The sequence below is a fragment of the Flavobacterium sp. genome (assembly GCF_025352425.1).
In the GTDB taxonomy this organism is placed as follows: Bacteria; Bacteroidota; Bacteroidia; order Flavobacteriales; family Flavobacteriaceae; genus Flavobacterium.
On record NZ_JANXTI010000026.1, the window covers coordinates 56359 to 114029 of the forward strand.

Consider the following 57671-nt stretch of genomic DNA (forward strand, 5'->3'; position numbering starts at 1 on the left):
GTCAAACGCAAACTTCCTTCAATTCCGGGGCGCGAACTTGAAAGCACAGAAAAGCCATTGGCATTGCCTTCAAAATCGATTAAATCCTGCCATTGTTTATCGGTCAGCCGGTCTTTATATTGTTGTCCTTTCCCGATGGAGAAATATTCGCCAATCGCTTTTTCACCCGAATGTCCGAAAGGTGGATTGCCAATATCGTGGGCTAAGGATGCCGCTGCGACTATGGCGCCAAAATCGTTCATATGATAACCATGAATTTCCTGTAGATGCGGGTATTTTTCAAGAATTTTTTTACCAACTAATCTTCCTATTGAACGCCCCACTACAGAAACTTCCAAACTGTGTGTCAAGCGAGTATGGACAAAATCAGTTTTCGAAAGCGGAATCACCTGGGTTTTATCTTGTAAGCTTCGAAACGCGGACGAGAAAATAATCCGGTCATAATCGACTTCAAAGCCCAAACGGGTATCGTCCTGTTCTGCGCGTAAACGTTTGCTGGTGTCGCCCTGACGTTTTAAAGATAAAAGTTGTTCCCAGTTCATTGAAATTTTAGATTTGAAATTTTAGATACACGAATATAGTGTTATTTTAAATTTTTCTTCATGCAGACACTGCTTTCCACACCAATATATTGTCCATAATTCGGGATGCGCTTATAGCCTGATTTTTTATACAAGGCAATCGCACTTTCAAGGCGGATGGAAGTTTCCAAGATACAGAAATCATAACTTTCGGCTTTCGCCCAATTTTCTAATTCATTTAAAATCGCTACCGCAATACCTTTTCCGCGTTGTTCGGTTAACACAAACATCCGTTTGATTTCGGCAACCTTAGGTTCATATTCTTTAAACGCACCACAACCGAGAGCCTTTTCGTTTTCATAATACACGATAACATGTTCTAGATAAATTTGGTTGTATTGTGCAAAAAAATCCTTTTCATCACCATCAATATCGACGAGATATTCATCAAAAAGCCGGGTAAGATTTTTAAAGTCCGGATTGTCTGAAGTGGTTTTTTGAATTGAAATCATGACTTAATTTTATAAGGAATAAAATTGTTTCTTTTTTTCCTCTAACAATATCTTATTAACCACATAGGTTTTTGAAATGCTATCGTGCCAACCACGACAAGGCATTCCCAAAAAAGAAAATATCTCAAACGGAATCAACCTGCATAATGTGCGCACCAAAATCTGTTCATGATTTGGCTTTTCTCCGTTCTCATCCACCACTATAGTTTGGGTTATAAATTTGCCGACTGTCCTGGCAAAGAAGATTTCAAAAACATTGTAATAAAACAAAGCTATGCAGGTAACAAAAGTGTATTGTGCAATATCGTTTTTTACAAAATTACCCATGAAATCCTTATTTCCATTAGACTCGGCTATCACGGCAGCAATGCTGAATGCGATAATAAATAGGAACAATTGCGCAATATAATCCATCAGTAAGTTAAGAAAACGCTGGCTATGCGATGCCAAGATTTCGGCTGTTACAATGAACTTTTTTTGGTTTTTTTCTTCCATAATGGCTATTCCTTTTGGTTTGCCAAAAAGAAATTTCGCGATTTTTTTGGGTATTGATTATAGCTTTTATCGCTCGGATTGGCAATCACGGTTTTGATATTGATTTCGTCTCCAAGTTTGAAACCAGCTTCGGTATATTTATAATCCAAAAGATATTCGCCGCAAAAATAATTGCCGTCGTTATCTTTTTCAATGATTCCTGTGTAGACTCCTTTTTTTTCTTTTGACATGGTATTTGTTTTTTTAGCCCCGATTACCTCACAAGGCTTATATTTTAAATTCGTGTTCGGTCAGTTCGCTTCGCTCGTGTGTAGTGGCATCCTTTAACCTCTCAGGTTTTTAAAACCTGAGAGGTTAAAGATATAGCTAAAAGCGGGATTAGCTTCTAAAAATCGAAACAGCCATCAATGACAGCTGTTTCTTTATTCTATTTTCTTTATTCTATTTTCTAATTACGACCCACACATTTCACAATCATCCGGACCGGCATTTCTCGCCTGCTCCACCATTGCTTTGAAATCTTCGGCAGTCATTTCGCCCGTTTCATTTGGCGCTACAACTTCTACTGCTACCGGTTCGGCAACTTGTGCTGTTGGTTCTGCTTTTTTGTCGTTGTTTAATGTGAACTTGATAGCGTCAACGGCTGACTTGGTTCTCAAATAGTACATCCCGGTTTTCAATCCACTTTGCCAGGCGTAGAAATGCATTGATGTTAATTTCGCGTAGTTGGCATCCTGCATAAACAAGTTCAGCGATTGGGACTGGTCAATGAAATATCCTCTGTGACGCGACATATCGATAATGTCTTTCATCGACATTTCCCAAACGGTTTTGTACAATTCTTTCAAGTCTTGTGGAATATCCAAATCCTGAACAGAACCATTGTTACGCATCAATTGTTGTTTCAATTCTTCAGTCCAAAGTCCTTGTTTTACTAAGTCTTCCAGCAAATGTTTGTTCACTACAATGAATTCTCCTGATAATACACGACGTGTGTAAATGTTAGAAGTATAGGGCTCAAATGCTTCGTTGTTACCCAAAATTTGCGAAGTTGAAGCGGTTGGCATTGGCGCAACCAACAAGGAGTTTCTCACACCGTGTTCCATCACTTCTTTTCTTAGCGCTACCCAATCCCAACGACCGGAAAGTTCTTCGTCTTTGATGTTCCAAAGATTGTGCTGGAATTCTCCGTTTGCAATTGGCGAACCTTTGAAGGTAGAATATGGTCCTTCCGTTTTTGCTTCTTCCATAGATGCTGTAACAGCAGCAAAATATAAGGTTTCAAAAATTTCCTGATTTAGCTTTTTAGCTTCATCACTGGTGAAAGGCATCCTCAACAAGATAAAAGCATCAGCTAAGCCTTGTACACCCAATCCAACCGGACGGTGACGCATGTTTGAGTTTTCCGCTTCCGGTACCGGATAGTAATTTCTGTCGATTACACGGTTTAGGTTTCGGGTTACACGTTTGGTAACGTTGTATAATAACTGGTGGTTGAATTCTCCGTTTTCCACAAACATTGGCAGCGAAATTGAGGCAAGGTTACATACAGCAACTTCGTCAGGAGCAGTATACTCCATGATTTCGGTACAAAGGTTTGACGAACGGATGGTTCCCAAATTCTTTTGGTTAGATTTTCTGTTTGCTGCATCCTTATACAACATGTATGGCGTTCCTGTTTCGATTTGAGATTCGAGGATTTTCTCCCAAAGCTCGCGCGCTTTTATTGTTTTTCTTCCTTTTCCTTTTTCTTCGTAGGAAGTATATAATGCTTCAAATTCTTCTCCGTAAACATCGCACAATCCCGGACATTCATTTGGACACATTAACGTCCAGGTTGTATCTTCCTGCACACGTTTCATGAATAAATCGGAGGTCCACATTGCGAAGAATAAATCCCTTGCGCGCATTTCCTCTTTTCCGGTATTCTTTTTCAAATCCAAAAATTCGAAAATATCAGCATGCCATGTTTCCAGATAAATAGCAAAACTTCCTTTACGTTTTCCGCCACCTTGGTCTACGTAACGTGCGGTGTCATTAAAAACTCGCAACATCGGAACGATTCCGTTTGAGGTTCCGTTGGTGCCTCGAATATAGGAACCTGTTGCACGAACGTTGTGGATTGACAATCCAATTCCACCAGCCGATTGCGAGATTTTAGCGGTTTGTTTTAGCGTATCGTAAATTCCGTCAATACTGTCGTCCTTCATTGTCAAAAGGAAACATGAAGACATTTGTGGTTTTGGTGTTCCGGCGTTAAACAAGGTTGGCGTGGCATGCGTAAAGAACTTTTTCGACATCAAATCGTAGGTTTCGATTACAGATTCCATATCGTTTAAGTGAATTCCAACAGCAACACGCATCAACATGTGTTGCGGACGCTCAACTATTTTACCGTTGATTTTTAACAAATACGAACGTTCTAAGGTTTTGAAACCAAAGTAATCGTAGTTGAAATCACGGTTGTAAATGATATGTGAATTTAAATATTCGGCGTTTGTCTGAATAGCGTCATGCACTTCTTCAGACAATAATGGTGCTTTTTGATTGGTTCTCGGATTTACATAAAAGTACATTTCCTTCATGGTTTCCGAGAAGGATTTATTGGTGTTTTTATGCAAGTTTGAAATCGCAATACGCGCTGCTAATTGTGCATAATCCGGATGTGCAATTGTCATTGAAGCGGCAGTTTCTGCTGCTAAATTGTCAAGTTCTGAAGTAGTTACGCCATCATATAATCCTTCTATTACACGCATGGTTACTTTTACAGCGTCGACCAAATCGTTCAATCCGTAACATAATTTTTTAATTCTGTCCGTGATTTTGTCGAACATTACCGGCTCTTTGTGTCCGTCTCTTTTAACTACATACATAAGCTTGTTGGTTTTTTAAAAACAGAAAATCCCTTCGCTGTTTTTGGTTATTTGTAATTGGTTTTGTTTTGTACTAATTTCAAGTTCAGTTTCTTTTTTAGGAGCATATTCCCGCTTTTCATTACAATCTTTTACTTCGCTACGCTTCGCAAAAGGATTTTCATTTCAATCGGGGCTAGGGTTTACCCGTCAAAGGCTATATGTTTTAGAAATCAGCGTCGAAACTGATTTTCCCTGATTCTGAATCGGTGTTCATTTCACCTGCTTTTTGGTATTCGGCTACACGTTTTTCGAAGAAATTGGTTTTTCCCTGAAGCGAAATCATGTCCATAAAATCAAAAGGATTCGTCGAGTTATACACTCTTTTGCATCCCAATTCAACCAGTAATCTATCCGCCACAAATTCTAAATATTGCGTCATTAGATTGGCGTTCATTCCTATTAAACTTGCCGGAAGTGATTCGGTAATAAACTCCCGTTCGATGTCTAAAGCATCAGTAATGATTTCTGTAATTCTGGTTTTTGAAACTTTATTAACCAAGTGATGGTTGTGCAAATGCACGGCAAAATCGCAGTGTACGCCTTCATCACGCGAAATCAATTCGTTTGAAAAAGTCAAGCCCGGCATTAAGCCACGTTTCTTTAACCAGTAAATGGAGCAAAATGCGCCTGAGAAAAAGATTCCTTCAACAGCTGCAAAAGCAATAAGCCTTTCGGCGAACGAGTCAGAACTGATCCATTTTAACGCCCAATCAGCTTTTTTCTTAATCGCCGGAAATACTTCCAATGCGTTGAAAAGCTGGGCTTTTTCGGCTTCGTCTTTTACATACGTATCAATCAAAAGCGAATAAGTTTCGCTGTGGATGTTTTCCATCATGATTTGAAAACCATAGAAAAACTTGGCTTCAGGATATTGTACTTCGTTTACAAAATTCTCAGCCAGATTTTCATTTACAATTCCGTCAGAAGCAGCAAAAAAAGCTAAAATATGCTTGATGAAATATTTCTCATCACTATTTAACTTGTTGTTCCAATCGGACAAATCCTGATGCAGGTCGATTTCCTCTGCCGTCCAAAAGCTTGCCTCCATTTTTTTGTACCAATCCCAGATATCGTGATGTTTTATCGGGAAAATCACGAAGCGGTTTTTGTTTTCTTGTAAGATTGGTTCGATGTTGGCCATTTTGAATTTATATTATGTGATTTTTTCTAATTGTGTATGTTACAAAGATTGACAAATGAAACGTAAAAAGAAAGTCAAACTTATTCACAATAGGCTTTAGTTTTTAACATTTAAACAAAATAATGTTAATAGTGCAGTTATTTTATTTAACTGATATACAGTAAATTAAAAAATCTAAAATCCTTAAAATGCCCACAGGCAAAGAGAATGGTGAATTTTCTTATAACTAAATTTTAACATTTCGTCGCCGCTGAAAAAAAGATTTATTGACGCAAAAAAAAGAGCGGTTTTCCAGTAGAAAACCGCTCTTAGAAAAGTGCTTACATTATTTCTTATTTATCATCCGAAATATAGGTTTTATTACCGTTAGAGTTGATATAATATCTTCCTCCTCTTGGCCCAGTGTACACTTTTTTTCCGTTATAGTTTCCGGTAACTTTATCCGGAGTTCTTGGTGCTTTCTCGGTAGAAACTCTTTCTCTTATTACTTTCTTTGTTTTTGCTTCTGCTTTATTTGCAGCAGCCTTTGCTTTCCCTTCAGCCGATTTTTTTTGACCCATTGCGGAAGCGTTATTTTCTTTCGCTTTGTAACGTTTGTCTACCGTTCCATCTTTCTTAAGCTTCACCGAACCCTTTGCCGGCTCTTTAAAACGTTTGTCAGGGGAACCGTCTTTTTTTGTTTTGGGTGCTTTTTCTTTAACTTCTTTCTTAGCTTTTACTTCTTCTTTTTTTGCTTTGGCTTTTGTTTCCTTAGCTTTCTTTTTTTTATCAGCTTTAGCTTTTTCGGTTTTAGCTTTAGCTTTTTTTTCTGTTGCTGTTTGAGCAAAAAATGTATTTGAGAAAACAAATACCATGCATAATAAAATTAGTTTCTTCATGACTTTCAAAATTTTTAAATGAAATTAAAATTAATAATTTTTTCAACACAAAAAAAAATTATGGTTAAAAATATGCCCTCAATTGTATATTTCCTGTGTGAATAGTTTGACTGGTTTCTGTTTTCCTGCCTTGATAGTTAATATTAATGTCTAAAAACTGTGTTAGGTTTTTTTGAACTAACAATCGCCAAGTCATGTTTTTCCCTGGCTGCAATCCTTCCAGCATTTGAAATGCCACAGCGGATTGCCCATCGCCTTCAAATTTATTTTGGTACAAAGAAAATTCTCCATTTATTGTAACCTTCTTTTCGCTGGCATAAGAGAACGAAGTTCCAAATCGGTTTTGCACTAATTTTTCGGAGTTTCCAATCTGATTCTCTTTTTTTTCAAATTCATAAAAAACATCCCAGCTTGCATTTTTATTGAACAAATAGGAGATTTTTGGATTAACTTTATAACTGTCAACTTCGTAATTCTTGCTGCTGTAATTTTGAGAAATCAAATCGGTTTGCGAAGTTTCAGTGCTTAAAGAAAAAAGCCATGTTTTTTTGAGCAGATGAATGTATTGCAACTGAAAAGTACTGTTTTTACTTTCCTGAGAACCTACAGAAAGTAACGTTTTAATCCGGTTTTGTATATAAGTCCCTGTAATTGAATGCTTCTGTTTTCCCCGATTGAAAAACAAACTATTCCTCAAACTTGTATTCAGTCCAAGCAGATTATTATCCGAAGTTGAAAATGGATTCAAATCGAAATTATTGCCGTTTCTTTTAATTTTTCTTTCAATTAAAAAGGAGGATTGGTTGTAGAAATGAGATAAGAACTTTCGGAATCCTGTCGAATTTTGCCATTGAATCCAATTTAAAGTCAGCGCTTGCGAGAATTTATTCTGATGCGTTTTTACAAAGATTTGATTGGGTAAAAACACCCTGACATATTTGGCCTGATCAGGAAAAGCGGCCACTTCAAATTCTTCTAATTCCTGAATTCCGTTATTATTGTAGTCAATCCAGGTATAAACGCCTTGTCCTGGCTCGACTTCAAGATACGTAAATTCCTGTTGCGCAATCGTCCCCGATGTAGTTTCATAAGCCGTCGTGACGAGCATCAACTGGTTAAAATATTTGTCGTTATACAACAATCTCGAATTCAAGGAAGGCTCATTTTTTCTTGCAGTATCAACATATTTCAGGTTTCTGTAATTGACAAACAAAGACAAATCACTTTTCTTGGTTTGCAATAATTTTGATTTCAAATAATACGATTGCGAAGTGTTAACCTTTTGCAGGAAGCCGTTTTGCAAACTGTCATTCCGGCGCTGAAAATAACCCAATTCTACAAAAACTTTAGTGCTGTCGCCGCGACCAACAAAAGCGCCATATTCAGTATACCGCTGACTTAAAGAAGACAATTGCTGTGTTGAAACGAGTCTTTCTTTGTTATTTTCCAATCGCAAACTACTTCCAATCCAATTCTTTTTAAAGTTATAACGAACTTGTGATTGGTTTCGGAAAAAGGTTGAATTGGAATAGGTCCCGTCACTTTTTAAATAGCTTGTATTCTGAAGAATGTCCCAATTTTTGAGTTTAAAAAATCCGTTGATGATATGGCGGTTTCCCGAAAAACTTTTGGAAAAATCCAACTTTTCAAACTGATAAGTTAACTTTCCTTTTTCGGGCAAAATGAAATCCAAACCGTTAATCAATAAACTCTGATTGCCTGCAAACGTAGTCAAGTTCCAATCTCGGTTGAACTCAATATTGAACAAACGCTCGATAGTTTTGAAATTTTCCTGCACATATTGGTAATTTCCAAAAGCATTAATTTGCCATTTTTTGGAAAATAATCGTTGCTTGAAATTCAGTTTTCCTGCAACTCCTTTATTATTATTGTCATCAATAGCAGAAAATAAATTCAAGTCTTTATTACTGACGCCAACTTCAAAATCAATCGAAGTTTTTTCACTTGGATTGTATTTCCCTAAAACGGTCGCAATCTGTATTTTTGTTGGTGCCACCAATCGGATTATTGGCTCATAATTTCCTTGCGGAATACCTGCAATTGGTTCAACATATTGGTAAATTTTGCCTATCGCTGATGAATTTGTTAAAATATAATTTCCAAGATTGTTGCCAACCAAAGTAAACTTTACATTATACAATACATCCGTAGAATTATTCGAATATTCAAAAGCTTGACCACCAATAACGGTAATTTTTTTATACAAAATTTTATTTTCCGAATACGAGTCTAAATACGCTGACGGCGCATTCATCAAATTAATATTATCTCCGGCATTACTCAAAATAGCAACTTGTTCGGCAGTTAAATTTTGCTGCAAAGGTTGGTTTTTTACATCACTTTCAGAATACAAATAACCACCCAAACTCCATATTTTTGCTTCGTGATTAACGCCTCCGTAAGTCACAAAACGAGTATAATTTCTATCCGAATATTGATATTCGATAACGATTCGCATTTCGGAAGTTATTGGAAACAGCGACGTAAACGTGATTTCTCCGGCATTATAATCGATAACATAATCGTTGTTTTCGCCTCGCTTACGCAAGATTCCATTAACATAAACCCGCTCCGAACCCGAAATTACCAGCACATATAATTCACCGTTGTTACCACGTAACTTGTATGGCCCTTGATTTCCTTCCTGACCGGTAAAAGAACTTTTGGCATATTGACCGCGAACTAAAGCTGCCGAAACGAAAACATCGGTTTTGTTTTCTTCGCTTCCAAAAGTGAAATGGGTAGAAAGTCCCTGCACTTTTTTGGTGAAATTCAGGAATCGCGATTGCCTGTTTTCAAGGAATAAATCTCCGGCGCGAACGTTCCATTTATCAGTGAATAATTCGATGAAAATTTGGTCAAATTCATCCAGTTTCTGGGAATATCCATTGTCCTGAAGCGGAATATTCGAATCCTGAATTGAAGCGCGAAGCGAGACTTTATCCGAAATTTTGCCCGTGATTTGTAAATCAAGATTGGAAGTTACAGATGCGTTTTGATTGTTCCCAATCGTGACGCCACGAGTAATACTTCCCGAAGTATTTAATCCGTCAAACGGCACAAACTTCTTGACAGAACGATTGACTTTGTACAAACCTCCATCATTGGCGACAACCCTGTCCTGATCATAAATGCTGTAGGTTTTAGTTAACTGCTCGGGATATTTGAAGTAACGAACCGTAAGGCTATCTTGTGAAGTGAAGTTGTTTTTAAAAACCAGCTTGCCTTTTTTGAAATCAATTTTGTAAAAACTGCTGTCAATTTCCTTTCCTTCTGAAGTTTGTAATTTGAAGAAACTTGGACTGATACTTACTTTTTCAATTTCAATAGTATCGTTTGAAACAGCAACTTTTTTACTGTTATATAAGGTCTTAATTTCCTGAGCCGAAAGCTTGGAAAAGCTAGTGAAGACCAACAATAAAAAAAGTTTTTTCAGCATTACCTATTATAAACGTAAAAAAGCTGTTTTGAGTATAAAATTTACTCTTTCGTCACAATCTGCATTGTTTCTCTTGAGATTTGTTTAACCAAAACAAATTTGTCTTTTTCCACTACTGTGGCGGCTTTTTCATCAAAGTGGCGAATAGTATAAAGCGAGACATTTTCGTTGTACGAGATTTTGAATTTTTTGGAAAGGAAATTCTTTACCTCTTCAAAATTTCCAAATTTATCTTCAAGGCATACCGAAAAACTAATAGCTGAATTCTGAATTAAGCTTGTTTTGATTTTGTATTGGTGCAGCAAAGCAAAGATTTCGCTAATATTTTCTTCCATGATAAAAGAGAAATCGATAGACGATAATGAAAGCAGTAATTGGTGTTTTTTCACTATAAAACAAGGTGTTTTTGGCTCTAAGTCCTGACCTTTAGAAACGCTTGTTCCCGGCAACAACGGATTAATAAATGACTTTACAAATAACGGAATTTCTTTTTTTTGTAATGGCTGCAAGGTTTTTGGATGAATTACCGAAGCCCCGTAAAAAGCCAACTCAATGGCTTCGCGATAGGATATCTGGTTTAGCAAAACGGCATTTTCAAAATAGCGGGGATCCGCATTCAAAACTCCCGGAACATCTTTCCAAATCGTCACGCTTTCGGCATTTAGGCAATACGCAAAAATTGCTGCGGTATAGTCAGAACCTTCTCGCCCAAGCGTTGTGGTAAAATTATTTTCATCCGAACCTAGAAATCCCTGCGTGATGTTGAGTGCTTTCTTTTTAATTCCTTTTGAAATGAATTGCTGTGTTTTTTCCCAGTTGACTTCGGCATCGCGGTAAGTAGCATCCGTCTTAATAAAATTCCTAACGTCAATCCAGTTGTTTTTCAAACCAGCATGATTAAAATAATGACTTACAATAGTCGTGGAAACAATTTCTCCATAACTTACAATCTGATCATAAACAAAATTATAATTCGGCGATTTATTGCTTCGTAAAAAATATTCCAAATCGGCAAAATGACTATTTACTGCATAAAAAACGTCGTGTGCTTCGTCATCAAATAAATCCAATAAAATTTGATTGTGGTATTTGCGGACATCCTGCAAAGACGAATGTAGTTCGTTTGATTTATCAAAATAATTCCTGATTACAATTTCCAATGCATTCGTGGTTTTTCCCATGGCGGAAATGACCAAAAGCGTGTCTTCATGACCCACCTTTTGCAATACACTAAACACATTTTTTATTCCATCGGCATCTTTTACAGAAGCGCCACCAAATTTGAATATTCTCATTTTACTAATTTTAGAAGAAAGAAGAAAGAGCCAAGAAGAAAGACGTTTGTTCTTGCAGCAAACCAGTCTTGTTTCTTGCTTCTTGTTTCTATTTTTTACTTAAAAATTCATTGATTCCGTTTTCGTCCATTTGTGCCACACGCCAATCCACCAAAATTCTTGCGCCTGATTTGATATAGAAATCTATGGCAGGCGTATTCCAATCCAAAACATTCCATTCAACGCGGCGTACTTTGTCCAATTGGCCTTGCTCAATAATTTTAGAATACAAGGCAAATCCCAAACCTGAACCGCGCATTTTTTCCTTGACAATTAAATCTTCCAAATGAATGGTTTTCCCTTTCCACGTTGAATAGCGATAATAATACAAAGCCATACCAACAATCTCTTCGTTCACCTCTGCGACAAAAGTATAAAACAAAGGATGATCACCAAATCCATCCCGCTCCAAATTGGAAACAGTTACCACAACAGCATCAGGTTCTTTTTCGAAAGTGGCCAATTCCTGAATCAAATCAAGAACTGATTTCATGTCTTTTTTTTCGCCTTTTCGGATGTTCATTTGGGTCAAATTTGAAACAAAAATACAATTATTAATTTCTTCCCGAAATAGATTTTTTCTCGACCAAATTTATCGATATTTGCACGAATAACTACAACGATTTCGTAATGGAAGAACGCAACAGCACCTTAGGTGAATTTATCATTGAAAACCAAAAGGCACATCAGTATTCATCGGGAGAATTATCTAAAATCATCAACTCGATTAGACTTGCGGCCAAAGTCGTTAACTACAAAGTAAACAAAGCGGGTTTGGTTGACATCGTTGGTGCTGCAGGAGAACAAAACATTCAAGGCGAAGACCAGCAAAAACTCGATGTTTATGCCAATGAGATTTTTATTCATACACTCATCAATCGTGAAATTGTATGTGGCATTGCATCAGAAGAAAACGATGATTTCATTACCGTAAAAGGATTAGATCACGGACATAATAACAAATATGTTGTATTGATGGATCCTTTGGATGGTTCCTCCAACATTGACGTAAATGTTTCTGTGGGATCTATTTTTTCGGTTTATAAAAGAATTACTCCCGTGGGAACTCCGGTTACCCTGGAAGATTTTTTACAACCGGGAACCGAACAAGTAGCGGCAGGTTATGTAATTTATGGCACCTCAACGATGCTTGTTTATACTACCGGTCATGGCGTGAATGGTTTTACTTTAAATCCTGCAATTGGAACTTTTTATTTATCACATCCAAATATGCAATTCTCGAAAGACGGAAACATTTATTCCATCAACGAAGGAAACTATGTGCACTTTCCCCAAGGCGTAAAAGATTATTTGAAATATTGCCAAACGGAAGAAGGCGACAGACCTTACACCTCGCGTTATATTGGGAGTTTGGTTTCAGATATTCACAGAAATATGATTAAAGGCGGAATTTATATTTATCCTACGAGCTCTAAAGCACCAAAAGGAAAATTGCGCTTATTATATGAATGTAATCCAATGGCGTTCATAGTGGAACAAGCCGGTGGAAAGGCTTCGGACGGTTTTGGACGAATTATGGAAATACAACCTACAGAATTACATCAACGAGTGCCATTCTTCTGCGGAAGTTTCAACATGGTTGAAAAGGCTGAATCCTTTATGGCAAAATACAGTTAAAAAATTCCGATTAAATCGGGACTTTTTTATTTATTCATGTGGGTCATTTCGTAAGTGAAAGTATCCAAATCTACGTGGAGAAGTAGTAATGACATTGCCTTATCAACAATGAAAGATACATTTCCTGGTGTAAATCCAAGTGCCAAAGCAAACTTGGTCAGAATTTCTTTTTGTTTTGGACCAAGAATGTGATCAACATAAACCATCCTTGACAAATCATACAAACGCTCCAAACGCTGTGTATGCAAATAAGGCGGATTGATTGGATATTTTGCAGGGTTTTCCAAAATTTCTTCATATTCGGCTGCCGATATTTCTAAACGGGCCGCGAGTTTGTCCAGGAATTCTTTTTCTTCTTTACTTAAATCGCCATCGGCAACCGCTACACGTACCATTGCTGAAAAATGGCTTTTATTTCTACTTTTAAATTCGCTATCAAATAAATCTGAAAATGACATATTGTTGGTTTTATTGCTGCAAATATAATTGAAATAAACCTTTTGTGAAAACGGAAATCAAAAATGTTTTTAGTTGATTTTCGTTTCAAAATAGTAATGTAAAACAAAATAAATTGTAAGTTTACGTTCCAAAACTAACTAATGCTATGTCAGATTTCTGGATTTACTTCACAATCGGATTAAAACATTTGTGGAATATTTATGCCTATATTGATATTCTTTTTCTTTTGGCATTGACTGTTCCTTATGAATTCAAATCATGGAAGAAAATCTTGATTCTTGTTTCATTATTTACTGTGGGACATACTTTGGCGCTAATCCTTTCTGTTTTTAATGTGATAACCATTAAAGCTAACATTGTTGCCTTTATCATTCCGATAGTAATTTTCATTATTGCCTTATACAATATCATTACTGCTGGAAAGTCAGGTAAAAAAGAGAGCATAACTTTTATTGCCATAGTCACTTCACTATTCGGAATCATTCACGGTTTAGGTTTCTCCAATTATTTCAGCAGTATACTTCCCGGCAAACCAACTGATAAATTACTTCCGCTTTTTGAATCGGCTCTTGGCTTAAGTATATCCCAAATTGCCGTGGTTATTTTAGCCTTGTTGCTCGCTTATATTGTTCAAACTTTACTAAAATTCTCTAAGCGTGACTGGATTCTAATTGTTTCTGCTTTAATTGTCGGTGTTGTATTACCGTTAATTATCCAAAGTGAAATTTGGGTTAAATAATTGTTTAGAAGCGACAGGTTTGGGTATATTTGCTTTCCATTTTCCTGCTGTTCGTCACGCACGGCGTTTCCTTCCATCAGGGCTAGATGAAAAACTTTTTGATTATCAGTAATGAAAGAAAAAAAACAACTTAAATACGATATTGCTTACTTAAGGATTGCTGCCGAATGGAGCAAACTTTCCTATTGCCAACGCAAACAGGTTGGTGCCATAATTGTCAGGGATAGAATGATTATTTCCGATGGTTACAACGGAACCCCATCAGGTTTTGAAAACAACTGCGAAGATGAAGAAGGACTAACAAAATGGTATGTGCTTCATGCCGAGGCTAATGCTATTTCAAAAGTCGCGCGATCAACACAAACTTGTGAAAATGCCACTTTATACATTACGCTTTCACCCTGTAAGGAATGCAGCAAGTTAATTCATCAATCAGGAATTACACGGGTCGTGTTTCAAAATGGATATCACGACAAAACAGGGTTGGAATTTTTAGAAAAAGCGGGCGTTATTGTCAATCAGATTCAAGATTTAGAGTAGAATGAAATCAAAGGGCAACTATTTACCAATGTTATTATTTGCATGCGTCGCCATGGGAATTATCATTGGTGGAATGATTAATTTTCCCAAGCGAACCCTATCTAAACAAAATGCCCGAAAAGTCAAAATTGAACGCCTGATTGATTTTATAAACGAAGAATATGTTGATGACGTCAATTCCGATTCCATTGTTGACATGACGGTAAACAGTATTCTGGCAAACCTCGATCCACATTCAGTTTATCTTCCACCAAACGAACAATCTTCGGAAGCCGAAATCATGAAAGGTGATTTCGTCGGTATTGGTGTTAATTTTTATATGTATAATGATACGGTTACTGTGGTAAAGCCATTGGAAAATGGTCCAGCTGCAAAGGCAGGGATTATTTCGGGAGACAGAATTTTATATGCCGGGAAAACCAAACTTTTTGGCCGAAAGTTACCTACGGACAGCTTATACAACAAACTAAAAGGCGAAGAAGGTTCAAAAGTCCTGCTGACTGTTTTCAGAAAAAGCACGAACAAAAAACTCAAAATTATTGTTGCACGCGAAGTCGTTCCGATAAAAAGCGTCGATGCCTGTGTGATGCTCAATAAAACTTCCGGGTATATCAAAATAAATCGTTTTGCAGAAAATACATATGACGAATTCAGAACCGGATTAGCCCAATTGAAAAATCATGGAATGACCACTTTAATAATTGATCTTCGCGACAATGGTGGTGGCTATCTTGAAAGAGCTGTCGCAATTGCCGATGAATTCCTGAAGGATAAAGAGCTTATTGTTTTTACCAAAAACCGAAAAGGAACCTTAGATAAAACGTACGCTACCAAAGAAGGCATTTTTGAAAACGGTAAAGTATTTGTTTTAATTGATGAAAATTCCGCTTCAGCAAGTGAAATTCTGGCTGGCGCGATTCAGGATAATGACAGAGGAACTATTGTCGGTCGGCGTTCTTTTGGTAAAGGATTGGTTCAACGCGAAATGGATTTTGATGACGGTTCGGCCGTTCGGTTAACTATTTCCAGATATTTCACACCAAGCGGACGCTCTATTCAAAAACCTTATACAAAAGGCGAAGGCGAAAAATACAGTCACGATGCTGAAACTCGTTTTGCAAGCGGTGAACTCTATGAAAAAGACAAAATGAAAATAGCCGATTCTCTGAAATTTAAAACCAAGAAAGGCCGAACTGTTTATGGCGGTGGCGGAATTGTTCCTGATATTTTTGTACCGCTTGAAGTAAAAAAAGGCGAAGAAAATTTGGCTTACATTCTAAATTCCGGAGTTGTGGGACATTTTGTTTTTGAGCAATTAGACAAAAATCGAAGCTCATTCAAAGGATTGAAATTTGAACAGTTTTTAACCAAAATGCAAAATGATGACCGCTATGTCCCAAAATTGCAAAGCTATCTGAAAGACATTGGGTTGGAAATGAAGTTGGAGGATAATAAAAAACTGGTAAAAAAAAATATCACGGCTGAATTTGCCCGACAATTATTTGGTGAAAAACAGTATTACAATATCATATTAAAGGACGATACAATGCTGAAAGCGATATTGAAATAAACTATTTTTTTATTGAATCATGGCTTTGTGAAGGAATTCCATTATTCCAAAAAGTCAGAATATCGGTAGCAACAGCTGCTCCACTTCCCGCCGCTATAGCTAATTGACTGCGCCAACCGGCAAGTGTTCCCACTACATAAATGCCATCGGCCACTTTGTGGTCTTCATTTTTCAGTTGAATGCGTTGTTTTTCGGCTATTGCTTTTTTGTGTGGTTCCACAAACTTCATTAAACCTTCGATGTCAAAGGTGTTAGAATAACCAATCGCAACGACAATGATTTTAGTTTGATACGAATTCTTATTGGTTGTAACCGTGAAATTCTGAAATTCGCCAGTAACTTTCAACACTTTTTCTCCTTCAATTTGAGTTACATGAGGATATAATTGTTTCAAATGCTCAGTACTTTCGGTCAATAATTCGGCACCCAATTTGCCGGAAGGAACTCCATAAGCATTGTAAAATATTGCTTCCTGAAGCGAAGATGTTTTTTGATGTGTGATAATTCCAATTTTTTTATCCTGTACAAAAGGTTTTTTATAAGCTGAACCCAAGACCAAAGCACATGACATGCCTGAAACGCCACCGCCAATTATCAAAACATCAAACATAAATTTAGTGTTTAAGTTTTTCTTCGATTCTTTTAGACATTCTAAAAATCACAAGGATAAAAACGGCACAAAAAGAGGCCACAATTCCAATCAAAGCAATCATGCTGTTACCTTCAAATGGTTTTTTAAAATCAAGAAGGAAAACATTTACTATTATCAACGCAATAGCAATAAAAAGGAGGATGCTGGTGAAAATTTTCATGAAGTACATTTAGAGAACAAAAATACTAAAATTTGATGTTATGCAAATAGCCCTTTAACATTAGCAGCAAATAATTTAACAGCTATTGCTAAAAGTACCACACCAAAAACTTTTCTGATGATGCTCAAACCATTTTCACCCAGTAGTTTTTCGATTTTGCCCGAGGATTTCAACACCAGATATACCAAAATAATATTCAAAAGTATGGCCACTATTATATTTATGGATTGAAATTCAGCGCGCAGCGAAAGTAAGGTAGTCATTGTTCCGGCACCAGCAACCAAAGGAAACGCAATAGGAACTATGGAAGCAGAAGTCGCTTTTTCATCTTTATACAAATGAATTCCAAGTATCATTTCTAAGGCCAGAAAAAACAACACAAATGATCCGGCAACGGCAAAGGAATTCGCGTCAATTCCGATCAACTTCAGGATTTCCTCCCCAACAAAAAGGAACGAAATCATAATTGCGGCCGATGCTAAAGATGCTTTTCCCGACTGGATTGGTCCAAATTTAGTTTTCAAACCAATAATTACAGGAATGCTGCCTACGATATCAATCACAGCAAAAAGCACCATTGTGGCTGTGGCTATTTCTCTAAAATCAATATTCATAAATTTCTTTTTTCAAAAGTACTAAATTCCAAAATGGAAATCCAAAATCCCAATATCAAAATGGTTACTTTTACAATCGAAATAGAATCCTAAAATTCATCCATGTTCCAATTAGGCAAAACCATCGTTTCTGAAGACATACTTGAAAAAGATTTTGTTTGTAATCTTGCTGCTTGTCATGGTGCTTGTTGTGTAGATGGTGATGCAGGCGCACCTTTGACTAAAGAAGAAACCCAAATTCTGGAACAAATATATCCGAAAGTAAAACCGTTCCTCCGTAAGGAAGGCATCGCAGTTATCGAAAGATTGGGAACTTGGGTTGTAGGAACCGATCAAGATTTGGAAACGCCACTTATTGACAATAAAGATTGCGCCTACGTAATTTTTGACGGTAAAACGGCACTTTGCGGTATTGAGCAAGCATACAATCAGGGAATTATTAATTGGAAAAAACCCGTTTCATGCCATTTGTATCCGATTCGCGTAAAGGATTTTACCGAATTCGCAGCCGTTAATTATGACCGTTGGGATATTTGCAATCCGGCGTGTTCATTAGGAAAAGAGCTGGAAGTTCCTGTATATAAATTTGTAAAAGAAGCTTTGATTAGACGATTTGGCGAAGATTGGTATGCCGAACTTGAAAAAGTAGCGGAAGATTTGAAAGGCGGTAAATAAAAAAAACCGAAGTAATAAAACTTCGGTCTTCTTGTGGAGAATATCGGATTCGAACCGACCACCTCTTGCCTGCCAGGCAAGCGCTCTAGCCAAATGAGCTAATCCCCCATAATGTTCGACAAATATATATTTTATAGAAACAAATAGCAATTCAAAACTTATCTTTTTAATAATTATTATAAATTTACTTCAACTAAAAAAGTAATTAACTTTGCATCAAATTCAAAAAGCATGAGTAACATAAGGATTACCAAACAATTTTCTTTCGAAACGGGGCATGCACTCTACGGCTATGATGGTAAATGCAAGAATGTGCACGGGCATAGTTATAAGTTGTCGGTTACAGTTATAGGACAGCCTATTTCGGATACTTCCAATGTGAAATTTGGGATGGTAATTGACTTTTCTGATTTGAAAAAAATTGTTAAGGAAGAAATCGTTGATGCTTTTGACCATGCTACGGTTTTCAATAAAAATACGCCACATGTTGAATTGGCAGCGGAATTAAAAAGTCGTGGGCATCATGTGATTTTGGTGAATTACCAACCTACGAGTGAAAACATGGTAACCGACTTTGCGCAAAAAATAAAAGATCGTTTGCCGACAGATATCAAATTACATTCGCTAAAATTGCAGGAAACCGAAACGTCTTTTGCCGAATGGTATTCCTCCGATAACGAATAACCTCAACTATTGATGACTATTTCTCCCAACAAAAAAATATATTTTGCATCCGACCAACACTTTGGCGCTCCCACTCCGGAAGCCAGTTTCCCGCGTGAGCAAAAGTTTGTCGCCTGGCTTGACGAAGTAAAAAAAGACGCTGAGTGCATTTTTCTTCTGGGTGATTTGTTTGATTTTTGGTTTGAATATAAAACCGTTGTACCTAAAGGGTTCGTAAGGGTTTTAGGGAAACTGGCTGAAATCCGCGACAATGGAATTCCAATCTATTTCTTTGTTGGCAACCACGATTTATGGATGGGCGATTATTTTCAAAAAGAGCTGAATATTCCGGTTTATCACGATAATCGGGAATATGAATTCAACGGAAAAACATTTTTGATTGGTCATGGTGATGGAAAAGGCCCGGGCGATAAAGGCTACAAACGAATGAAAAAAGTATTTACGAATCCGTTTTCAAAATGGTTATATCGCTGGCTGCATCCGGATTTAGGTGTCAAACTTGCGCAATATCTTTCGGTAAAAAACAAGTTGATTTCGGGCGATTCCGATGTAAAATTCCTTGGGGAAGAAAACGAATGGCTGGTGCAATATGCCAAACGCAAACTCGAAACAAAGCATTACAGCTACCTTATTTTTGGCCACCGACATTTACCAATGGTGCTAACAGTTGGTGAAAACTCACAATACATCAATCTCGGCGATTGGATTGGCTATTTTACCTATGGTGTTTTCGATGGAGAGAACTTTGAGTTGAAGGAGTATTAACTATCTCAAATCCTTCAACCTTAACTGTACCGTTACATTTCCGTTGAACTCGTTTTCATCGATACAATAAACTGCCTCAAACGGTTTTTGGTTTTTAACCAATTCTAATTTATTACCCAATCCAAACCCAATTGCGCCAAAACCTGCTGAGTTTTGTTGCTTGACAAATAGTTTCAAATGCTCTTCGTTTTGTCCTAGCAGTTTGGCATAACCAGTATCTTTTAGGTTTTTTGTTAAAAAAGTTGGCGTCATGTTTTCGGGGCCAAAAGGCTCAAACTGGTTTAGTAATCGCACCAATCTTTCATTGATATCTTCAAGATTGATTTCCGCATCAATGGATATTTCCGGAGTTAACAAATCGGGATGTATGCTATCGGAAACTACTTTTTCGAAGGCGTTTTTAAAGTTCAGATAATTTTCTTCTTTCATTGTCATTCCCGCTGCATACATATGTCCGCCAAATTGTTCAAGATGTTCCGCACTCGCTTCCAAAGCATTATAAATATCAAAATCCTTCACAGAACGCGCCGAAGCGGCTAGCTTGTCACCACTTTTAGTAAAGACAATGGTCGGGCGATAATAGGTTTCTATCAGGCGTGACGCAACAATTCCAATGACGCCTTTGTGCCAATTTTCGTGATAAACAACTGTTGTAAATTTATCCGCTTCCTGGTTAATTTCTATTTGGTCTAACGCTTCTATCGTAATCTGTTTGTCCAAATCCTTTCGGTCGGAGTTATGCTGTTCTATTTCGGACGCAAACTGTTCGGCTTGGTCCAAATCATATTCTGTCAATAAGGAAACAGCCGCGTTCCCATGTTTTATTCTTCCCGCAGCATTTATCCTGGGCGCGATAATGAAAACGACATCGGTAATCGTCAACGTTTTTTTCTTTACGTTTTGGATTAATGCTTTGATTCCCGGACGTGGATTCCTATTGATAACCTCCAATCCAAACTTGGCTAAGATTCGATTTTCTCCCGTCATCGGAACAATATCCGCTGCAATTGCTGTTGCTACCAAATCAAGATAAATCAGCAAAGCGTCAATAGTCTGATTTCTGTTTTCTGCTAAAGCCTGAATCAATTTGAATCCAATTCCGCAACCACACAATTCATCATAAGGATATGAACAATCTTCACGTTTTGGGTCGAGAACCGCCACCGCATTTGGTAATTCGTCACCTGGACGATGGTGGTCACAAATGATGAAATCAATATTCCTTTCATTCGCGTAAGCGATATGGTCAATGGATTTTATGCCACAATCCAATGCAATAATTAAAGAAATCCCGTTGTCATCGGCATAGTCAATTCCTTTATACGAAATTCCATAACCTTCGTCATAACGGTCGGGAATGTAGGTCGCAACATTTGGATAATAACTTTTCAGGTAAGATGAAACCAACGAAACTGCCGTTGTTCCATCAACATCATAATCGCCAAAAACCATAATGTTTTCACCATTTGCAATGGCTGTTTCAATCCGGGCAACCGCTTTATCCATATCTTTCATCAAATACGGATTGTGCAAATCGTCCAAACTCGGACGGAAAAACTGCCTCGCCTGCGCAAACGTTTCAATGCCACGCTGTACCAAAAGCGTCGCAATCAACTCATCCACTTTTAGTTGGTTTGCTAAGTCGGTTACTTTTTTGGAATCAGGTTTTGGTTTGAGTGTCCAGCGCATGATTTAATTACGAATGATTGTAAACAAAAATACGTGAAACACTTTAAAAAATAAGGTAGTTTTTGTGTACAATTTATAAATAAAAACCAAAATAATATTTGCTACTTTTGACGAGTAAAAGAAATTCGAAATGCAAATTCAAGGTCAGATTGTAGACATTCTCAACCGCAAGATATATTCGGGAGAAATTACTGTTGGAAATGGTAAAATCACATCAATAACGGAAGTAGCACACACCGTCAAAAACTATATTCTTCCCGGTTTTATTGATTCCCATATCCACATCGAAAGCTCGATGCTCGTGCCTTCAGAATTTGCTAAAATAGCAGTACTTCACGGAACAGTTGGCACCATTTCGGACCCGCATGAAATTGCGAATGTTCTCGGAAAAGACGGCGTTCATTATATGATCGAAAATGGTAAAAAAGTGCCCTTAAAGTTTCATTTTGGAGCGCCATCATGCGTTCCTGCAACTTTTTTTGAAACTGCAGGCGCTGTTATTGATTCGGAACAGATAAAAGAATTAATGGCATCACCAGATATTTATTATTTATCCGAAATGATGAATTATCCAGGTGTTTTGTTTGACGATGAAGAGGTTTTGAAAAAAATCGCCTGGGCAAAACATTATAACAAACCGATCGATGGCCATGCACCGGGATTGCGCGGAGCGCCTATCGAAAAATATATTGCTGCCGGAATTTCCACTGACCATGAATGCTTTACTTATGATGAAGCAGCTGAGAAATTATCTCTCGGTATGAAAGTGCTTATCCGCGAAGGAAGTGCTGCGAAAAACTTCGAAGCTTTGATTGATTTACTTCCCGAGAATTTTGAAAATATGATGTTTTGTTCCGATGATAAACATCCGGACGATTTGATTGTGGGGCACATAAATTTACTTTGTGCACGGGCGGTTGCCAAAGGTTTTGATTTGTTTAAAATACTTCAGATGGCGTGCATCAATCCGGTGAAACATTACAAAATGAACGTTGGTCTGTTGCAGGAAAATGATGCTGCCGATTTTATTGTTGTTGAAGATTTGACCAATTTCAAAGTTTTGAAAACGTACATTGATGGCGACCTCGTCGCCGAGAACGGACAATCACTTGTAAAATATGTCGACTTTGAAAAACCCAACAATTTCAATACGTCAAAAAAAGAAATAAAGGGTTTCGAAATCAGCAGTTCGACTTCAAAAATCAGGGTTATTGAAGCCTTGGAAGGACAATTAATCACCAATGAAATTCACCATAAACCAAGAATAATAAACGGAAAAATTGTTTCTGACACTGAAAACGACATTCTGAAAATGGCCGTTGTTAATCGCTACCAAAATGCGCCGCCAGCTATAGCATTTATCAAAAACTTTGGCTTGAAAAAAGGTGCCATTGCGAGTTCGGTAGCCCACGATTGCCACAATATTGTTGCTGTTGGAACTTCTGATGAAGAAATTTGCAAAGCAGTCAACATATTGATTGAAAATAATGGCGGTATTTGTGCGGTAAATGGAATCGAAATTAAATCCTTAGCGCTTCCTGTCGCTGGAATCATGAGCGACAAAGATGGTTGGGAAACCGGAAAATTATATCAGGAAATCGATGCCATGTCAAAAGAATTAGGCAGTAATCTAAAAGCTCCTTTTATGACACTTTCCTTTATGGCATTATTGGTAATCCCGGATTTGAAACTTTCAGACAAAGGCTTGTTTAGCGGGAATTCGTTCTCGTTTGTGGACTTAGAAGTTAAATAAAACCGTTTATAAATTAAAAATCTTTCTGTAATAGTCAATTTTAAAATCGTAAATAGGGCGCGGCGAATCCAGGTATTTATGTTTGTTTTCTAAGTAAATCTTACTTTTAGAAAGTCCAATATTAGAAGACCCGGATGGCGAAATCAAGACATTCAGTTTAATTGGTCTGCCAAAATCTTCAATTACCATTTGCTTTTCTTTTCGGAGTTGTTCCGGTATTTTTTTATATCCCAAAATATTAATTAGAAAAAGTTTACAGGCATTATTGGTTGAAAAACCGCTCGTGAAAAATATTTCTGTGACTTGGGAATTCTTTATTTGGGAGACAATTTCAGTGTTTAATTCCAATGGAATCAAATCTTTATCGAAGGCGGTATTATTTTTTCGCTTGCATTTTTTTATGGTATCACTAACGGAGATTTTGTGCCTATCTAAAAAAGTGGTGATGCTTTTTACATCCAGTGGTAAGGTAAATTCTTCAGGGAAAGCTAAGCTTAAAATTTTCCAGATACTGTTCCTGTTGCCATAGAAAAACGGCACTTCAAAAAGTTCGTGATTGTGCGGATGGATAGTTCCAACTATAAGTTTTTGACTGTCGGGTTTGATTGGGTAAAGCTCGAGATATTGATTAGTTGTTATCATCAAACTTGTCCTTACTTTTTGCTTCGGAAAGCTTCCCGCCAACTACAGCCACAATTTCACCTTTTGGAGGTTTTGCTTCAAAATGTTTCAGGACTTCTGCCGCTGTTCCGCGGATGGTTTCTTCGTGTAATTTTGATAATTCCCTTGAGACCGAAACCGCTCTTTCGGCACCAAAATACTGCACAAATTCCGCGAGGGTTTTTATCAGTTTATGTGGCGAAACATAGAAAATCATGGTTCTATTTTCTTCCGCTAAAGCCAAATATCGGGTTTGCCTTCCTTTCTTTTCGGGTAAAAATCCTTCGAAAACAAATCGGTCATTGGGCAAACCGCTATTCACCAAAGCGGGAACAAAGGCTGTTGCGCCCGGCAAACAATCTACTTCAATATTATTTTCTACACATGCTCGGGTCAACAAAAACCCCGGGTCAGAGATGGCCGGAGTTCCCGCATCAGAAATCAGCGCAATATTTTCTCCAGCCTGCAATCGCTTAATCAAATTCTCTACAGTTTTGTGCTCGTTGTGCATATGATGGCTGTGCATGTGCGTGGAAATCTCAAAATGTTTGAGGAGTTTGCCGCTGGTTCGGGTGTCTTCTGCCAAAATCAAATCGACTTCCTTCAAAATGCGAATTGCCCTGAAAGTCATGTCTTCCAGATTACCAATCGGCGTTGGAACGATGTAAAGTTTAGACATTACCGGAATTTTTTCTCAACGATTTCCATGAATCGCTCGATATAATCTTCTTCGCCAACCCAATAATTATAATCGGGAATCACCATTTCGTTTATGAAATTCTTGGCTTCCTCAAACGTATCAAAGGTATTCAATTGAGAAATCACTCGATTAAAGTCTTCGTTGCTGTCGTTAAAAAGATGCTGCACAAAACCAATTCGGTCATTTAATCCAATAGCAATTGATTTTGACATTCCATCATGTAAGGCTTCAGTTTTTGAAGTTTCTGCGATTGGTTCTTGTTTTGTTTCTTCTTTGGTATCCGAAGGAAATAACGACACTTCATTTGGTTTTACAAAGACAGGATCAGCATATTTGCCAATATGGTCTTCTAGTTTCTCTTCACGTTGTTCCATTTCAGTGGGAACTACATCCATTTCTAATTCAAAACTAGGCTCAAAAGAAGGTTTATCTTCGGAAACGATTTGCTCCGCCAGTTCGCTATCGCTCTGGTCTTCTTCCTCTTCTAGAGTTGGTTCTTCCTCCAATTCTTCTTCAACAGTATTTTCGTGTTCTTCGGAAACTATTGATTCTTCATCAACGGTTACCTCAACTTCTTCTTCAGATTGCACCTGTTCCGTCGACTCTGGTTGTGTTACTTCAGGCTCCGCTTCGGCAACCTCAAGAACGTCAGGTTTTACTGGTTCTGATACAGATTCTACTTGATTGGATTGCTCCAGTTTTTCTTCCAAAACAACGGACGACACTTCTGATTTTACCGATTCAAAATTATCCTGATAGAACTTTAAAACAGCCAAAGTTTCGTATAATTTTTGGGTTTCCTTATACAATTGATCAACTTCCGACTTGTTTTTAAGCTTTAAAATTCGGTGCGCAATGCTGATTAATTCGGATTCTAATCTTTTTTTCATACCTTTTGAAATATTATGGAATACGGTCGTCTTTTTTAATAAATGTCTTCCGGGCTGTTTATTTTGCCTATGGAAGAAGTAACCTTGGTTAAAATTTTTTACATTTGAGTCGACGTAAAACTAAGAAAAATTTTAGTCGGTTTGTTTGCGTTACAAAGTAACAAAAGAATTCAATTTTTAAAGGTAGAAAAATACAAAATGTTTCTCGAAAATACAGTAAATCATAAAGAACAATTTGGTTGGATTGAAGTCATCTGCGGTTCGATGTTTTCGGGTAAAACGGAAGAACTCATCCGACGATTGAAAAGAGCACAATTCGCCAAACAAAAAGTGGAAATTTTTAAACCTTCAATCGATACACGATATGATGAGGAAATGGTGGTTTCCCACAACAAAAACGAAATCCGCTCATCGCCTGTTCCTGCTGCCGCTAATATTCGAATTCTCGCTCAAGGCTGCGACGTAGTTGGTATTGACGAAGCCCAGTTTTTTGATGACGAAATTGTTGCTGTGTGTAACGACCTGGCGAACTCTGGGATTCGAGTTATCGTAGCGGGATTAGATATGGATTTTAAAGGAAATCCTTTTGGCCCCATGCCAGCGTTAATGGCAACAGCAGAATATGTAACCAAAGTTCACGCAGTTTGTACACGTACCGGAAATTTAGCCCATTACAGTTTTAGGAAAAATGACAATGACAAATTGGTTATGCTTGGCGAAACCGAAGAATACGAACCGTTAAGCCGGGCGGCATATTATAATGCGATGCGCCAGAACATGATTGTAAAAGACCCCGAACATCTATCAGAAGAAAAATAACTCCTACTCTTGATACTAACCATCCGAAATATTGTTCCAATCATCAAAGCCCATTGGGTTGGACAAAATGACACCTCCATTATTGACTATGTCTCTATTGATAGCCGTTCGTTGCAAAACGATAAAAACACCCTGTTTTTCGCTATTGCCGGACCAAATCATGATGGCCATTTATATATTGAAGAACTTATTCAGAAAGGCGTACAGCATTTTGTGGTAACCAAAATTCCCGAAAATGTCACAGGGAAAGCTGATTTTTTAGTTGTTGAAAACACACTTGATGCATTACAAAAATTTGCAGCCTTTTATCGCAGCCAATTTGATTTTCCTGTTATTGGAATAACCGGAAGTAATGGAAAAACCATCATCAAGGAATGGCTAAATTTTCTATTAAGCCCTGACTACAACATTATCCGAAGTCCAAAAAGTTATAACTCACAAGTTGGTGTGCCGCTTTCGATTTTAGGTATCAAAGAAAAACACAATTTAGGAATATTCGAAGCCGGAATTTCCATGAATAATGAAATGGAAAAGCTTCAAAAAATTATCCAGCCAACCATTGGAATCCTGTCTAATATTGGTTCGGCTCACGATGAAGGTTTTTCAAGCGTGGCGGAAAAGATGAAAGAAAAATTAAAACTTTTTATTTCGGTAAACGTTTTGATTTTAAACAAAAATAAAACCATTTGCGCTTTCGTTAATCCAAAAATAAAAATCTTTACCTGGTGCTCTGACGATAAAAGTGCCGATGTTTTTATTACGAAAAAAAATATTGCTGAACTAACCGAATTACAAGTCACGTACAGAGAAGACACATTCCCGATTACGATTCCGTTTCAGGATCAGGCTTCTGTAGAAAACGCGATTCATTGCATGATGGTGATGCTTTATTTTGGTTACAACCAAAAAGTAATTCAAACCAGAATGTCACATTTATATCCCGTGGAAATGCGGCTGAAAGTGAAAAACGGGATTTCCAACTGTACGCTTATTGATGATAGTTACAGTTCCGATTTTCAATCGCTGAAAATTGCTTTGGATTTTCTGGAAAACCAAAAACAACACAAGAAGAAAACGATTATTCTTTCGGATATTTTTCAGAGCGGCTTGAGTAACGAAGAATTATATTCGCAGGTTTCGCAGTTGATTATTTCGAATAAAATTACCCGGGTAATTGGCATTGGAGAAACCATTTCACAATTTAAAAATAAATTTATAAACTGTGTTACGTTTCAAAATGTATCCGAATTTACGAATGCTTTTGACAATCTGAATTTTGAAAATGAAACCATATTGATTAAAGGCGCGCGCGATTTTAATTTTGAGAAAATTGTGTCAATGCTTGAAGAAAAGACGCATGAAACTGTTTTGGAAATTAACCTTAACGCAATCGGTCATAACCTAAGTTTTTTTAAATCAAAATTAAAACCAAAAACCAAAATGATGGTGATGGTTAAAGCCTTTGGCTATGGAAATGGCGGTTTCGAAATTGCACAATTACTCGAACATCATAAGGTAGATTATCTTGGTGTGGCTTTCGCCGATGAAGGAATTTCGCTGAAGAATGCCGGAATTACTGTCCCAATTATGGTTCTAAATCCGGAAACCACGAGTTTTGCCGCCATTATTCAGCATCATTTAGAACCCGAAATTTATTCCGTCAAAGGATTAAAAGCCTTTTTGAAAATCGCCGAACAAAACAAATTAAAACACTTTCCAATTCATATAAAGATAGATACAGGAATGCATCGCTTAGGGTTTGAAGACGAAGATCTCGATGATTTAATTCTAATTCTTCGTGGCAACGAAACGGTGCAAATCAAAAGTGTCTTATCACATATGGCAACAAGCGATGATTTGAAACAGGACGCATTTTCGAAAGCCCAGATTGCACTATTTGAAAAATTGTCATCACAGTTACAAACCGAGTTAAATATAAAACCAATTCGTCATATTTTAAACACTTCCGGAATCACTAATTATCCAGAAGCACAATACGATATGGTCCGATTAGGCATTGGATTATATGGTATTTCCAACGATACCGAAGAACAAAAAGAACTGGAAAATGTAGGGACTTTAAAATCGGTGATTTCCCAAATCCGAACCATCGAAGAAGGTGAAAGTGTTGGTTATGGCCGCAGATTTATTGCAGCAAAACAAACCAAAATTGCTACGATTCCTATCGGCTACGCTGACGGCATTAGCAGAAGCTGGGGGAACGGCCTTGGTTATGTTGTGATTAATCATAAACCCGCCAAAATTGTTGGAAGTGTTTGCATGGACATGCTTATGGCTGATGTAACCGACATAGATTGCAAGGAGGGAAATACCGTAATTATTTTTGGTGATAATCCAACCGTTAATTTTATTGCTAAGCAGCTCAATACTATTCCGTATGAAATTTTAACCAGCATCTCCCAACGGGTTAAAAGAGTATTTTTTAGGGAATGATTTTTTTAAAATTTGTTAAAAATGTTAAAAATTTATTTAATTTAGTTTCACTAACCAATAAAATTTAAATATTATGGGATTTTTTAGCGATTTCAAAGCGTCATTAATGAAAGGCGACGTGCTAACTTTAGCAACAGCAGTAGTAATCGGTGGTGCTTTCGGAAAAATAGTAGGTTCTGCTGTGGATGACATCATCATGCCGATTGTAGGACTGATAACGGGCGGAATTGATTTTACCACAAAATTTATTGCATTAAACGGCGAACATTATGAAAACCTTGCAGCTGCAAAAACTGCCGGAGCTTCGGTTATGACCTATGGAAATTTTGTTCAGGCCATTATTAACTTTATAATCATTGCTTTGTTCATTTTTGTTGTTTTAAGAGCAGCCGAAAAAGCGAAGAAGAAAGAAGACGTTGTGGTTGTTGTGAGCGGCCCAACTCAGGAAGAATTGCTTACACAAATTAGGGATTTACTCAAAAAATAATACCGCTACATTATATATTCTAACTAAACCGCTTCTTAATTGAGGCGGTTTTTCTTTTTCAGGAGCACAGCATTTATTTTATTCAGGACGATTCCTCCCGCTATCCGCGCTACACGGTAGCTTGCTCCTATCGGGGCTGGCGAGAACGTTCTGCGGTTTTCCGTCTTTTTTCTTTCTTCTTTCTTCTTTCTTCAATTTTCTACATACTTTTGTACTTCAAAATTTATAATCAATAAAATATGAAAGTTGCTGTTGTTGGTGCAACCGGAATGGTTGGAGAAGTAATGCTCAAAGTTTTAGCCGAAAGAAATTTTCCAGTAACGGAATTAATTCCTGTTGCTTCAGAAAAATCTGTTGGAAAAGAAATTGAATTTAAAGGAAAGAAATATAAAGTGGTTGGTCTTCAAACCGCCGTTGATATGAAAGCGGATATCGCTTTGTTTTCGGCAGGTGGAGAAACCTCTTTAACCTGGGCACCAAAATTTGCCGAAGCGGGAACAACCGTTATCGATAACTCTTCAGCATGGAGAATGGATCCAACTAAAAAATTGGTAGTTCCTGAAATCAATGCCTCAGAATTAACAAAGGATGACAAAATCATCGCTAATCCAAACTGTTCCACCATTCAAATGGTTATGGTTTTGGCCCCGTTGCATAAAAAATACAACATCAAGCGTGTGATTGTTTCAACTTACCAATCAATAACAGGAACCGGAGTAAAGGCTGTAAAGCAATTGGAGAATGAATATGCCGGGGTTTCGGGTGATATGGCTTATAAATACCAAATTCACCGCAATGCTATTCCCCAATGTGACAGTTTTGAAGATAACGGATATACGAAAGAAGAGATGAAACTGGTGCGTGAAACCCAAAAAATTATTGGCGACAAATCAATTGCAGTTACAGCAACTGCGATTAGAATTCCTGTAGTTGGCGGTCATAGTGAAGCCGTGAATGTAGAATTTTCAAATGACTTTGATGTGAATGAAGTACGTAATATTTTGCATCATACAGATGGCGTTACCGTTCAGGACAATAATGATACTTACACTTATCCGATGCCATTGTATGCTCAGGGAAAAGATGATGTTTTCGTAGGTAGGATTCGCCGCGATGAAAGTCAGCCAAACTCTTTAAACATGTGGATTGTGTCGGACAATTTAAGAAAAGGTGCGGCTACCAACACAATTCAGATTGCAGAATATTTGGTTGCAAATAAACTAGTATAATCTATTCAAATCATAAGGCCGTTTAATTTTGCAAATCATAAAATTTGTTAAAATCAAATGATTTTTCTTTGGTCATCCCTTACATTTGCAGTCGATGAAAAAAAGGTTTCTCATAGTAAATTCTATCATGGGATTGGTTGTATTGCTTGCAATACTAATTCAATCTTTCGATGCTATCAGGCATTTGGAAAAACAATTTTCAGAAAAACACTGCTACCATAACTATCATCATCACAAAACTGAAATCAATCATTCACATGAAAATTCAGATCACTGTTTTCTTTGTGAATTTGGGTTCAGCAGTTTTATTTCGCCTTCCAAAATAATTTTTACTTCTAAAAAAAATGAAGTTACTACCAAATATTCTCCTTATTATTCCAAAGAAATAACTCATTTTTTCCGCGGAAGCCTCTTTGCACTGCGTGCGCCCCCGTGTTTTATTGTTTAAACCAGTTTTTCTGAACCGAAACAACTTCGGTCAATTATTCCTTTATCAATAAAACTATTTTATGAAATCAATATATATTACCCTGTTGATAGGGTTTTCATTAGTCGCAAATGCGCAAAACAAAATCGTTGGAACTGTTTCCGACAAAGACAATAAAGCATTACCCAATGTTATCGTTTCTATTCCCGAAATCCATAAGGAAACCATTTCTGATACTGACGGAAAGTATGTTTTAAACAATTTACCAAACGGCACTTATAAAATTATTTTTTCTTCTGTTGGGTATGGCACTCAAACGCTTTCTATCGCCATTGCCGGGAGTGAAATAACCCAAAATATAACTTTGGAAGACAATATCATTCACATGGATGAAGTGATTGTCTCTACTGCATTCAACAAATTACAATCGCAAAACGTAATGAAAGTGGAACATGAAAGTGTAAAATCGTTACAACAAAAAGGAACTGCAACACTAGTTGAAGGATTAGCAACAATTCCCGGAGTTTCACAAGTTTCAACCGGAACTTCAATCGGAAAGCCAGTTATTCGTGGCTTGAGTGGTAATCGGGTTTTGGTGTATTCGCAAGGTGTTCGGTTAGAAAATCAGCAATTTGGTGAAGAACATGGTTTGGGTTTAAACGATGCAGGTGTTGAAAGTGTGGAAGTTATCAAAGGTCCGGCATCATTGCTTTATGGGTCTGATGCGCTGGGTGGCGTTTTATATTTCAATCCTGAAAAATTTGCCAATCCAAAAGAATTTAAGGCCGATTTTAGTCAGCGTGTGTTTTCGAATACTTTAGGAAGCAATACTTCTTTAGGAGTAAAAACATCGACTGAAAACTGGAAATATTTAGCCCGCGGAAGTTTCAATACGCATGCCGATTATCAAATTGCTGATGGTGACAGAGTAACTAATACGCGCTACAACGAAGCCGATTTAAAAGCCGGAATTGGTTACAGCAATTCGAGCTTATCAAGTGTACTCCGATACAATTTTAATAAACTGGATTTGGGAATTCCTGAAAACGGAATAAGCGAACAATCTACCAGCCATTCCACTGTTTTTCCTAAACAAGCGGTTTACAATCATATCTTGAGTTTGCACAATAATTTCTATTTTAAGAACTCTAAACTCGATGCTGATTTGGGTTATATTTTCAATGACCGAAGTGAATTTGCAGACAGTAATGTAGCTTCTTTACATATGAAATTACGAACATTGAACTATGATTTGAAGTATTATCTGCCAAAGTTTGGCAAAGTGGAAACGATTATCGGAATTCAGGGCATGCATCAAACCAATAAAAATTCAGGACAAGAATTGTTGATTCCGGATGCGGCAACAACTGATTTTGGAGTTTTTGGTACGGCTAATTATGAATTCGGAAAGAATGTGTTGCAAGCCGGGCTTCGTTTTGACAACCGAAAAATAAATAGTGAAACCCACGGAATTATAGGGCAGGAAAGTTATTTTGCAGCCATTGACAAAAGTTTTGACAGCTTCAATGCGTCGTTGGGTTATAAAACAAATTTAGCTGATGATTTTACACTTCGTTTAAATATAGCCTCAGGTTTCCGTGCTCCGAATTTAGCCGAACTAACATCTAATGGCGTTCACGAGGGAAGCAATCGCTATGAAATTGGAAATGCCAATCTGAAAAATGAACAGAATCTGCAAACCGATTTGAATTTGGAATATAAAAGTTCACATTTTGAAATCTTTGCCAATGGTTTTTACAATCATATTAATAACTATATTTTTATTTCTCCGAATGGAAGTGTTATTAACGGTAATAATGTTTATGATTATGTTCAGGCAAATGCCAAATTATATGGTGGTGAAACAGGAATTCATTTTCATCCGCATCCGCTGGACTGGTTGCATTTTACGAGTAGTTATGAAATGGTTATTGGCAAAAAAGACAACGGAAGCAATTTACCTTTGATTCCTGCCAATAAATGGAATAACAATTTTAAAGGCGAATTTGAATTGAAAAATTGGTGGAAAGAGGGTTTTGCAACGCTTAACATTGAAAGCACTTTTGCACAAAACAACAACGGCGAATTTGAAACTAAAACTAGCGGGTATACTTTGATAAATTTAGGTTTAGGCGGTAAAATCAACATAAACAAAGCTACTTTTAACTTCAATTTAAATGTGAATAATGTGCTTGATAAAAGGTATGTTTCGCATTTATCAAGACTAAAGTCGGATGGAATTCCAAACATTGGACGGAATGTAATTTTGGGGATTAATTTCGCCATTTAGAATTAAGTATTTTATTGTTCATAAATATGTTAATTCTTAAGAAATAAGGCATCTGTTTCCATTAAAGTTTTGCGTTATTTTTACCTTACTAATTAAAAACCTCCTTTAGTATGAATTCACTTTTTACCAAAATCGTTAGAATAGCTCTTGGATTGGCACTTGTCATTTTTGGCGCGAATATGATATCCCATTTTATCCCGATGGATCAACCAGACACTAATACCGCAGCCGGACAATTTATGAATTCACTGGGCGCGACGGGTTATATCTTTCCTGTTGTAGGCTTTTTAGAAGTTATTATTGGCGCAATGCTTTTATTAAAAAAGTGGGTGGCATTTGCATTAATATTGTTAGCGCCAATATCGATTAACATTTTGTTATTTCATTTGTTTTTGGATATTCCGGGACTGTCAATCGCCCTTTTAATCGTGGTTTTCAATGCCGTTTTAATGTTCAAACATTGGCCACAATATAAACCTCTATTCTACTAAAACGTAGTTCAATATAAAATCGAAAACGCCGTCCAGAATTATCAGGCCGGCATTTTTTAATAGTTGATTTTTCCAATATAACGCATCACTCTCAAGATTTTTTCCTTACGTTTAGTAATATAGGAAGACGAATTCGACGCCTTAAATTTTCTGGGATTAGGTAAGATTGCCGCAATTCCGGCAGCTTCTTTAGGTGTTAGATTTATTGCTGTTTTGCTATACCAATGTCTTGCCGCTTCCTGTGCGCCATAAACACCGTTACCCATTTCGATACTATTAAGGTAAACTTCCATGATACGTTCTTTTCCCCAGATTAATTCAATTAGCATTGTAAAGTAAGCTTCCAATCCTTTTCGTAGATAACTTCTGCCCTGCCATAGAAAAACATTTTTGGCGGTTTGTTGTGAAATGGTGCTGCCGCCTTTAAGTTTCCTTCCCTTATTATTATTTTTATAAGCTTTTTGCATCGCCTTAAAGTCAAACCCGCTGTGTATTAAAAAATTTCCGTCCTCACTCGCGATTACCGCCTTTTGGAGATTTGGCGAAATTTTTTCTAACGGAACCCATTTGTGACTGTAAATCGCAACATCACCATCTAATTTAAATTCGATGATTCTAGTAATCATTAAGGGTGTAAAAGGAATAGGAACCCATTTAAAGAGAATGACCGATAAAATAGACAGACCAAAAAACCAAAGCATGGCTTTCCATATCCAGCGAAAAATTTTTCTAATCATATTTTATTTAACTAAATCTGCTAATTCCTGACCTATTAAACTCCCTATGGCAACTCCCATGCCGCCCAATCTTACGCCACAATACACATGTTCCGAAAGTTGTTCGACTATAGGTTTTTTGGTCGATCCCAATCCCATGATTCCGCTCCAGCGATGCGCAATTTTATAATCAGTGTTTGGTAAAATTACTTCTTTTAATAACGCCTCCAAACGAATTTGAATTAATTCTGTTTCTCCTAATTCTGTAGTAGTTTCTGTTTCAAAAGCTAAATTTCTTCCTCCGCCCAGCAAGATCCTATCATCAATATTTCGAAAGTAATAATATCCTTTATCTAAATGGAAAGTCCCTTTAACATTTAAGTTTGGAATTGGTTCCGTAATTAAAACCTGCGCTCTTGCCGGTTTTACCTTATTGTTAGTCAATGATCCGGCAAAACCATTGGTGGCAAACAATAATTTTTTGGTGTCAAAACTAAAATCTCCCAAAGCTACTTCCACTAGGTTGTTTCTTTCTTGATACGAACTTACTTCAACGTTGTTCAGAATTAGAATATTGTTTTCAATTGCCTTTTTCAACAAAGCATTCATCATTTTTCCTGTATCAATTTGGGCTTCAAATGGATTAAAAATTACATATTCCTGTATGCCTTTAAAAGCAAAACGATCCGCTTCTTTGGCAAAAACCTCATTCCTGAAAAGCGGTTTCAGCAAGTCATTAATAAAAGGTAATTTTTGCAGACATTCGGCATATGTATTTTCATCTTCTTTTAAGAACAATTCATAACCACCATAGGGTTTGAAATCGATAGTTTTATCGCCTAAATTTTTACGCAATAATTGCAATCCGTTCCATCTTTTCGATATAAGCTTAACAACTTCGTCTTCACTGTGTGATTTCAAATCATCTATAATTTCCGAAAGACTCCCAAAGCAGGCAAAACCAGCATTTTTTGTACTTGCACCTTGAGGTAGAATCCCTTTTTCCAGAATCAATATTTTGCAACTGGGGAATTTTTTGCGCAGTGCCAACGCGCAATGCAGACCGACAATTCCGCTGCCGACAATAGTGAAATCAACAGACGTAAACCAATTTTTAAGTTCCCAATAACTAAGATTCATTTATTATTTTTCATTAAAAATACTTTTTTCAAATAAATGCAGAAACTTTTTTTAAAATATTATCATTATCATAAGAATAATACTTGATTTATAATTATACTTCAACGACTCCTGATGTAGTTTATCGATTTGTTAATATTTTTATTAAATTTCGAGTAAATTTCATAAAATTAACTTTACTTTTGGGACGCTATTTTAATTAAAACCTATCGAATTATGAAATTTAAATTACTCATTGTTACATTATTAGCAATTACGTGTGTGACTTTTTCCCAAAACAGAAACATTTGGAATGTTACCACTAAGAAAAACAATATGGTTGCACTCGATTCAAGAATGCGACTGCCTGACAACAAACTTTTCAGCTTAAACCTAATAAGTTTGAAATCGAACTTGAACAATGCGCCAGACAGAAAGGCAAATGTCAAACAATCTAATACGGTATTGTCTATCCCGAATGCAGATGGTGTTTTAGAACGATTCAGTGTTTATGAAAATTCTAATATGGATCCGGCATTAGCCGCAAGATATCCTGAAATTAAATCATACATAGGAATAGGAATTGACAATCCAACTGCGACAGCTTACTTCAGCGTTTCTCCCCTAGGATTTAAATCTATGGTGCTTTCTCCTGATAAATCTGCCGTTTTTATTGAACCAATTTCAGCTGATTTAGAAACCTATACAGTGTATAGAAAAGCCGACAAAGCACAATCACTTACCCGTTTTGAATGCACTGTTATTGACGAAGTAGCACCTCAAATTGCCGCAAGCACGTTAAGACCAAACGCCGATGACGCTGTGATGAGAACATTTCGTTTGGCTATGTCTTGTACAGGAGAATACACTGCTTATTTTGGTGGCACAAAAGCTTTAGCTCTAGCAGCCATCAACAACTCTATTACCAGATGTAATGGTGTTTTTGAAAAAGATTTTGGTGCTCGTTTGATTATTATTGCTAATACAGACTTAGTTATTTATACTAATGCATCAACAGACCCATATTCTGCTTCTTCAAGCATGTCACAATGGAATTCTCAATTGCAATCAACACTAACATCTGTTATCGGTGAAGCTAACTACGACATCGGTCACTTATTTGGTGCTACTGGTGGTGGTGGAAATGCTGGTTGTATTGGGTGTATTTGTGTGAACGGTTCTAAAGGAAGTGGTATCACGTCACCTGCAGACGGGATTCCATCAGGTGATAATTTTGACATCGATTATGTAGCCCATGAAATTGGACATCAAATGGGAGCTAATCATACTTTTACCCATAGTAATGAAGGAACTGGCGTTCAAATGGAACCAGGTTCCGGTTCGACAATTATGGGATATGCCGGTATCACTGCTCTTGATGTTCAACCTCACTCGGATGCCCTTTTCCATGCTATCAGTATTCAACAGGTTACTAATAATATTAAAGCAAAAACTTGCTCTGTTAACATTGCCACAGGAAATTCAGTTCCAACAGCAAGTGCCGGATTGGATTATACCATTCCAAAAAGCACCCCGTTTATGTTAACTGCCACGGCTACTGATGCCAATGGCGATGCGCTTACTTATAATTGGGAGGAAATGGACAATCAGACTACTTCAGCAGCGCCTAGTGCTACTAAAACAACAGGAGTTGATTTCAGATCTTATATCTCTACTACTTCTCCAACAAGATATTTCCCAAGAATGGCTTCTGTTTTAACCGGAGCAACAACAACAGCGGGAACTGAACTTACTGTTGAAGCTTTGCCTTCTGTAGCAAGAACCTTAAACTTTAGAGTTACAGTTCGTGATAACAGAGCGGGCGGACCGGCAAATAACAGTGACGACATGGTTGTTACAGTAAACGCTACCGCTGGACCATTTACTGTAAGTTCTCCTAATACGGCTGTTTCGTATGTAGGTGGAAGTTCTCAAACGATAACGTGGGCTGTAGCAGGAACGACTGCAAATGGCGTAAATTGTGCCAATGTTGATATTTTATTATCTACTAATGGCGGAACTTCCTGGTCAACTTTGTTGGCGGCAACTCCAAATGACGGTTCAGAAGCAGTTACCATTCCTAACACAGCGGGAACAACCAACAGAATTATGGTAAAAGGAACGAATCATGTTTTCTTTGATGTTTCCAATACTAATTTTACTATTACGGCAGGTTCCACAGATACTGTTGCGCCAACAGCACCAACGTTATCAGCTTCCGGAACTACATATACTACAACAAATTTATCTTGGTCTGGAGCTACTGACAACGTAGCTGTAACCGGCTATGATGTATATAAAGATGGTGTTTTATTAGGTTCAACTGTATCAACATCGTATGCAGTAACTGGCTTAACAAATTCCACAACCTACATATTTACAGTAAAAGCAAAAGACGCCGCTGGAAATATTTCTGTTGCTAGTAATGCTGTTAGTGTAACCACTTTAGCGCCGGCTCCGGATACTACAGCTCCAACAGCTCCTACATTGTCTGCATCGGGAACAACTTTTACAAATACTAATTTGTCTTGGTCTGGTGCTACTGACAACGTTGCAGTAATCGGATATGATGTGTACAAAGATGGAGTGTTCTTAGCTTCCACTTCGGCAACAACTTTTGCCGTTACTGGTTTAACAGCTTCTACTACCTATGCCTTCTATATTCAGGCTAAAGATGCAGCCGGAAATATATCCGTTGCAAGCAATACAGTAAACGTTACTACTCCAACTCCGGATACAACTGCCCCAACAGCACCAACACTAGCTGCGTCGGTAACCACATCTTCATCTACTAATTTATCCTGGTCAGGCGCTACTGATAACATTGCCGTTACTGGATATGATGTATACCAAAACGGTGTGTTCAAAGCATCAACAGCATCTACAAGTTATGGGATAACAGGTTTAACTGCTGCCACTACTTATACTTTCTACGTAGTTGCAAAAGATGCTGCCGGAAATCTATCTCCAACAAGTAATACTGTAAGCGTAACTACATCTTCAGTAACCCTTACATATTGTGCGGCACAAGGAAACATAACTACTGATGAAAGAATTGGTAAAGTCGTTTTCGGAACCATTAATAATCCATCAACAGGTACTGCGGGTTATGAAAACTTTACAGCCATATCAACTAATGCGACAAGAGGAACTACATACACTATAGCAATAACTCCCTTCTGGACAAGTACCGTGTGGACTGAAGGATATGGTGTGTGGATTGACTATAATCAAGATGGTGATTTCGCAGATGCGGGAGAAACTGTTTGGACTAAAGCAACTTCAACAACAACTCCGGTTTCAGGAACTTTTACCATTCCGCCAACAGCAACATTAGGTTCAACGAGAATGAGGGTTACACTTAAATACAATGCTATACCCGCAGCCTGTGGTTCATTTACATATGGACAAGTTGAAGATTATACTGTAAATATTATTGCTTCAGGAAGAATTGATGAAACAGCTTCTGCACGTATTTCATTCAACTTGTATCCAAATCCTGTAAAAGGTGATATCTTAAACATTGCAAACCTTGAATTACCATCAACCTATAGAATTTTTAATATGATGGGACAAGAATTAGGAAGTGGCAAAATTGAAAACGAAAGTATCTATGTGGGTTCATTAAAAACAGGAACTTTCTTAATTGAAGTTTCTAATGGAACCACAACTTTAACAAAACGTTTTATCAAAGAATAAATACTTATAAAAAATACAAAGCCATACTGAAAAGTGTGGCTTTTTTTATTAATTAATTTGCTACTTTTAGCCTCTCAAAAAATCCCCAATAAAAATGAACAGAATACTTTTTCTAATCGTTATCACAATGAGTATAACAGCATCGGCACAACAGGTTTTAACTCCCGAAGGACTTTGGAAATTAAGCAGGATAAGTGCTCTTGGAATTTCTAAAGATAAGAAATCAATTGTTTATAAAGTGTCAACACCAGATGTTGCTGAAAACAAGTCCAATTCTAAATTCTACACAATTCCCGTTAACGGAGGCAATCCTTTGGAAGTTCAGGAAAGTGATACAAAAGATTTACTTGCAGATAAAAATGTTTCGCCAGACGGCAAATATATCTTGTCAACCCAGGAAGTTAAGACCGAAAAGGTTTTAGGAACGGATTTCTATCCCGAATTAGACAAATCGGAAGCCCAAATTTATGATGGATTAGATTACCGTCATTGGGATACCTGGAATACCGGTTCACACAATCATGTTTTTTTTGCGCTCAATAAAGGAGACAAAGTAAACCCGTTTGATATCATGAATGGTGAACCTTATGATTCGCCACAAAAACCTTTTGGCGGAGACGAAGATTACATTTGGTCGCCGGATAGTAAAAATATTATCTATGTTTCCAAAAAGAAATTCGGAACCGCTTATGCTATTTCTACCAATACTGATTTGTATGAGTACAATATTGAAACAAAAACCACCAAAAATCTAACGGAAAGTAATCCCGGTTACGATACTAATCCGGTTTTTTCTCCAAAAGGCGATTTGACTTGGCTGCAAATGAAACGCGACGGTTATGAAGCGGATAAAAATGATATTATTGTTAGATTCAATGGAATCGATATGAATTTAACTGGCAATTGGGACGGTTCTGTTGAAGGTTTTAAATGGAGTGCCGATAGTAAAAAGATCTATTTTACCGCCGCAATTGATGGAACATTACAGTTGTTCGAAGTAAACTTTCCGGGTTTGACTAAAATCGCTGCGACCGTAAAACAAGTTACTTCGGGAGATTTTGACATACATGCTATCGTAGATTTAGTTGGCGATAATGTAATCGTTTCAAGAGAAGACATGAACCATGCTGCCGAAATCTATTCTTTTAACCTTAAGAAAAAAGCATTTACGCAGCTTACCAAAATCAACAGCGAAACCTATTCTAAATTGACTTTGCCAAAATATGAAAGAAGATATGTAACTACTACCGATGGTAAAAAAATGTTGGTTTGGGTTATTTTTCCTCCCAATTTTGATAAAAATAAAAAATACCCAACGCTGCTGTATTGCCAGGGCGGACCACAATCTCCACTAACCCAATTCTATTCTTTCCGTTGGAATTTTTCCTTAATGGCTTCGCAGGGTTATGTTATCGTAGCGCCAAATAGAAGAGGAATGTATGGACACGGCCAGGCATGGAATGAACAAATATCAAAAGACTGGGGCGGTCAGGTTATGGACGATTACCTTTCGGCAATTGACGATGTGTCGAAAGAAAGTTATGTTGATAAAACGAGATTAGGTTGCATTGGCGCTAGTTATGGTGGTTATTCTGTTTATTATTTAGCCGGAATCCACAACAATCGTTTCAAGACCTTTATCGCTCATGACGGAGTATTCAATATGCAAAGTATGTACGGAACAACCGAAGAAGTTTTCTTCAACAACTGGGAAAATGGAGGTCCTTATTGGGATAAAAATAATGCAATTGCCCAAAAAGCCTACAACCAGTTCAATCCGATAAACTTTGTTGACAAATGGAATACGCCAATCCTTATGATACAAGGTGGAAAAGATTATCGTATCACAACCGGGCAGGCACAGGAAGCATTTCAGGCAGCACAGCTTCGCGGAATCAAAAGTCGATTACTCTATTTTCCCGAAGAAAACCACTGGGTTTTGAAACCACAAAATGGTATGGTTTGGCAACGTGAATTCTACAAATGGCTGAAAGAAACTTTGTAAAAGCTATTAAAATATTAAAAACAAAAAACCCAACTGTATAAGTTGGGTTTTTTTATTTATTCTAAATCTTTCATTTTGAAGCTCTCCATAAACTTGGTTGTGTAATTTCCAGCCACATAATCGGGCTCGTCCATTAATTGCCTGTGAAAAGGAATGGTTGTTTTTATTCCTTCAATAACAAACTCGTCCAAAGCACGTTTCATTTTATTGATAGCTTCTTCTCTGGTTTGCGCCGTCGTAATCAACTTAGCAATCATTGAATCATAGTTTGGCGGTATAGTATAGCCCGCATAAACGTGAGTGTCCAGGCGGATTCCATGTCCACCCGGAGCATGAAGTGTTGTTATTTTTCCCGGAGAAGGTCTGAAGTCATTGTATGGGTCTTCTGCATTAATACGGCATTCAATCGAATGCAATTGTGGTAAATAATTTTTACCGGAAATTGGCACACCGGCAGCAACCAATATTTGTTCGCGAATTAAATCATAGTCAATAACCTGTTCTGTAATCGGATGTTCCACCTGGATACGCGTATTCATTTCCATAAAGTAGAAATTTCGATGCTTATCTACAAGGAATTCAACCGTTCCGGCACCTTCATATTTGATAAATTCAGCTGCTTTTACAGCCGCTTCTCCCATCTTGTGGCGTAATTCATCCGTCATAAATGGCGAAGGGGTTTCTTCTGTTAATTTTTGATGACGACGTTGTACTGAGCAATCTCTTTCCGATAAATGGCAGGCTTTCCCATAAGAATCACCAACCACCTGAATTTCGATATGTCTTGGCTCTTCAATCAATTTCTCCAAATACATTGCATCATTTCCAAAAGCCGCAGCCGATTCCTGACGTGCACCTTCCCAAGCTTTTAAAAGCTCATCTTCCTTCCAAACGGCGCGCATTCCTTTTCCACCACCACCGGCAGTTGCTTTCAACATTACGGGATAGCCCATTTCCTTAGAAAGTTTTTTGGCTTGTTCGAAAGATTCCAACAGTCCTTCGGAACCCGGAACACAAGGAACTCCAGCCTCTTTCATAGTAGCTTTGGCAGAAGCTTTGTCTCCCATTCTGTCTATCATCTCAGGCGAAGCACCAATAAATTTTATACCGTGTTCCTGGCAAATTTTAGAAAATTTAGAATTTTCCGAAAGGAAACCATACCCGGGATGGATTGCATCTGCATTGGTAATTTCTGCAGCCGCAATAATATTGGACATTTTTAAATAGGATAAATTACTTGGCGGAGGTCCAATGCAAACGGCTTCGTCTGCAAATTTTACGTGCAGGCTTTCCGCATCGGCAGTAGAGTAAACTGCTACGGTTTTAATCCCCATCTCCTTACAGGTTCTGATTACACGAAGTGCAATTTCTCCTCTATTGGCAATTAGTATTTTTTTAAACATCTTGTGGTTATTTTAAATTATTATAACTGACAGTAGAACCATCATTTATAATTTATAATTTATAATTTATAATAGATTAAGACGGGTCAACTAAGAATAATGGCTGATCAAATTCAACCGGTGACATATCGTCAACAAGAATTTTAACAATTTTCCCTGAAACTTCTGACTCAATTTCGTTGAATAATTTCATAGCTTCTACAACACATAGCACATCACCTTTTCCAATTGAACTTCCCACTTCAATAAAGACAGGCTTGTCTGGTGAAGGTTTGCGGTAGAATGTTCCAATCATTGGCGACTTTATAGTAATATATTTTGAACTCTCCTCCGATGGTACTACTGGCGCGGACGGCACCACATGAGCTGTAGTAGCTGGTGCAGCCGGCATGGCATGTTGCATTGGTGCCTGTTGTACATAAGTAATATCAGGTGTATTTCCTTCGAGGGTAGTTCTGATTGTAATTTTTATATCACCTGTTTCTAACTTTACTTCAGCAACTCCAGAATTGGATACAAATTTGATTAGGTTTTGAATTTCTTTTAAATCCATGATTAGTTAATTTTAGTTAGTTTATTGTTTGTTATATGCCCATTTTAAATAGATAGATCCCCAAGTGAATCCACCTCCAAATGCTGCAAAAATTAAATTATCTCCTTTTTTTAATTTATTTTCAAAATCACTCAGCAATAAAGGTAATGTTGCTGAAGTTGTGTTTCCATAGCGGTGAATGTTTACCAATACTTTTTCTTCGTCAAGTCCCATTCTACTGGCAGTAGCGTCAATAATTCTTTTGTTCGCCTGATGGGCAATTAACCAATCCACATCATCATTGGTTAAATTGTTACGTTCCATAATCTTCTCACTCACATCAGCCATTCCTGACACAGCATATTTAAAAACCGTTTTCCCATCCTGAAAAACAAAATGTTGTCTATTTTCAACAGTTTCTTTTGATGGCGGAAGAATAGAACCTCCTGCATCAATTTTCAGGTATTCTCTACCAATTCCATCGCTTTTCAATAACTCGTCCTGCAAACCAAGGCCTTCAAAATTGGGTTCGAACAAAACTGCACCGGCACCATCTCCAAAGATAATACAAGTTGCTCTGTCGGTATAGTCAATAATTGAAGACATTTTATCGGCACCAATTAAAAGTATTTTTTTGTACCTGCCCGACTCAATATAGGCTGCAGCGTTTGACATTCCGTATAAAAAACTGGAACAGGCTGCTTGTAAATCGTAAGCAAAAGCATTAACTGCGCCTATTTGTGTTGCAACATACACTCCGGTTGCCGCTACTGGCATATCCGGCGTAGTTGTTGCCATTATAACTAAATCTATTTCTTTGGGATTAATTTTAGACTTAGAAATTAAATCTTGCGCTGCTTTTATTGCCATAAAGGAAGTTCCTTTTCCTTTTTCTTTTAAAAGTCTTCTTTCCTTAATTCCTGTTCGGGTAGTAATCCATTCATCATTAGTTTCTACCATTGATTCCAGTACTTGATTTGAGAGAACAAATTCTGGAATATATGCTCCAACTGCTGTTATTGCGGCTGTTATTTTATTCATAAATTGAATGTTTGACTTCCATTTTTTAAAGATGAAAAGTTGTTGAAATTACAAAAAAATAGTATACCTAGTTATTTTAGGATGGGATATTTAATAAATTTCTTAAAAACAAAAAACTCCCACAAAGTGAGAGTTAGTTTTGTAAAAACTTTACTTAGGCTACAGCTACTGATTTGTCAATAACTACTTGCCCTCTATAATACATTTTACCTTCATGCCAGTAAGCTCTGTGGTATAAATGTGCTTCTCCAGTTACTGGACAAGTTGCGATTTGAGCAACAGTTGCTTTATAATGAGTTCTTCTTTTGTCTCTTCTCGTTTTGGAGATTTTTCTCTTAGGATGTGCCATTTTACTATATTATTTATCCGTTAATAGTTGTTTTAATTTGTCCCACCGTGGGTCAATTTCTTCTTCTTTTTTTATTACTTCTTCTGCGTCTTTGACTTGCAATTCATTTAATTTTTTCAACGCCTCTGACTGCAAAGTTCCATCTTTAACTCCGGGATGAACCCTTTTTAAAGGAATAGAAAGTACAATCATTTCATAAATATATTGTGCCAAATCTATTTGATGTTCGCCATGAGGCAGAATTAACAATTCATCATTGTCATTGTTGAATTCTTCACCAAACTGAACTACTAATTTAATTTTTCCTTTAATCGGTAAATCAAATTGTTCTCCTGTTAAATCACACGGAACGTTAACAGTTCCTTTGTGTGCAAAGCTGATTTCCAGCATTGTCGCTTTTTTTTCTAAAACAACATTTACCTTTACCGCACAGCTTTCAAATTCATCAAAACTAAATTCGTCAAAGAACTTTTTCTCAATATTATATTCAAAGTGATGCTTTCCTATCTTTAACCCTATGAAAGGAATTAAATATTCATTCGTACTTTTCATCTAAACAACAATTTGAACCCTAAATCGGGAGTGCAAAGATATAAAATTATTGCAATTCCAAAAGCGTTATAAACATTTTTTTGTTTATAACTGCTTTTCCTTTGTTTTCATGGGATTTTGGCTTATTTCGTGGTATTGATTTCTCGAATTATAAATATCTATGGCCATGTAAACAGCTTCCTTAAACGAATTAAAATCGGCAACTCCTTTTCCTGCAATTTCATACGCCGTTCCATGATCGGGAGAAGTTCTGATTTTATTTAACCCGGCTGTATAATTTACACCGCCTCCAAACGATAACGTTTTAAATGGAATCAGTCCCTGGTCGTGATAAGTTGCAACAACAGCATCGTATTTCTCATATTGACCGCTGCCAAAAAAACCATCGGCGGCAAATGGTCCAAAAACAAGCGTTCCTTTTTCAAACAGCTTTTTTATAACCGGTTTCACTATTTCATCGTCTTCTTTACCAATTACACCGTTATCTCCGGCATGTGGATTTAATGCTAAAACTGCAATTTTTGGCTTATTGATTCCGAAGTCCTGTATCAATGATTGTTTAATGGTCTCAATTTTCTGAACTATCAATTTTTCTGTCAGATGTTTCACCACATCATTTACGGGAATGTGATCAGTTAATAATCCCACTCTTAAATTATCCTGAACCATGAGCATTAAAGCATTTCCTTCTAACTCTTTGTCTAAATAATCGGTGTGTCCCGGAAATTTAAATTCTTCCGACTGGATGTTATATTTATTAATTGGTGCCGTAACCAAAACATCAATTTGATTTTCTTTTAAAGCTTTGGTAGCCGCTACAAAAGATTTTATAGCATATTCTCCGATAGCGGGATCATTTGCTCCAAAATTCAAATCAACGCCTTCTCGCCAAATATTGAGGACATTCACTTTTCCGATAACTATCTGGTCAATTTGGTCAATTCCGTGGAGTGGAATCTCTAATTCCAATGCTTTTTTAATAAAAGACATTACTTTCACATTTGCAAAAATTACGGGTGTGCAAAGTTCTAACATTCTCGAGTCGTCAAAAGTCTTAAGAACAACTTCGCTTCCAATACCGTTTAAATCTCCTATTGAAATTCCAACAATTATATTTTCTGCTTTTTTCATGAGAACTACAAGTTATTTATTGCTAATTTTGAAGTGCAAATTTAGTAAATAAAACCATAATGTTTACAGGAATAATCGAAACCCTTGGAATAATAAAAGATTTAAAAAAAGTCAACGATAATTTAAACATAACTGTTTCCTCTGTTGTAGCAGAAGAGTTAAAAATAGATCAAAGTGTTGCTCATAATGGAGTTTGCCTTACCGTAATAGCAACAAGCAATGATGACTATACGGTAACTGCTATAAGAGAAACTATAGAAAAAACAAATTTATCCGATTGGAAAATTGGTGATTCAGTAAATTTAGAACGCGGCATGAAATTAGGAAACCGACTTGATGGGCATATTGTTCAGGGTCATGTTGACCAGACAGGGATTTGCAAATCTATAGAAGAAGCCAATGGTAGTTGGTATTTCACATTTGAATATGATTGTAATTTAAATAACATAACTATCGAAAAAGGTTCTGTAACGGTAAACGGAGTGAGCCTCACGGTCGTAAATTCTAAGGAAAGAGAGTTTAGTGTGGCTATCATCCCTTACACTTTTGAGCATACCAATTTTAAAAATTTTAAAATTGGCATAAAGGTTAATCTTGAGTTCGATGTTGTGGGAAAATACGTTGCCCGATTATATTCTTTGAAGCAATAAACAATAGAAATAGGTGGAAATAAAAAAAGCTTCAAATTAGTTTGAAGCTTTTTTTATATTTTTTATTTTGTGCAATTTGTAAATTCCATAACACACCGAGAGTACTACTAAAAGAAATATTCCTCCATCCAAAGGCAGTCCTGGCGGCGGCGGCGGCGATGAGGGTGGCGGTGGTTCTGTGTTTGCAAAAGCAGCTGTTGCTTGCAACAAAAACACCACCAGAATAATACTAATTCTATTCGGGACAATTTTCATAGTGCGTAAAAGTATAAAAAAATTCTGTGTGCCAAAATAAATTAAATGTTTAATCGACAAAGTTAATCAAAATTTAAACTTCATTCGTATTGATTCATTAGAGAAAACAAGCTTCTTTTCAAAAGACAGAATATGTTCTGTTTATAAACGATATTTTTACCATGTTGGTTTCGTTATAAAAAAAGACCCCATAACGAAGTCTTTGTAATGTGGTCCCACTTGGGCTCGAACCAAGGACCACCTGATTATGAGTCAGGTGCTCTAACCAACTGAGCTATAGGACCGGTTAATACTTCACTGATTCCATATTGATTCTTGGTGTTCAGTGAATAAAGCCAAGGCTTTATTTGAGGTTGCAATATTACCACTAATTTTTTTTCGTTGCAACTATTTTTATCGGATTTCTTGACAAAGTTCAATCAGGACGCCGTTTGTTCCTTTTGGATGTAAAAAAGCAACTAGCTTATTATCGGCACCTTTTTTGGGTATTTCGTTTAAAACAATAAATCCTTCTTCCTTTAACCTGGCTATTTCTTCAAGTATGTTTTCTACATCAAAGGCAATGTGATGAATACCTTCTCCTTTTTTTTCTAAGAATTTGGCAATTGGACTATCGGAATTTGTGGCTTCCAGCAACTCTATTTTATTGGGGCCATTCATGAAAAAAGAAGTTTTTACACCTTCGCTTTCGACTTCTTCCTGCTTATATGGCGGTTTGCCGAATAATTTTTCGAAAAGTAGATTGGAAGTTTCCAAATTGTTGACCGCTATTCCGATGTGCTCAATTTTACGCATGGTTTGTTGTTTGGTCGCAAAGTTCGCAAAGTTTTCGCAAAGTTCGCAAAGTTGCTACGGTTTTTCCTTTAGCCCTGATTGTAGTGAAAATCATCTTTGTCAAATTTTTATTGACAAAGATATTGTAACGCAAAGCAGGAAAATGGATAACTGATGAAACCAAAACTTTCGCTTCTCACTTTAAATAAAAATTTAAAATCGTACTTTTGCCGCATGGAAACCAATAGACAGAAAAAAATAGGTAGTGTTCTTCAGAAAGATTTAGTGGATATTTTACAGGGCGAAGTTCGTAAAAATGGAATTTCAAATCTGGTGATTTCTGTATCCAAAGTAATCGTGACTACTGATTTATCTATTGCTAAAGTGTTTTTGAGCGTTTTCCCACAGGAAAAAGCCGCCGAATTAATGGCCGCAATAAAAACCAATTCTCCTTTAATTAAGCATGATTTATCACAACGTGTGAAATTACAATTGCGAAAAGTGCCAAATCTTTCTTTTTATATTGACGACTCGTTGGATTATATTGAAAAGATTGATAATGCCTTGTCCGGAAAAGAAAATCCTATTGAAAACCGAGACCTTTTAGAAAAACGCAAGAAATTCTAAGTGAACTTTCCGCTTTACATAGCCAAACGATATCTTTTTAGCAAAAGTAAAAACAATGCTATCAATATTATTACAGCTATTGCATCCGTGGGAATTATTGTCGGGACGCTTGCTTTGTTTGTTGTTCTTTCGGTTTTTAGCGGTTTGCGCGATTTCAGTTTGTCGTTTTCCAACACAATCGATCCCGATTTAAAAGTCAATCCGCTTCAGGGAAAAACTTTCTTCATTTCTCCAGACCAGCAAAATCAAATAAACGATATTAAAGGCGTCGCATCTTATAGCAAAATTGTGGAAGAACGTGTGCTTTTCTTTTTTGACGGAAAAGAGCAGGTAACTTATTTAAAAGGCGTCGATGCAAACTATATAAAGATTAATGACGTTTCCAAAAATCTTTTTAACGGTAAATGGCTTCGTTACAATACTGCCGAAGTTGTTGTTGGTTACGGAATCACACAAAAATTATCTCTCGGGCTTTTTGATTTCAATAATGATTTTGAGGTTTATGTGCCACGAAAAGGCAAAGCTGTAATTGAAAGTGAGGCGGAAGCATTTAATAAATCGGTATTAATTCCTGTTGGGATTTATGCCATTAGCGAAGATTTGGATTCGAAATACGTTTTTGCGGATTTGACTTTGGCACAGGATTTATTGGAATACAAACATAATGAGGTCTCGGCTATTGAAATTAAAACGAAACCTAACGCCAATGAAGCTGAAATAATAGAAAAACTTAATACCATTTTCCAAAATAAAGTTGAGATAAAAAACAAAGCGCAACTCAACGCTACATTATATAAGATGCTGAATACCGAGAATATTGCCGTGTATCTTATTTTTACATTAGTCATTATTATTGCACTATTCAATTTAATCGGCGCCTTAATTATGATGATTTTAGACAAGAAAAATAACCTGAAAACACTTTTTAATTTAGGTTCTGAAGTCCAGGATTTGAAGAAAATATTCCTGCTTCAAGGCAGTTTGCTAACAATTATTGGCGGCATAATTGGATTGATTCTTGGAGTAATCATAGTGCTGATACAACAGCATTTTAAATTGGTAATGATTACTGAATCACTGGCCTATCCGGTTGTTTTCACCGTTCAGAATGTATTGATTGTTTTCGGAACTATTGTGGCACTAGGTTTTATTTCGAGCTTAATTGCAAGCAGCCGTGTGACAAAAAAACTGTTGGATTAAACAAACTGATAATTTGCATATACTTCTTCAATTTCATCTAAAGCTTTGAACAAACTTTCAGCTGATTCAAGCGTAACCAATTTCAATCGGTGTTCCTTAAAATTCGAAATCCCTTTGAAATAATTGGTGTAATGACGGCGCATTTCTACGATTCCGACGCGTTCACCTTTCCAGTCCATTGACCAGGTTAAATGATTTCGTGCCGCTTCAATTCGGTCAGCCATTGTTGGTGGTGCTAAATGTTCTCCGGTTTTGAAGTAATGTTTGATTTCGTTAAAAATCCATGGATAACCAATCGCAGCGCGGCCAATCATCATTCCATCCAAACCGAATTTGTTTTTATATTCCAATGCTTTTTCAGGAGAATCGATATCGCCATTTCCAAAAATCGGCATTGTAATTCTGGGATTGTTTTTCACCCGGGCAATATGTGTCCAATCAGCACTTCCTTTATACATTTGGGCGCGAGTTCGGGCATGAACTGTCAGGGCTTGCACTCCAATATCCTGTAAACGTTCGGCAACTTCATCAATATTAATCGAACTTTCGTCCCAACCCAAACGTGTTTTAACAGTAACCGGAAGATTTGTTCCTTTAATTACTGCTTTAGTCAAACGAACCATCAAATCAACATCCTTCAAAACGCCTGCACCGGCACCTTTACAAACAACTTTTTTTACCGGACAACCAAAATTAATATCTACCAAATCAGGGCGAACGGCATCTACAATTTTGGCAGACATTTCCATCGCTTCTTCATCACCACCGAAAATCTGAATACCGACTGGCCGTTCATAATCGAAAATATCCAACTTCATGCGGCTTTTTATGGCATCGCGAATCAAACCTTCGGAAGAGATAAATTCCGAGTACATCAAATCGGCACCATGCAATTTGCACAACCTACGAAATGGCGGATCGCTCACGTCTTCCATTGGAGCAAGAAGTAAAGGGAAGTCCGGTAATATGATGTTGCCAATTTTTGGCATAGTTGTAATTTTTGCCAAAATTACACTTTTTATATTAAATTAAACTCGGCTTGGATTACCCTCAATCCTATAATAAAATAAAGGAAAAGTATAATTTCCTTTAAATTTTAATAAGTAATTTTGTTCGATATACCCTTAAAGTATGAAAACAGAAATCACTTTACATGCCGGTTTCCGAATTTTAAAAGATACATTTAATAGCTTTCTTGATAATCGCGGACTGAAATTAAGCGCTTCTCTATCCTATTACACGGTTTTCTCGTTGGCACCTCTTTTATTACTGATGATTTCATTAGCTGGAGTTTTTTTTGGACGTGAAGCAATTCAGGGACAGGTTTTTGGAGAAATAAATGGTCTTATCGGGAACGAAGCAGCTGCGCAGATTCAGGAAATCATTAAAAATATGGAACTTTCCGGAGAAACAACCATGGCTGTCATCATTGGTGGAATAACCTTGATTATTGGTGCAACGAGCGTTTTTGTAGATATTCAGGAATCCATTAATATTATCTGGAAAGTAAAAGCAAAACCAAAGCGCGGTTGGTTAAAACTTCTCACAGACAGACTACTTTCTTCTTCCTTAATTGTTGGTCTCGGATTTTTACTAATTGTTTCGCTTATGGTTAACGGAGCTTTGTTAGCTATAAGTGAATGGCTCAAAGGTTATTTTCTCGATGTTACGGTTATTGTCTTTCAGATTGCGAACATTGTAGTCAGTTTTGTAGTTATTATGACACTTTTTGGTGTAATATTTAAATTTTTACCCGATGCGAAAATTGCCTGGAAAGATGTTAGATCCGGTGCTTTTTTTACGGCTTGCCTCTTTATGCTTGGCCGCTTTTTAATTGGAATTTATATTAATTATACCAGCACTGGTTTAGCTTATGGCGCCGCAGGATCATTGATTGTTATTTTGGTTTGGGTGTATTATACTGCAGCGATATTGTATTTTGGCGCAGAATTCACAAGAGTTTATGCTGAATATATGGGTGCCCGAATTGAACCAGCGGATTATGCAGTTTATGTTGAGCAATTTGAAAAGGAAAGAGATGTTGTTGTTCTTCCGGATACGGCAAAACCCGATGCAGAAGTTATTGTAGAACCTACTACAAAACCCGCTAAAAAAGCAACGGCTAAGATTTCCAAAAACCCAAAAATTAAAGCTAAGATCAAACCTAAAAAGGATGATAAATAGTAGTTTTTAAAAAATATTTATAAAAAGCGTTTCATTTGTAAAGTCAGACTCTTGGCTAATTTTTCATAAGCACCTTTAATTCTGTCTCCTTGTCCTCTGTAGTCTTTCACAATCCCTATTGATTTATCAAATGCTATTACAACTAAAAGGTGCGAAGGATTTTCAGTTTCAAAGATGCTAATTACAGCACTAATTTTTGCTGGTTCCACTTGAGCAACCTCATAACCTGGATAAATCCAAGTTGTTTTAACGTTGAGTGAATATTTGCATTTTTAAAACTTGTATTTTACAAAACTCTTGAATAAGAATACGGATATATCATTTTTATTTATTTTCATTTCACACCATACCTTTGACAATGACTAACTTTGAACTATCTTTGCCGATTAAATGCAGAGCATTAGCCCTAAAATTGAACAGATACCGAAGATGAAGCACATTAGAAATTTTTGCATAATTGCACATATTGACCACGGAAAAAGTACGCTTGCGGATAGACTTCTTGGAGCAACACAAACTGTTACGGCTCGTGAAGAAAAGGCACAGTTGCTGGACAACATGGACTTGGAACGCGAACGTGGTATTACCATAAAAAGCCATGCAATTCAAATGGAGTATAACTACAAAGGTGAAAATTATATCCTGAACCTTATTGATACACCGGGACACGTGGATTTTTCTTATGAAGTTTCCCGTTCAATTGCCGCTTGCGAAGGTGCTTTGCTAATTGTGGATGCCGCTCAAAGTATTCAGGCTCAAACGATTTCTAATTTATATTTGGCTTTGGAAAATGATTTGGAAATTATTCCAGTTTTGAATAAAGTTGATTTACCAAGCGCCAATCCGGAAGAGGTTAGCGACGATATCATTGATTTATTAGGGTGTAAACTAGAAGATATTATTCATGCTTCTGGGAAAACCGGTTTAGGTGTGGAAAATATTCTGGCAGCGATAATCGAAAAAATTCCTGCTCCAAAGGGCGTAAAAGATGAGCCATTGCAAGCCTTGATTTTTGATTCTCATTATAATCCGTTTCGCGGAATCGAAGTTATTTTTCGTGTGAAAAACGGAGAAATAAGAAAAGGCCAGAAAATCAAATTCATGGCTACGGGCAATGAATATTTTGCTGATGAAGTTGGAACTTTAAAATTAAATCAAGTACCAAAAGATGTGATTTCTACTGGTGATGTTGGGTATTTGATCTCGGGAATTAAGGAAGCAAAAGAAGTAAAAGTTGGTGATACCTTGACGGATGCAAAAACGCCAACAACGAATATGATTACGGGATTTGAAGATGTAAAACCAATGGTTTTCGCCGGAATTTATCCTGTTGACACAGAAGATTATGAAGATTTGCGTGCTTCGATGGAAAAATTGCAATTGAATGATGCTTCTTTGGTCTTTACGCCGGAAAGTTCGGCCGCATTAGGTTTTGGTTTCCGTTGTGGATTCTTGGGAATGCTGCATTTGGAAATTATTCAGGAACGATTGGAACGTGAATACGATATGACGGTAATTACGACTGTTCCCAACGTTTCCTACTTGGCTTACACCAAAAAAGAACCGGAAGTTGGCTTCATCGTTAACAATCCATCCGATCTACCGGAACCTTCAAGATTAGACAGGGTTGAAGAGCCATTTATCAAAGCCACTATCATTACTAAAGCCGATTATGTTGGAAATGTAATGAGTTTGTGTATTGAAAAACGCGGTGTTATTACGAATCAAACTTATTTGACGACCGAAAGAGTAGAATTGAATTTTGATATGCCGTTGGCCGAAATTGTATTCGATTTTTATGATAGATTAAAAACCGTCTCTAAAGGATACGCGTCGTTTGACTATTCTCCAATTGGCATGCGAGCATCTAAGTTAGTGAAATTGGATGTTTTATTAAATGCCCAATCCGTTGATGCTCTTTCAGCTTTAATTCATGAAAGTAATGCTTATAATATTGGCAAAAAAATGTGTGAGAAGTTGCGCGAATTGATTCCGAGACAGCAATTTGATATTCCAATTCAGGCTGCGATTGGAGCGAAAATCATTGCACGTGAAACTATAAAAGCGTTGCGAAAAGATGTTACTGCCAAATGTTATGGTGGTGATATTTCGCGTAAGCGTAAATTATTGGAAAAACAGAAAAAAGGAAAAAAGAGAATGCGTTTAGTAGGAAATGTTGAAATTCCGCAGGAAGCATTTATGGCTGTTTTGAAATTGAACGATTAAGATTGGACAGAAAGATAATAGAAAAACCCAATGGCGAAAGTTGTTGGGTTTTTTGTTTAGTATTAAAGCAGTAACTTTGCAACATAAAATTCAGCAACTATGTTAGAAGATAAAAGTCCGCAACGAACTTCACTTTCCCAACTGGGAGAATTTGGTTTAATTAAACATTTGACAAAGGATTTTGATGTAAAACAACCATCGACATTAAAAAGTATCGGTGATGATGCTGCAGTTTTGGGTTTTAAAGATAAAAAGGTTGTTGTTTCGACGGATTTGTTGATTGAAGGCGTTCATTTTGACTTGTCGTATATGCCTTTACGTCATTTGGGTTACAAAGCGGTAGTTGTAAATGTTTCCGATATTTGTGCGATGAATGCGAAACCAACACAAATTACGGTTTCTGTTGCGGTTTCGAATCGTTTTCCGTTGGAAGCATTGGAAGAGTTATTTGATGGCATTGCTATGGCTTCAAAAATCTACAATATAGATGTCATTGGTGGCGATACTACATCATCACAAAAAGGATTGATTATTTCCATAACAGCAATAGGGGAAGCCAATGAAGACGATATTGTTTACAGAAATGGTGCAAATAATGGCGATTTATTGGTCGTTACGGGGGATTTAGGTTCCGCTTATATGGGCTTGCAGGTTTTAGAAAGAGAAAAACAAGTATTTCAGGTAAATCCAAACAATCAACCTGACTTAGATGCGTATACTTATTTAATTGAGCGGCAGTTGAAACCGGAAGCACGGACTGATATTCGCGAACTTTTAGAAAAATTAGAAGTTAAACCAACATCGATGATTGATATTTCAGATGGTTTGTCATCGGAGATTATCCATATTTGCAAACAATCAAAAGTTGGTTGTAATTTATACGAAGAAAAAATTCCTGTTGATCCCCAGTTTATAAATGTTTGTGAAGAATTTAATATTGACGGCACAACCGTTGCTATCAATGGCGGCGAAGACTATGAATTACTCTTTACCATTGCTTTAGAGGATTTTGAAAAGATAAAAGCCAATCCCAATTTTACTGTAATTGGGCATTTGACACAGGAAAGTGAAGGCGTTCATTTGGTTACAAGAGCCAATACCAAAATCCCTTTAAAAGCTCGAGGATGGGATGCAATGAGCGAAGAATAATTTACTGAAAACAAAAAAGCGATACTTTTTACAGTATCGCTTTCCCCCTAAATCTTGTAAATAAAGTAGTTTTTTAAGAATTACTACTTTGGTCTACAGGTAACCCTAAAATCATAAGGCTAAATTACACCATGTAGACAAAAACGTTGTTACGGTTTCCCGCATAATCGTTAAATAACACCTTTTGTCTTAGCTTCATTAATTAAATCGATGTCGCTTCCGCCCGTTACTTCCAATATTTCTCTAATATTAAGTTTACGTTTCTCAATGGCGCTAAGGGAAAGTGGAATATATTGTGGTAAATCTTTAGTTTTTACTCCTTTTGACAAATGAAACAGAATTTGTTTATCAAAAGCATCTAATTCTATATTGTTATATTGAGCTTGACCAACTAATTTGATAACCGTTTGGCTGTAATAACTTTCGTTATTAATAATTTTATCAAATGCAAAAATCAATTCGTCAAAAGTCAAATCGTTTTTGATAATCAATCCATTTGGGTTAATATTTTTAATAATATTATTTATTTTAAGCAATTCGGTATGCATTGTTAACAGAATCACTTTACAATCAGGTATTTCAGTTTTAATTAAAGAAGCTAAATCTTCGCCCGAGTAAATTCCCTTTTCTGCATATTCAGGCATACTGATATCAAAAAAAGCTACATCAAAAGTTTTTTTTGCATCAACAATATTTTCATATCCTGATTTACAGTTGTTGGCCTGGGTAACATCAAACTCATATCCTTGTTGGCTATACTTGTCTAATGCATTTTTATACGCCTGGATTATAAACGGATGATCATCTACAATTAGTATGTTCATTGATTTTGTCATGCTGGTTCTTCAATTAGTTGTTTGGTTTCAATTGGAATAGTGATTATAATGGTGGTTCCGTGGTCTTTTTTAGAAGTGATATCAATAATTCCCTGACAGTCGTGCGTTCTGGAAATCATGTTCTGCATTCCAATTCCTTTACTTTTTTTGTTTACATCAAAACCGATTCCATCGTCCTGTATTTTAAAAAAAACATTTTCAGAATCTCCGCTAATTTCTACAGTAATATTCTTGGCGCCGGCGTATTTATTAATGTTCTGCAATCCCTCTTGCAAAATACGGTACATGTTAATTTTGATGGCATTACCAATTTTATCCCAGTTAATGATAGTGTCAATATGATATATTACTTCCGCTTCATGCAAAGATTTTTGTTCTTCCAATAAATTATGAACTATGGACACAAAGTTATTAATTAAAACTAATTTCTCTCTATTCAAGTCGTGTGAAATTTCACGGATGTCCTGTTCTATTGTTTTTAATTCATTTAATAACTCATTTCTCTTCTGTGGTGCGTCAGGATCAGTACTTGAATTCAAACTATCCAAATTTAAACGCAACCCAAACATCCTTCCTAAAACACCGTCATGAAGATCCTGTGCTAAACGTTTCTTTTCTTTATTTCGACTTTCGTCTATGATAGATTGTTGCGACATCATCAGGTTGAAAATTTCCTCATTTGCTTTTTGTTGGGCTTGTTTGAATAATAATTCTCTAGTTCTGGCACGTTGTGCTCTAACTATAAATAATAACGCCACTAAAATAAATGATATTATAAAACCATAAAGTAGGTTCCGGTTTCTGACCTCGAGGTCATCTTTTTCTTTGGTAATTACTTCTGTGTCAAATAATATACGTGCAAAACGATCTTTAGAATTGCGCTCTACTACTTGAAGGCTGTCACTTATTCTAATGTATTCTTCTGAATAAAAAGAAGATTTTTTTATGTCTACAACTGATGCTTGTTTTAACGCCAACACAACTATGTTTGGTATCTTAGAGTATTTGGCTTTTAATATCGCTATTTCTGCGTTTTTTATTGATTCTTTACTATTATTTATTTTTTGAAAATATTCTGAAAGATGAATATAACTATTAACTACTGCAGATTTATTGTCTGTAGTTTTTCTTATATTTAATGCTTTATAAAAAAGGTTAGGAATATTTTGGTAGTTTGAGGTCTGTAATCTGGAGTATGCCAAATTATCAACTAAAAGAGCATACAAGTCAGGGTCATCCTCTATTACATTCTTGTCATTTAGACCTAATTCAAAATTGGCAATTGCTTCTGGATATTTTTTTTGCTTTAAATATAAATATCCTAAATTATTGTAACAAACACCTCTTTGTTGATCACTTTTTAAATCATATTTTTCAACCACTTCTAATGCTTTTGAATGAAAAAAAATTGCTTTGTCAAATTCTTTCAATTCATTATAAACTAATCCTAGTTGATTTAAAGTATCATATAATTTTTCGCTTTCGTTGGAATTTTTGTAAATATTATAAGCTCTAGTTAATGATAATTCAGCCCCTAAATAATCCCCCGCTTTAGATTGAACTATTCCTTTATTCAAAAGAA

General features: G+C 36.7%; 54 protein-coding genes and 2 tRNA genes (2 of these 56 only partly in view). 23 read left to right on the forward strand and 33 right to left on the reverse strand.

The window, feature by feature from the left end; all coding sequences use genetic code 11:
* The 10 genes from Q0Q99_RS03160 to Q0Q99_RS03205 all read right to left on the reverse strand — a co-directional run.
* Positions 1–542, reverse strand: partial view of a deoxyguanosinetriphosphate triphosphohydrolase gene (locus Q0Q99_RS03160; protein WP_293891318.1) — the start only. The gene continues 793 nt to the left of window position 1, outside the view; 542 of the gene's 1335 nt are visible here — the first part of the coding sequence; its start codon is at positions 540–542; its stop codon lies beyond the left edge, outside the window.
* 41 nt (positions 543–583) lie between these two features.
* Positions 584–1033: a GNAT family N-acetyltransferase gene (locus Q0Q99_RS03165; protein WP_293891321.1), complete on the reverse strand. Its 450-nt coding sequence runs from the start codon at positions 1031–1033 to the stop codon at positions 584–586.
* A 9-nt stretch (positions 1034–1042) separates the two neighbouring features.
* Positions 1043–1528, reverse strand: coding sequence for an RDD family protein (locus tag Q0Q99_RS03170; RefSeq protein WP_293891324.1), 486 nt, complete (start codon positions 1526–1528; stop codon positions 1043–1045).
* A gap of 5 nt (positions 1529–1533) precedes the next feature.
* Complete coding sequence (locus Q0Q99_RS03175) at positions 1534–1758, reverse strand: hypothetical protein (RefSeq protein WP_293891327.1); 225 nt, start codon at positions 1756–1758, stop codon at positions 1534–1536.
* Between the two features lie 222 nt (positions 1759–1980).
* A complete protein-coding gene (locus Q0Q99_RS03180) occupies positions 1981–4401 on the reverse strand; it encodes a ribonucleoside-diphosphate reductase subunit alpha (RefSeq protein ID WP_293891330.1) in 2421 nt (806 codons plus the stop codon).
* 205 nt (positions 4402–4606) lie between these two features.
* Positions 4607–5584 (reverse strand): ribonucleotide-diphosphate reductase subunit beta, encoded by a 978-nt coding sequence (locus Q0Q99_RS03185; RefSeq protein WP_293891333.1) that lies wholly within the window; start codon positions 5582–5584, stop codon positions 4607–4609.
* Between the two features lie 332 nt (positions 5585–5916).
* Entirely contained in the window at positions 5917–6462 is a 546-nt protein-coding gene (locus tag Q0Q99_RS03190; protein WP_293891336.1) for a hypothetical protein, read from the reverse strand.
* Between the two features lie 64 nt (positions 6463–6526).
* Positions 6527–9922 (reverse strand): hypothetical protein, encoded by a 3396-nt coding sequence (locus Q0Q99_RS03195; protein WP_293891339.1) that lies wholly within the window; start codon positions 9920–9922, stop codon positions 6527–6529.
* A 41-nt stretch (positions 9923–9963) separates the two neighbouring features.
* Positions 9964–11217 (reverse strand): aspartate kinase, encoded by a 1254-nt coding sequence (locus Q0Q99_RS03200; protein ID WP_293891342.1) that lies wholly within the window; start codon positions 11215–11217, stop codon positions 9964–9966.
* A gap of 88 nt (positions 11218–11305) precedes the next feature.
* A complete protein-coding gene (locus Q0Q99_RS03205; RefSeq protein WP_293891345.1) occupies positions 11306–11779 on the reverse strand; it encodes a GNAT family N-acetyltransferase in 474 nt (157 codons plus the stop codon).
* A gap of 107 nt (positions 11780–11886) precedes the next feature.
* Between Q0Q99_RS03205 and fbp the strand changes: the two genes are divergently transcribed.
* Positions 11887–12894 carry a class 1 fructose-bisphosphatase gene (fbp, locus tag Q0Q99_RS03210; protein WP_293891348.1) on the forward strand — a complete coding sequence of 336 codons (1008 nt, stop codon included), beginning with the start codon at positions 11887–11889 and terminating at the stop codon, positions 12892–12894.
* A gap of 26 nt (positions 12895–12920) precedes the next feature.
* Here the strand turns inward: fbp and Q0Q99_RS03215 are convergent, their stop codons facing one another.
* Entirely contained in the window at positions 12921–13376 is a 456-nt protein-coding gene (locus Q0Q99_RS03215) for a TerB family tellurite resistance protein (protein WP_293891530.1), read from the reverse strand.
* Positions 13377–13498: 122 nt separating this feature from the next.
* On the opposite strand from Q0Q99_RS03215, the gene Q0Q99_RS03220 reads away from it, so the two are divergent.
* The 3 genes from Q0Q99_RS03220 (at position 13499) to Q0Q99_RS03230 (ending at position 16202) form a co-directional block, all read left to right on the forward strand.
* The gene (locus Q0Q99_RS03220; protein ID WP_293891351.1) at positions 13499–14092 is read left to right on the forward strand and encodes a HupE/UreJ family protein; all 594 of its coding nucleotides are present in this window, start codon (positions 13499–13501) and stop codon (positions 14090–14092) included.
* A gap of 111 nt (positions 14093–14203) precedes the next feature.
* Positions 14204–14632 carry a dCMP deaminase family protein gene (locus tag Q0Q99_RS03225; RefSeq protein WP_293891354.1) on the forward strand — a complete coding sequence of 143 codons (429 nt, stop codon included), beginning with the start codon at positions 14204–14206 and terminating at the stop codon, positions 14630–14632.
* A 1-nt stretch (position 14633) separates the two neighbouring features.
* Positions 14634–16202, forward strand: coding sequence for a S41 family peptidase (locus Q0Q99_RS03230; protein ID WP_293891357.1), 1569 nt, complete (start codon positions 14634–14636; stop codon positions 16200–16202).
* A 1-nt stretch (position 16203) separates the two neighbouring features.
* Here the strand turns inward: Q0Q99_RS03230 and Q0Q99_RS03235 are convergent, their stop codons facing one another.
* From Q0Q99_RS03235 to Q0Q99_RS03245, 3 genes are read right to left on the reverse strand one after another with little or no spacing between them, the layout of a single operon-like run.
* Positions 16204–16812: an FAD-dependent oxidoreductase gene (locus Q0Q99_RS03235; RefSeq protein ID WP_293891360.1), complete on the reverse strand. Its 609-nt coding sequence runs from the start codon at positions 16810–16812 to the stop codon at positions 16204–16206.
* Positions 16813–16816: 4 nt separating this feature from the next.
* Positions 16817–17014: a hypothetical protein gene (locus Q0Q99_RS03240; RefSeq protein ID WP_293891363.1), complete on the reverse strand. Its 198-nt coding sequence runs from the start codon at positions 17012–17014 to the stop codon at positions 16817–16819.
* A 38-nt stretch (positions 17015–17052) separates the two neighbouring features.
* On the reverse strand, positions 17053–17628 hold the full coding sequence (locus Q0Q99_RS03245) for a MarC family protein (RefSeq protein WP_293891366.1): 576 nt from the start codon (positions 17626–17628) through the stop codon (positions 17053–17055).
* 102 nt (positions 17629–17730) lie between these two features.
* On the opposite strand from Q0Q99_RS03245, the gene Q0Q99_RS03250 reads away from it, so the two are divergent.
* Positions 17731–18303, forward strand: coding sequence for a DUF3109 family protein (locus tag Q0Q99_RS03250; RefSeq protein WP_293891369.1), 573 nt, complete (start codon positions 17731–17733; stop codon positions 18301–18303).
* A 34-nt stretch (positions 18304–18337) separates the two neighbouring features.
* On the opposite strand, the gene Q0Q99_RS03255 is transcribed toward Q0Q99_RS03250, so the two are convergent.
* Positions 18338–18411: transfer RNA gene (locus tag Q0Q99_RS03255), tRNA-Ala, on the reverse strand.
* 123 nt (positions 18412–18534) lie between these two features.
* Here Q0Q99_RS03255 and Q0Q99_RS03260 point away from each other — a divergent pair.
* Positions 18535–18987 carry a 6-carboxytetrahydropterin synthase gene (locus tag Q0Q99_RS03260; RefSeq protein ID WP_293891372.1) on the forward strand — a complete coding sequence of 151 codons (453 nt, stop codon included), beginning with the start codon at positions 18535–18537 and terminating at the stop codon, positions 18985–18987.
* 12 nt (positions 18988–18999) lie between these two features.
* Positions 19000–19752: a UDP-2,3-diacylglucosamine diphosphatase gene (locus tag Q0Q99_RS03265; protein WP_293891375.1), complete on the forward strand. Its 753-nt coding sequence runs from the start codon at positions 19000–19002 to the stop codon at positions 19750–19752.
* On the opposite strand, the gene recJ is transcribed toward Q0Q99_RS03265, so the two are convergent.
* Complete coding sequence (gene recJ / locus Q0Q99_RS03270; protein WP_293891378.1) at positions 19753–21441, reverse strand: single-stranded-DNA-specific exonuclease RecJ; 1689 nt, start codon at positions 21439–21441, stop codon at positions 19753–19755.
* Positions 21442–21571: 130 nt separating this feature from the next.
* Between recJ and ade the strand changes: the two genes are divergently transcribed.
* A complete protein-coding gene (gene ade / locus Q0Q99_RS03275) occupies positions 21572–23194 on the forward strand; it encodes an adenine deaminase (RefSeq protein ID WP_293891381.1) in 1623 nt (540 codons plus the stop codon).
* 6 nt (positions 23195–23200) lie between these two features.
* On the opposite strand, the gene Q0Q99_RS03280 is transcribed toward ade, so the two are convergent.
* Genes Q0Q99_RS03280 through Q0Q99_RS03290 form a run of 3 tightly spaced genes read right to left on the reverse strand, consistent with a single transcriptional unit; the run spans position 23201 to position 25444 of the window.
* The gene (locus Q0Q99_RS03280) at positions 23201–23839 is read right to left on the reverse strand and encodes a hypothetical protein (RefSeq protein ID WP_293891384.1); all 639 of its coding nucleotides are present in this window, start codon (positions 23837–23839) and stop codon (positions 23201–23203) included.
* Complete coding sequence (rsmI, locus tag Q0Q99_RS03285; protein WP_293891387.1) at positions 23823–24533, reverse strand: 16S rRNA (cytidine(1402)-2'-O)-methyltransferase; 711 nt, start codon at positions 24531–24533, stop codon at positions 23823–23825. The genes Q0Q99_RS03280 and rsmI overlap by 17 nt, the downstream gene beginning before the upstream one ends.
* Complete coding sequence (locus Q0Q99_RS03290; protein ID WP_293891390.1) at positions 24533–25444, reverse strand: hypothetical protein; 912 nt, start codon at positions 25442–25444, stop codon at positions 24533–24535. The genes rsmI and Q0Q99_RS03290 overlap by 1 nt, the downstream gene beginning before the upstream one ends.
* Positions 25445–25642: 198 nt before the next feature.
* On the opposite strand from Q0Q99_RS03290, the gene Q0Q99_RS03295 reads away from it, so the two are divergent.
* From Q0Q99_RS03295 to Q0Q99_RS03325, 7 genes are all read left to right on the forward strand, one after another.
* Positions 25643–26263 (forward strand): thymidine kinase, encoded by a 621-nt coding sequence (locus Q0Q99_RS03295; protein WP_293891393.1) that lies wholly within the window; start codon positions 25643–25645, stop codon positions 26261–26263.
* A gap of 9 nt (positions 26264–26272) precedes the next feature.
* Positions 26273–28717: a bifunctional UDP-N-acetylmuramoyl-tripeptide:D-alanyl-D-alanine ligase/alanine racemase gene (locus Q0Q99_RS03300; protein ID WP_293891396.1), complete on the forward strand. Its 2445-nt coding sequence runs from the start codon at positions 26273–26275 to the stop codon at positions 28715–28717.
* A gap of 73 nt (positions 28718–28790) precedes the next feature.
* Positions 28791–29204 carry a large conductance mechanosensitive channel protein MscL gene (mscL, locus tag Q0Q99_RS03305; RefSeq protein ID WP_293891399.1) on the forward strand — a complete coding sequence of 138 codons (414 nt, stop codon included), beginning with the start codon at positions 28791–28793 and terminating at the stop codon, positions 29202–29204.
* Between the two features lie 239 nt (positions 29205–29443).
* Complete coding sequence (locus Q0Q99_RS03310) at positions 29444–30433, forward strand: aspartate-semialdehyde dehydrogenase (protein ID WP_293891402.1); 990 nt, start codon at positions 29444–29446, stop codon at positions 30431–30433.
* Between the two features lie 94 nt (positions 30434–30527).
* A complete protein-coding gene (locus tag Q0Q99_RS03315; protein WP_293891405.1) occupies positions 30528–30881 on the forward strand; it encodes a hypothetical protein in 354 nt (117 codons plus the stop codon).
* A 61-nt stretch (positions 30882–30942) separates the two neighbouring features.
* On the forward strand, positions 30943–33150 hold the full coding sequence (locus Q0Q99_RS03320; RefSeq protein ID WP_293891408.1) for a TonB-dependent receptor: 2208 nt from the start codon (positions 30943–30945) through the stop codon (positions 33148–33150).
* 110 nt (positions 33151–33260) lie between these two features.
* A complete protein-coding gene (locus Q0Q99_RS03325; RefSeq protein WP_293891411.1) occupies positions 33261–33641 on the forward strand; it encodes a DoxX protein in 381 nt (126 codons plus the stop codon).
* 56 nt (positions 33642–33697) lie between these two features.
* Here Q0Q99_RS03325 and mtgA read toward each other — a convergent pair whose 3' ends face one another.
* Together mtgA and Q0Q99_RS03335 are read right to left on the reverse strand one after the other, a co-directional pair.
* Positions 33698–34378, reverse strand: coding sequence for a monofunctional biosynthetic peptidoglycan transglycosylase (gene mtgA / locus Q0Q99_RS03330; RefSeq protein ID WP_293891414.1), 681 nt, complete (start codon positions 34376–34378; stop codon positions 33698–33700).
* Between the two features lie 3 nt (positions 34379–34381).
* Positions 34382–35497, reverse strand: a complete 1116-nt coding sequence (locus Q0Q99_RS03335; protein WP_293891417.1) for an FAD-binding oxidoreductase — start codon at positions 35495–35497, stop codon at positions 34382–34384.
* A 216-nt stretch (positions 35498–35713) separates the two neighbouring features.
* Between Q0Q99_RS03335 and Q0Q99_RS03340 the strand changes: the two genes are divergently transcribed.
* Positions 35714–39175, forward strand: coding sequence for a reprolysin-like metallopeptidase (locus Q0Q99_RS03340; protein ID WP_293891420.1), 3462 nt, complete (start codon positions 35714–35716; stop codon positions 39173–39175).
* A gap of 94 nt (positions 39176–39269) precedes the next feature.
* Positions 39270–41180, forward strand: coding sequence for a S9 family peptidase (locus Q0Q99_RS03345; protein WP_293891423.1), 1911 nt, complete (start codon positions 39270–39272; stop codon positions 41178–41180).
* Positions 41181–41236: 56 nt separating this feature from the next.
* On the opposite strand, the gene accC is transcribed toward Q0Q99_RS03345, so the two are convergent.
* The 6 genes from accC to pdxA form a co-directional block, all read right to left on the reverse strand.
* Complete coding sequence (accC, locus tag Q0Q99_RS03350; protein WP_293891425.1) at positions 41237–42583, reverse strand: acetyl-CoA carboxylase biotin carboxylase subunit; 1347 nt, start codon at positions 42581–42583, stop codon at positions 41237–41239.
* Positions 42584–42659: 76 nt separating this feature from the next.
* Complete coding sequence (accB, locus tag Q0Q99_RS03355) at positions 42660–43136, reverse strand: acetyl-CoA carboxylase biotin carboxyl carrier protein (protein WP_293891428.1); 477 nt, start codon at positions 43134–43136, stop codon at positions 42660–42662.
* A 21-nt stretch (positions 43137–43157) separates the two neighbouring features.
* The gene (locus Q0Q99_RS03360; protein WP_293891431.1) at positions 43158–44156 is read right to left on the reverse strand and encodes a beta-ketoacyl-ACP synthase III; all 999 of its coding nucleotides are present in this window, start codon (positions 44154–44156) and stop codon (positions 43158–43160) included.
* Positions 44157–44310: 154 nt separating this feature from the next.
* Positions 44311–44505: a 50S ribosomal protein L32 gene (rpmF, locus tag Q0Q99_RS03365; protein ID WP_121312109.1), complete on the reverse strand. Its 195-nt coding sequence runs from the start codon at positions 44503–44505 to the stop codon at positions 44311–44313.
* A gap of 9 nt (positions 44506–44514) precedes the next feature.
* Positions 44515–45057 carry a DUF177 domain-containing protein gene (locus tag Q0Q99_RS03370; protein WP_293891437.1) on the reverse strand — a complete coding sequence of 181 codons (543 nt, stop codon included), beginning with the start codon at positions 45055–45057 and terminating at the stop codon, positions 44515–44517.
* A gap of 84 nt (positions 45058–45141) precedes the next feature.
* Positions 45142–46188: a 4-hydroxythreonine-4-phosphate dehydrogenase PdxA gene (gene pdxA, locus Q0Q99_RS03375; protein ID WP_293891440.1), complete on the reverse strand. Its 1047-nt coding sequence runs from the start codon at positions 46186–46188 to the stop codon at positions 45142–45144.
* Between the two features lie 59 nt (positions 46189–46247).
* Between pdxA and Q0Q99_RS03380 the strand changes: the two genes are divergently transcribed.
* Positions 46248–46838: a riboflavin synthase gene (locus Q0Q99_RS03380; protein ID WP_293891443.1), complete on the forward strand. Its 591-nt coding sequence runs from the start codon at positions 46248–46250 to the stop codon at positions 46836–46838.
* Between the two features lie 465 nt (positions 46839–47303).
* Here Q0Q99_RS03380 and Q0Q99_RS03385 read toward each other — a convergent pair.
* Both Q0Q99_RS03385 and mce read right to left on the reverse strand, forming a co-directional pair.
* Positions 47304–47377 (reverse strand) — tRNA-Ile (locus tag Q0Q99_RS03385).
* Positions 47378–47486: 109 nt separating this feature from the next.
* Positions 47487–47888 (reverse strand): methylmalonyl-CoA epimerase, encoded by a 402-nt coding sequence (mce, locus tag Q0Q99_RS03390; protein WP_293891446.1) that lies wholly within the window; start codon positions 47886–47888, stop codon positions 47487–47489.
* A gap of 213 nt (positions 47889–48101) precedes the next feature.
* Between mce and rbfA the strand changes: the two genes are divergently transcribed.
* Positions 48102–48494, forward strand: coding sequence for a 30S ribosome-binding factor RbfA (gene rbfA, locus Q0Q99_RS03395; protein WP_293891449.1), 393 nt, complete (start codon positions 48102–48104; stop codon positions 48492–48494).
* Positions 48495–49694 (forward strand): FtsX-like permease family protein, encoded by a 1200-nt coding sequence (locus tag Q0Q99_RS03400; protein WP_293891452.1) that lies wholly within the window; start codon positions 48495–48497, stop codon positions 49692–49694.
* On the opposite strand, the gene dusB is transcribed toward Q0Q99_RS03400, so the two are convergent.
* Entirely contained in the window at positions 49691–50683 is a 993-nt protein-coding gene (dusB, locus tag Q0Q99_RS03405; RefSeq protein ID WP_293891533.1) for a tRNA dihydrouridine synthase DusB, read from the reverse strand. The genes Q0Q99_RS03400 and dusB overlap by 4 nt on opposite strands.
* Before the next feature lie 142 nt (positions 50684–50825).
* Between dusB and Q0Q99_RS03410 the strand changes: the two genes are divergently transcribed.
* Positions 50826–51878: a YihY/virulence factor BrkB family protein gene (locus Q0Q99_RS03410; RefSeq protein WP_293891455.1), complete on the forward strand. Its 1053-nt coding sequence runs from the start codon at positions 50826–50828 to the stop codon at positions 51876–51878.
* Between the two features lie 17 nt (positions 51879–51895).
* Here the strand turns inward: Q0Q99_RS03410 and Q0Q99_RS03415 are convergent, their stop codons facing one another.
* Complete coding sequence (locus Q0Q99_RS03415) at positions 51896–52087, reverse strand: hypothetical protein (protein WP_293891459.1); 192 nt, start codon at positions 52085–52087, stop codon at positions 51896–51898.
* 220 nt (positions 52088–52307) lie between these two features.
* On the opposite strand from Q0Q99_RS03415, the gene lepA reads away from it, so the two are divergent.
* Positions 52308–54104 carry a translation elongation factor 4 gene (gene lepA, locus Q0Q99_RS03420; protein ID WP_293891462.1) on the forward strand — a complete coding sequence of 599 codons (1797 nt, stop codon included), beginning with the start codon at positions 52308–52310 and terminating at the stop codon, positions 54102–54104.
* Between the two features lie 99 nt (positions 54105–54203).
* Positions 54204–55253 (forward strand): thiamine-phosphate kinase, encoded by a 1050-nt coding sequence (gene thiL / locus Q0Q99_RS03425; protein ID WP_293891464.1) that lies wholly within the window; start codon positions 54204–54206, stop codon positions 55251–55253.
* 170 nt (positions 55254–55423) lie between these two features.
* Here the strand turns inward: thiL and Q0Q99_RS03430 are convergent, their stop codons facing one another.
* Together Q0Q99_RS03430 and Q0Q99_RS03435 are read right to left on the reverse strand one after the other, a co-directional pair.
* Positions 55424–56077, reverse strand: coding sequence for a response regulator (locus Q0Q99_RS03430; RefSeq protein ID WP_293891467.1), 654 nt, complete (start codon positions 56075–56077; stop codon positions 55424–55426).
* Between the two features lie 8 nt (positions 56078–56085).
* On the reverse strand, positions 56086–57671 hold the 3' portion of the coding sequence (locus Q0Q99_RS03435; protein WP_293891470.1) for a tetratricopeptide repeat-containing sensor histidine kinase. Its footprint extends 457 nt past the window's final position; 1586 of the gene's 2043 nt are visible here — the last part of the coding sequence; the start codon falls outside the window, past its right edge — the gene reads right to left on this strand; its stop codon occupies positions 56086–56088.

What these genes read in the sequence shown, in the direction of transcription:
- Q0Q99_RS03165 (WP_293891321.1), bottom strand. Translation starts at nt 1,033, where the DNA reads ATGATTTCAATTCAAAAAACCACTTCAGACAATCCGGACTTTAAAAAT.
- Q0Q99_RS03290 (WP_293891390.1), bottom strand. Translation starts at nt 25,444, where the DNA reads ATGAAAAAAAGATTAGAATCCGAATTAATCAGCATTGCGCACCGAATT.
- recJ (WP_293891378.1), bottom strand. Translation starts at nt 21,441, where the DNA reads ATGCGCTGGACACTCAAACCAAAACCTGATTCCAAAAAAGTAACCGAC.
- Q0Q99_RS03240 (WP_293891363.1), bottom strand. Translation starts at nt 17,014, where the DNA reads ATGAAAATTTTCACCAGCATCCTCCTTTTTATTGCTATTGCGTTGATA.
- rpmF (WP_121312109.1), bottom strand. Translation starts at nt 44,505, where the DNA reads ATGGCACATCCTAAGAGAAAAATCTCCAAAACGAGAAGAGACAAAAGA.
- Q0Q99_RS03295 (WP_293891393.1), top strand. Translation starts at nt 25,643, where the DNA reads ATGTTTCTCGAAAATACAGTAAATCATAAAGAACAATTTGGTTGGATT.
- dusB (WP_293891533.1), bottom strand. Translation starts at nt 50,683, where the DNA reads ATGCCAAAAATTGGCAACATCATATTACCGGACTTCCCTTTACTTCTT.
- accC (WP_293891425.1), bottom strand. Translation starts at nt 42,583, where the DNA reads ATGTTTAAAAAAATACTAATTGCCAATAGAGGAGAAATTGCACTTCGT.
- rbfA (WP_293891449.1), top strand. Translation starts at nt 48,102, where the DNA reads ATGGAAACCAATAGACAGAAAAAAATAGGTAGTGTTCTTCAGAAAGAT.
- lepA (WP_293891462.1), top strand. Translation starts at nt 52,308, where the DNA reads ATGAAGCACATTAGAAATTTTTGCATAATTGCACATATTGACCACGGA.
- Q0Q99_RS03245 (WP_293891366.1), bottom strand. Translation starts at nt 17,628, where the DNA reads ATGAATATTGATTTTAGAGAAATAGCCACAGCCACAATGGTGCTTTTT.
- Q0Q99_RS03230 (WP_293891357.1), top strand. Translation starts at nt 14,634, where the DNA reads ATGAAATCAAAGGGCAACTATTTACCAATGTTATTATTTGCATGCGTC.
- Q0Q99_RS03315 (WP_293891405.1), top strand. Translation starts at nt 30,528, where the DNA reads ATGAAAAAAAGGTTTCTCATAGTAAATTCTATCATGGGATTGGTTGTA.
- Q0Q99_RS03220 (WP_293891351.1), top strand. Translation starts at nt 13,499, where the DNA reads ATGTCAGATTTCTGGATTTACTTCACAATCGGATTAAAACATTTGTGG.
- mscL (WP_293891399.1), top strand. Translation starts at nt 28,791, where the DNA reads ATGGGATTTTTTAGCGATTTCAAAGCGTCATTAATGAAAGGCGACGTG.
- Q0Q99_RS03225 (WP_293891354.1), top strand. Translation starts at nt 14,204, where the DNA reads ATGAAAGAAAAAAAACAACTTAAATACGATATTGCTTACTTAAGGATT.
- Q0Q99_RS03180 (WP_293891330.1), bottom strand. Translation starts at nt 4,401, where the DNA reads ATGTATGTAGTTAAAAGAGACGGACACAAAGAGCCGGTAATGTTCGAC.
- Q0Q99_RS03320 (WP_293891408.1), top strand. Translation starts at nt 30,943, where the DNA reads ATGAAATCAATATATATTACCCTGTTGATAGGGTTTTCATTAGTCGCA.
- Q0Q99_RS03345 (WP_293891423.1), top strand. Translation starts at nt 39,270, where the DNA reads ATGAACAGAATACTTTTTCTAATCGTTATCACAATGAGTATAACAGCA.
- rsmI (WP_293891387.1), bottom strand. Translation starts at nt 24,533, where the DNA reads ATGTCTAAACTTTACATCGTTCCAACGCCGATTGGTAATCTGGAAGAC.
- pdxA (WP_293891440.1), bottom strand. Translation starts at nt 46,188, where the DNA reads ATGAAAAAAGCAGAAAATATAATTGTTGGAATTTCAATAGGAGATTTA.
- Q0Q99_RS03340 (WP_293891420.1), top strand. Translation starts at nt 35,714, where the DNA reads ATGAAATTTAAATTACTCATTGTTACATTATTAGCAATTACGTGTGTG.
- Q0Q99_RS03190 (WP_293891336.1), bottom strand. Translation starts at nt 6,462, where the DNA reads ATGAAGAAACTAATTTTATTATGCATGGTATTTGTTTTCTCAAATACA.
- Q0Q99_RS03205 (WP_293891345.1), bottom strand. Translation starts at nt 11,779, where the DNA reads ATGAACATCCGAAAAGGCGAAAAAAAAGACATGAAATCAGTTCTTGAT.
- Q0Q99_RS03235 (WP_293891360.1), bottom strand. Translation starts at nt 16,812, where the DNA reads ATGTTTGATGTTTTGATAATTGGCGGTGGCGTTTCAGGCATGTCATGT.
- Q0Q99_RS03335 (WP_293891417.1), bottom strand. Translation starts at nt 35,497, where the DNA reads ATGAATCTTAGTTATTGGGAACTTAAAAATTGGTTTACGTCTGTTGAT.
- Q0Q99_RS03195 (WP_293891339.1), bottom strand. Translation starts at nt 9,922, where the DNA reads ATGCTGAAAAAACTTTTTTTATTGTTGGTCTTCACTAGCTTTTCCAAG.
- Q0Q99_RS03310 (WP_293891402.1), top strand. Translation starts at nt 29,444, where the DNA reads ATGAAAGTTGCTGTTGTTGGTGCAACCGGAATGGTTGGAGAAGTAATG.
- Q0Q99_RS03170 (WP_293891324.1), bottom strand. Translation starts at nt 1,528, where the DNA reads ATGGAAGAAAAAAACCAAAAAAAGTTCATTGTAACAGCCGAAATCTTG.
- Q0Q99_RS03410 (WP_293891455.1), top strand. Translation starts at nt 50,826, where the DNA reads ATGAAAACAGAAATCACTTTACATGCCGGTTTCCGAATTTTAAAAGAT.
- mce (WP_293891446.1), bottom strand. Translation starts at nt 47,888, where the DNA reads ATGCGTAAAATTGAGCACATCGGAATAGCGGTCAACAATTTGGAAACT.
- Q0Q99_RS03265 (WP_293891375.1), top strand. Translation starts at nt 19,000, where the DNA reads ATGACTATTTCTCCCAACAAAAAAATATATTTTGCATCCGACCAACAC.
- Q0Q99_RS03200 (WP_293891342.1), bottom strand. Translation starts at nt 11,217, where the DNA reads ATGAGAATATTCAAATTTGGTGGCGCTTCTGTAAAAGATGCCGATGGA.
- fbp (WP_293891348.1), top strand. Translation starts at nt 11,887, where the DNA reads ATGGAAGAACGCAACAGCACCTTAGGTGAATTTATCATTGAAAACCAA.
- Q0Q99_RS03380 (WP_293891443.1), top strand. Translation starts at nt 46,248, where the DNA reads ATGTTTACAGGAATAATCGAAACCCTTGGAATAATAAAAGATTTAAAA.
- accB (WP_293891428.1), bottom strand. Translation starts at nt 43,136, where the DNA reads ATGGATTTAAAAGAAATTCAAAACCTAATCAAATTTGTATCCAATTCT.
- thiL (WP_293891464.1), top strand. Translation starts at nt 54,204, where the DNA reads ATGTTAGAAGATAAAAGTCCGCAACGAACTTCACTTTCCCAACTGGGA.
- Q0Q99_RS03325 (WP_293891411.1), top strand. Translation starts at nt 33,261, where the DNA reads ATGAATTCACTTTTTACCAAAATCGTTAGAATAGCTCTTGGATTGGCA.
- mtgA (WP_293891414.1), bottom strand. Translation starts at nt 34,378, where the DNA reads ATGATTAGAAAAATTTTTCGCTGGATATGGAAAGCCATGCTTTGGTTT.
- Q0Q99_RS03430 (WP_293891467.1), bottom strand. Translation starts at nt 56,077, where the DNA reads ATGAACATACTAATTGTAGATGATCATCCGTTTATAATCCAGGCGTAT.
- Q0Q99_RS03185 (WP_293891333.1), bottom strand. Translation starts at nt 5,584, where the DNA reads ATGGCCAACATCGAACCAATCTTACAAGAAAACAAAAACCGCTTCGTG.
- Q0Q99_RS03250 (WP_293891369.1), top strand. Translation starts at nt 17,731, where the DNA reads ATGTTCCAATTAGGCAAAACCATCGTTTCTGAAGACATACTTGAAAAA.
- Q0Q99_RS03260 (WP_293891372.1), top strand. Translation starts at nt 18,535, where the DNA reads ATGAGTAACATAAGGATTACCAAACAATTTTCTTTCGAAACGGGGCAT.
- Q0Q99_RS03175 (WP_293891327.1), bottom strand. Translation starts at nt 1,758, where the DNA reads ATGTCAAAAGAAAAAAAAGGAGTCTACACAGGAATCATTGAAAAAGAT.
- Q0Q99_RS03370 (WP_293891437.1), bottom strand. Translation starts at nt 45,057, where the DNA reads ATGAAAAGTACGAATGAATATTTAATTCCTTTCATAGGGTTAAAGATA.
- ade (WP_293891381.1), top strand. Translation starts at nt 21,572, where the DNA reads ATGCAAATTCAAGGTCAGATTGTAGACATTCTCAACCGCAAGATATAT.
- Q0Q99_RS03360 (WP_293891431.1), bottom strand. Translation starts at nt 44,156, where the DNA reads ATGAATAAAATAACAGCCGCAATAACAGCAGTTGGAGCATATATTCCA.